The organism is Acidobacteriota bacterium, from assembly GCA_026393755.1.
Classification (GTDB): domain Bacteria; phylum Acidobacteriota; class Vicinamibacteria; order Vicinamibacterales; family JAKQTR01; genus JBAXOX01.
In genome coordinates this window covers 1-57,671 of the sequence record JAPKZO010000007.1, presented here as the reverse complement: position 1 = coordinate 57,671, position 57,671 = coordinate 1, and the positions used below count along the sequence as shown (strand labels likewise).

At 63.5% G+C, this 57,671-nt stretch carries 43 protein-coding genes and 2 tRNA genes (1 of these 45 running past the window's edge); 25 read left to right on the top strand and 20 right to left on the bottom strand.

Features of this window, described 5'->3' with window-relative positions; translation table 11 throughout:
* The 3 genes in view from NTV05_03790 to NTV05_03780 are tightly spaced (at most 2 nt apart) and all read left to right on the top strand, a layout consistent with a single transcriptional unit that may run on beyond the window.
* Positions 1-44 carry the end of a hypothetical protein gene (locus NTV05_03790; GenBank protein ID MCX6543518.1) on the top strand. Its footprint begins 394 nt before the window's first position, so the window shows 44 of its 438 coding nt (coding positions 395-438); its start codon lies beyond the left edge, outside the window; the stop codon is at positions 42-44.
* 2 nt (positions 45-46) lie between these two features.
* Positions 47-583: a Mov34/MPN/PAD-1 family protein gene (locus NTV05_03785; GenBank protein ID MCX6543517.1), complete on the top strand. Its 537-nt coding sequence runs from the start codon at positions 47-49 to the stop codon at positions 581-583.
* Positions 580-1,965: a ThiF family adenylyltransferase gene (locus NTV05_03780; protein MCX6543516.1), complete on the top strand. Its 1,386-nt coding sequence runs from the start codon at positions 580-582 to the stop codon at positions 1,963-1,965. Before NTV05_03785 ends, NTV05_03780 begins: the two co-directional genes overlap by 4 nt.
* A 207-nt stretch (positions 1,966-2,172) precedes the next feature.
* On the opposite strand, the gene NTV05_03775 is transcribed toward NTV05_03780, so the two are convergent.
* Entirely contained in the window at positions 2,173-2,793 is a 621-nt protein-coding gene (locus NTV05_03775) for a hypothetical protein (GenBank protein ID MCX6543515.1), read from the bottom strand.
* A 384-nt stretch (positions 2,794-3,177) separates the two neighbouring features.
* On the opposite strand from NTV05_03775, the gene NTV05_03770 reads away from it, so the two are divergent.
* From NTV05_03770 to terL, 6 genes are all read left to right on the top strand, one after another.
* Positions 3,178-3,921 (top strand): hypothetical protein, encoded by a 744-nt coding sequence (locus tag NTV05_03770; GenBank protein MCX6543514.1) that lies wholly within the window; start codon positions 3,178-3,180, stop codon positions 3,919-3,921.
* A 294-nt stretch (positions 3,922-4,215) separates the two neighbouring features.
* Positions 4,216-4,920: a hypothetical protein gene (locus NTV05_03765; GenBank protein ID MCX6543513.1), complete on the top strand. Its 705-nt coding sequence runs from the start codon at positions 4,216-4,218 to the stop codon at positions 4,918-4,920.
* A gap of 184 nt (positions 4,921-5,104) precedes the next feature.
* Positions 5,105-5,662 (top strand): hypothetical protein, encoded by a 558-nt coding sequence (locus NTV05_03760; GenBank protein MCX6543512.1) that lies wholly within the window; start codon positions 5,105-5,107, stop codon positions 5,660-5,662.
* 108 nt (positions 5,663-5,770) lie between these two features.
* Entirely contained in the window at positions 5,771-7,042 is a 1,272-nt protein-coding gene (locus NTV05_03755) for a DNA methyltransferase (GenBank protein MCX6543511.1), read from the top strand.
* A 92-nt stretch (positions 7,043-7,134) separates the two neighbouring features.
* Positions 7,135-7,737: a helix-turn-helix domain-containing protein gene (locus NTV05_03750; GenBank protein ID MCX6543510.1), complete on the top strand. Its 603-nt coding sequence runs from the start codon at positions 7,135-7,137 to the stop codon at positions 7,735-7,737.
* Positions 7,721-9,172, top strand: coding sequence for a phage terminase large subunit (gene terL, locus NTV05_03745; GenBank protein MCX6543509.1), 1,452 nt, complete (start codon positions 7,721-7,723; stop codon positions 9,170-9,172). Before NTV05_03750 ends, terL begins: the two co-directional genes overlap by 17 nt.
* A 35-nt stretch (positions 9,173-9,207) precedes the next feature.
* On the opposite strand, the gene NTV05_03740 is transcribed toward terL, so the two are convergent.
* Entirely contained in the window at positions 9,208-9,930 is a 723-nt protein-coding gene (locus tag NTV05_03740) for an endonuclease NucS (GenBank protein ID MCX6543508.1), read from the bottom strand.
* 122 nt (positions 9,931-10,052) lie between these two features.
* Here NTV05_03740 and NTV05_03735 point away from each other — a divergent pair, with 122 nt between their 5' ends.
* On the top strand, positions 10,053-10,289 hold the full coding sequence (locus tag NTV05_03735) for a helix-turn-helix transcriptional regulator (GenBank protein MCX6543507.1): 237 nt from the start codon (positions 10,053-10,055) through the stop codon (positions 10,287-10,289).
* 276 nt (positions 10,290-10,565) lie between these two features.
* On the top strand, positions 10,566-11,471 hold the full coding sequence (locus tag NTV05_03730; GenBank protein ID MCX6543506.1) for a site-specific integrase: 906 nt from the start codon (positions 10,566-10,568) through the stop codon (positions 11,469-11,471).
* A 76-nt stretch (positions 11,472-11,547) separates the two neighbouring features.
* Here the strand turns inward: NTV05_03730 and NTV05_03725 are convergent, their stop codons facing one another.
* From NTV05_03725 to NTV05_03710, 4 genes are all read right to left on the bottom strand, one after another.
* On the bottom strand, positions 11,548-13,314 hold the full coding sequence (locus NTV05_03725) for a DEAD/DEAH box helicase (GenBank protein MCX6543505.1): 1,767 nt from the start codon (positions 13,312-13,314) through the stop codon (positions 11,548-11,550).
* On the bottom strand, positions 13,280-15,337 hold the full coding sequence (locus NTV05_03720) for an AAA family ATPase (protein MCX6543504.1): 2,058 nt from the start codon (positions 15,335-15,337) through the stop codon (positions 13,280-13,282). The genes NTV05_03725 and NTV05_03720 overlap by 35 nt, the downstream gene beginning before the upstream one ends.
* Positions 15,338-16,564, bottom strand: coding sequence for a hypothetical protein (locus NTV05_03715; protein MCX6543503.1), 1,227 nt, complete (start codon positions 16,562-16,564; stop codon positions 15,338-15,340). It abuts the gene before it with no gap.
* Between the two features lie 146 nt (positions 16,565-16,710).
* A complete protein-coding gene (locus NTV05_03710; protein MCX6543502.1) occupies positions 16,711-18,807 on the bottom strand; it encodes an AAA family ATPase in 2,097 nt (698 codons plus the stop codon).
* 430 nt (positions 18,808-19,237) lie between these two features.
* Here NTV05_03710 and NTV05_03705 point away from each other — a divergent pair, with 430 nt between their 5' ends.
* Complete coding sequence (locus NTV05_03705; GenBank protein ID MCX6543501.1) at positions 19,238-20,143, top strand: retron St85 family effector protein; 906 nt, start codon at positions 19,238-19,240, stop codon at positions 20,141-20,143.
* A gap of 9 nt (positions 20,144-20,152) precedes the next feature.
* Entirely contained in the window at positions 20,153-21,106 is a 954-nt protein-coding gene (locus NTV05_03700) for a retron St85 family RNA-directed DNA polymerase (GenBank protein MCX6543500.1), read from the top strand.
* 364 nt (positions 21,107-21,470) lie between these two features.
* On the opposite strand, the gene NTV05_03695 is transcribed toward NTV05_03700, so the two are convergent.
* From NTV05_03695 to pglW, 6 genes are read right to left on the bottom strand one after another with little or no spacing between them, the layout of a single operon-like run.
* Complete coding sequence (locus NTV05_03695) at positions 21,471-23,579, bottom strand: DEAD/DEAH box helicase (protein ID MCX6543499.1); 2,109 nt, start codon at positions 23,577-23,579, stop codon at positions 21,471-21,473.
* On the bottom strand, positions 23,576-24,895 hold the full coding sequence (brxD, locus tag NTV05_03690) for a BREX system ATP-binding protein BrxD (protein MCX6543498.1): 1,320 nt from the start codon (positions 24,893-24,895) through the stop codon (positions 23,576-23,578). Before brxD ends, NTV05_03695 begins: the two co-directional genes overlap by 4 nt.
* Positions 24,895-27,681, bottom strand: coding sequence for a BREX-2 system phosphatase PglZ (gene pglZ, locus NTV05_03685; protein MCX6543497.1), 2,787 nt, complete (start codon positions 27,679-27,681; stop codon positions 24,895-24,897). Before pglZ ends, brxD begins: the two co-directional genes overlap by 1 nt.
* Positions 27,678-31,376, bottom strand: coding sequence for a phage resistance protein (locus NTV05_03680; protein ID MCX6543496.1), 3,699 nt, complete (start codon positions 31,374-31,376; stop codon positions 27,678-27,680). The genes pglZ and NTV05_03680 overlap by 4 nt, the downstream gene beginning before the upstream one ends.
* A 35-nt stretch (positions 31,377-31,411) precedes the next feature.
* Positions 31,412-34,969 (bottom strand): BREX-2 system adenine-specific DNA-methyltransferase PglX, encoded by a 3,558-nt coding sequence (pglX, locus tag NTV05_03675; protein ID MCX6543495.1) that lies wholly within the window; start codon positions 34,967-34,969, stop codon positions 31,412-31,414.
* An 8-nt stretch (positions 34,970-34,977) separates the two neighbouring features.
* On the bottom strand, positions 34,978-39,180 hold the full coding sequence (gene pglW, locus NTV05_03670) for a BREX system serine/threonine kinase PglW (GenBank protein ID MCX6543494.1): 4,203 nt from the start codon (positions 39,178-39,180) through the stop codon (positions 34,978-34,980).
* 315 nt (positions 39,181-39,495) lie between these two features.
* Here pglW and NTV05_03665 point away from each other — a divergent pair, with 315 nt between their 5' ends.
* From NTV05_03665 to NTV05_03655, 3 genes are all read left to right on the top strand, one after another.
* The gene (locus NTV05_03665) at positions 39,496-40,926 is read left to right on the top strand and encodes a hypothetical protein (GenBank protein ID MCX6543493.1); all 1,431 of its coding nucleotides are present in this window, start codon (positions 39,496-39,498) and stop codon (positions 40,924-40,926) included.
* Between the two features lie 1,298 nt (positions 40,927-42,224).
* Complete coding sequence (locus tag NTV05_03660; GenBank protein ID MCX6543492.1) at positions 42,225-43,673, top strand: metallophosphoesterase; 1,449 nt, start codon at positions 42,225-42,227, stop codon at positions 43,671-43,673.
* Complete coding sequence (locus tag NTV05_03655; protein MCX6543491.1) at positions 43,670-45,982, top strand: ATP-binding protein; 2,313 nt, start codon at positions 43,670-43,672, stop codon at positions 45,980-45,982. Before NTV05_03660 ends, NTV05_03655 begins: the two co-directional genes overlap by 4 nt.
* Before the next feature lie 610 nt (positions 45,983-46,592).
* On the opposite strand, the gene NTV05_03650 is transcribed toward NTV05_03655, so the two are convergent.
* Entirely contained in the window at positions 46,593-47,111 is a 519-nt protein-coding gene (locus tag NTV05_03650; GenBank protein ID MCX6543490.1) for a hypothetical protein, read from the bottom strand.
* Between the two features lie 151 nt (positions 47,112-47,262).
* Here NTV05_03650 and NTV05_03645 point away from each other — a divergent pair, with 151 nt between their 5' ends.
* From NTV05_03645 to NTV05_03630, 4 genes are all read left to right on the top strand, one after another.
* Positions 47,263-47,454, top strand: a complete 192-nt coding sequence (locus tag NTV05_03645) for a hypothetical protein (GenBank protein ID MCX6543489.1) — start codon at positions 47,263-47,265, stop codon at positions 47,452-47,454.
* A 36-nt stretch (positions 47,455-47,490) separates the two neighbouring features.
* Entirely contained in the window at positions 47,491-47,826 is a 336-nt protein-coding gene (locus NTV05_03640) for a hypothetical protein (protein MCX6543488.1), read from the top strand.
* Positions 47,827-48,057: 231 nt separating this feature from the next.
* Entirely contained in the window at positions 48,058-48,411 is a 354-nt protein-coding gene (locus NTV05_03635) for a DUF2971 domain-containing protein (protein MCX6543487.1), read from the top strand.
* Between the two features lie 54 nt (positions 48,412-48,465).
* Positions 48,466-48,693, top strand: coding sequence for a hypothetical protein (locus NTV05_03630; GenBank protein ID MCX6543486.1), 228 nt, complete (start codon positions 48,466-48,468; stop codon positions 48,691-48,693).
* Between the two features lie 1,125 nt (positions 48,694-49,818).
* On the opposite strand, the gene NTV05_03625 is transcribed toward NTV05_03630, so the two are convergent.
* The 3 genes from NTV05_03625 to NTV05_03615 form a co-directional block, all read right to left on the bottom strand.
* Positions 49,819-49,895, bottom strand: a tRNA-Arg gene (locus tag NTV05_03625).
* Between the two features lie 72 nt (positions 49,896-49,967).
* The gene (locus NTV05_03620; GenBank protein ID MCX6543485.1) at positions 49,968-50,228 is read right to left on the bottom strand and encodes a DUF4160 domain-containing protein; all 261 of its coding nucleotides are present in this window, start codon (positions 50,226-50,228) and stop codon (positions 49,968-49,970) included.
* Positions 50,221-50,505, bottom strand: a complete 285-nt coding sequence (locus NTV05_03615; protein MCX6543484.1) for a DUF2442 domain-containing protein — start codon at positions 50,503-50,505, stop codon at positions 50,221-50,223. Before NTV05_03615 ends, NTV05_03620 begins: the two co-directional genes overlap by 8 nt.
* Positions 50,506-51,035: 530 nt before the next feature.
* On the opposite strand from NTV05_03615, the gene NTV05_03610 reads away from it, so the two are divergent.
* Positions 51,036-51,854, top strand: a complete 819-nt coding sequence (locus tag NTV05_03610) for a hypothetical protein (GenBank protein MCX6543483.1) — start codon at positions 51,036-51,038, stop codon at positions 51,852-51,854.
* On the opposite strand, the gene NTV05_03605 is transcribed toward NTV05_03610, so the two are convergent.
* Positions 51,841-53,085: an MFS transporter gene (locus tag NTV05_03605; GenBank protein ID MCX6543482.1), complete on the bottom strand. Its 1,245-nt coding sequence runs from the start codon at positions 53,083-53,085 to the stop codon at positions 51,841-51,843. The genes NTV05_03610 and NTV05_03605 overlap by 14 nt on opposite strands.
* Positions 53,086-53,209: 124 nt before the next feature.
* Between NTV05_03605 and NTV05_03600 the strand changes: the two genes are divergently transcribed.
* From NTV05_03600 to NTV05_03590, 3 genes are all read left to right on the top strand, one after another.
* On the top strand, positions 53,210-53,437 hold the full coding sequence (locus NTV05_03600) for a CopG family transcriptional regulator (GenBank protein ID MCX6543481.1): 228 nt from the start codon (positions 53,210-53,212) through the stop codon (positions 53,435-53,437).
* Positions 53,434-53,883 carry a PIN domain-containing protein gene (locus NTV05_03595; GenBank protein ID MCX6543480.1) on the top strand — a complete coding sequence of 150 codons (450 nt, stop codon included), beginning with the start codon at positions 53,434-53,436 and terminating at the stop codon, positions 53,881-53,883. Before NTV05_03600 ends, NTV05_03595 begins: the two co-directional genes overlap by 4 nt.
* A 70-nt stretch (positions 53,884-53,953) precedes the next feature.
* Positions 53,954-54,028 (top strand) — tRNA-His (locus NTV05_03590).
* Positions 54,029-54,404: 376 nt separating this feature from the next.
* Here NTV05_03590 and NTV05_03585 read toward each other — a convergent pair.
* Positions 54,405-55,133, bottom strand: coding sequence for an ankyrin repeat domain-containing protein (locus NTV05_03585; protein ID MCX6543479.1), 729 nt, complete (start codon positions 55,131-55,133; stop codon positions 54,405-54,407).
* Between the two features lie 314 nt (positions 55,134-55,447).
* On the opposite strand from NTV05_03585, the gene NTV05_03580 reads away from it, so the two are divergent.
* The gene (locus NTV05_03580) at positions 55,448-55,900 is read left to right on the top strand and encodes a hypothetical protein (GenBank protein ID MCX6543478.1); all 453 of its coding nucleotides are present in this window, start codon (positions 55,448-55,450) and stop codon (positions 55,898-55,900) included.
* Between the two features lie 137 nt (positions 55,901-56,037).
* Here NTV05_03580 and NTV05_03575 read toward each other — a convergent pair whose 3' ends face one another.
* Both NTV05_03575 and NTV05_03570 read right to left on the bottom strand, forming a co-directional pair.
* Complete coding sequence (locus tag NTV05_03575) at positions 56,038-57,282, bottom strand: transposase (protein ID MCX6543477.1); 1,245 nt, start codon at positions 57,280-57,282, stop codon at positions 56,038-56,040.
* Entirely contained in the window at positions 57,242-57,577 is a 336-nt protein-coding gene (locus NTV05_03570; GenBank protein ID MCX6543476.1) for a hypothetical protein, read from the bottom strand. Before NTV05_03570 ends, NTV05_03575 begins: the two co-directional genes overlap by 41 nt.
* Between the last annotated feature and the right edge of the window lie 94 nt (positions 57,578-57,671).

The following is a 57,671-nucleotide window of genomic DNA, read 5'->3' as shown; positions in this document are numbered from 1 at the left end:
CGCGATTGAGTCGGCCGGATTTGTACCGCGGCCGGATGCAGTAGTCATGTGGACTTGGTTCAAGCGCTTGAGACGCGAGCCGGAACACACGGCCGCGACGACGTTCTGGGTGACTACCGATGTCCTGAACCGGACGATGGAGATTCTGCGTCAAAGCCGTGATGCCGACGGGCCGCACGAAGGCGTCGCGTACTGGGCCGGCCGTCGTATCGGTCACGAGTGCGTCATCACCACCTGCATCGCGCCGGCGACTCGCACGACTTACGCCTCGTTCGACACGTCGGCGCATACAAACGCGAGGGTCGTTATGTACCTCACCCGCGCCGGACTTCAGCTTCTCGGTCAAGTCCACAGTCATCCTGGCAGACTTGTCGACCATTCTGACGGCGACGACGAGCGCGCGATCATGCCGTACCACGGTTTCGTTTCTGTCGTCGTACCTCACTTCGCGCGCCGGGGCATGCGTCCGTTAAGCATCTGCGGCGTCCACGTGTTCGAAGGCACGCGCTTCCGCAGACTGACCGACTCCGAAGTCGAGGCCGAATTCCGCGTGATCGATCAGTTTGCGGACCTGAGAGTATGAGCGATTTCCCGGCATCCGCTGAGGAGTTCTACGCGCTGCGCGATGACCGCACGAACCGCTGCAGCGGCAGCCGCAGCTATCAGAGGACCTCATGTGCGGTGTGCGTATCCGAAGCCACTGCGGCAACACCCGCTGGACAGGTGATGGTCCTCGCCGCGGCCAATTTGCTTAGCCGCTGGTGCCGACGAGTCACGATCGTGCTGCCGCCGACGAGCGTCCACCCTTTGCTCCGCCTGGGCATCGCCGATCTCGGCGAGCTGATTCTTGCGCAAATGCGCGATGCTGATCCGTTCGGTGATTTCGTGATCAAGGCGGACGGCGCCATCGCCGTCGAGATTGCGCTTGGCATCGGCGAAGATGCGTGCTTCACATCGAACGCCGCCAACGTATTTATCAATGCATCGGGGTGGCATGCAGCGGTTTCCCTGGAGCGCCCATTCGAACTGCCGCCTACGGCCGGGCCCAATTGGCTGGGGGCGATCGCAGCCGCATGCCTTGGTGTCGGCCAGGCCTTCAAGATTGCCCTGCACATGCCGGCAATGCACTTCGTGCGCAACGGCGTGTTCGATCTATTCCAGCTCAATTGGTCGCACGACAACGGACACGCGTCCTGGCCGCCAGAACTTCACGTCGGGAATGTCCTCATGGTCGGAGCCGGCTCGGTGGGGTCGGCAGCCGCGTATTGCATGCGGTTCGCCGGCCTGGCGGGCTCGATCACCATCGTGGACAAGGATCGAGTCAAGGTGGAGAACCTCAATCGGTCGGCTGTGTTCGGTCGCGGCACCGTCGGGCTCACCAAGGCGGATGCCGTCGCCCGTTTCCTTGCCAGTTCGGCGCTCACCCCGACGCCGGTGGACCTTTGGTGGCACGAGTTCCTCAAGCAGCGCCGGAGATCGTCCTTCGACTTCGATGTCTGGCTGCCGCTGGCAAACGAGGGCAACGTGCGCCTTGGGATGCAGCACAACGTCCCGCCGCTCATGGTGCACGCGAGCACGACCGCGAATTGGGGCGTGAATCACGGACGCCACATGCCGGGACGGGATGACTGTTTGGCGGACCGCTTTCCTACGGAGGTCTCTGCGGAGAGCCTCACGTGTGCGACCGCAGAAGTCGTAGTGCTAGAAGCAGGTGTGGACGCCGCGTTGCCGTTCGCGTCGCTCTTCGCAGGGCTTCTTGTCGCCGCTGATCTCGTGAGGGCGCAGCTATCCGGTTATCCCCAAGTTCCGAATTTCGCCCTGTTCGATTGGTTCGGTACTATGGAATCCATTCAGGCGTGGGATCGCAAGCCGCGGCCGGGCTGCATTTGTCAAGACCAGGGAGTCGCTTTCCACGACCAGTTCAATGGCCGTACCAGATATCGCAACCTGTTTCGGTTCGAGTGACTCTCGGCTTCGAAGGTTGCCGCAGGATGTGCGTCCGCACGGGTAACGAGGACTATACGGGGCAGCCAAGGGTGTCGGTAGGGCCGAACAGGCCGCGCTGATCCGCGGTCCCGTGCGTCCGATTGGACCGGCTTGCAGAGAAGGGGTGACAGATTCTGGGGTGTCGGTTTGTGTCGGAGAATACTTGAGCTGGACCCTTGTGCCACCCTATCGGTTGTCAAACGTGACGACCTCAGGGCCTGAATCAGGATGAATGATGCCGAATTGGACCCAGCCGGGCCTCGCGGTCCCATCCAGATAGATCGGGCGGGCGAAGCACAGTATGCCTGGATTCTCGAAACAGTACCGCTCCATCTGTCGGAATCGCTTGCCGTCGGACGACCACCCGCGGTTCAAGTCCCTCCGCTGGACGAATACATTTGCTTCCACTCCGTCCACCGCGCCGCCGATGGAGTGAGCGATGTAGTGCCCCTTGTCCCAACCGGCACCAAACGCCTTCTCGGTGGGGCCCACCCAGCCGCGCAACCGGTAGTCATCCCGAGCCCGACGGCGCGGAGCCGACCGACCGTACGCCACGACCAGTCGACTCTCGTCGGTTGCGCTGTAAGGTATTGCCCCGCTGGTCTCCAACGAAGTGTAGTGATCAAAGACGTACTCGAAACCACCCTGCCGTACCCGTAAGATCACTGCTGCTCTGGTATTCCTGGCAACGTAGGCGTCGCGGCAGACATAGGCCAATTGATCCTCGAAGTAGACGATTGCCTCCTCCGGATTGAGTCCTTCGGCCTCTCGCCACAAAGCTCGATAGTCGACGAAATCCGGATCCAACGGTCGCTAACCTCCAGTCAGGGCGTCGTCTCGGCGCCGATCAGCAAGTACAAACCAGCGCCGAGGTTCGCGGGCCGATGCGGCCCAATCCGGCGGGGACGATCACCGCTCCGTCGGCGGGATGGTAGCATGTGAAAACGGTTTCTCACTCCCTTCGTAATCGTCGTGTTGTGATCGTTGGCCAATGGGGCCGGTGCTCGCGATCACTAGTCAATTTTGGGACGGAGCGACGGTGTTTGGTCTCGCGGCGCCGAGGCGGAAGGATTGGGTGAACGCGGTCAGGACCCTCTCACCACGCCCGCCCATCATCCAGTTCTGGTCCGAGCCGAAGCTCATGGCCTACGATCCTGTCTACTGGCTGGTGCCCGGGTCAGGGAGGCGACTATGGTCTTGAAGGGGAACGAGCAGTTCGCGGCGAAGGCGGTGAGCGACTACTTGCGTGACGTGTCGCCTCCTGGAAACTGGGAGGCGGGGCCCAATCCCCCGGATCTTGTGTTCCACGTTGGCGCAGGCGAGGTGTGGGCCGGTGAGGTGACGGGGCTCTACCAGCACTTCAGCTATCGCGGACAGGCGCCACAGAGCCGGGAGGCGATGGACAATCCAATCATCAAGATGTGCGACAGAGTCCGTGCCCGGACTGCCGGAACCCTGACCAGGAGCTACGTGCTGCGGGCCTTCCCGCCAACATCGGTGCCGCTCAAACGTCTCGAACGGGAAGTGATGGACCATATTGCGAGTGGCATCGAAGGTTACTGGTCACTCGATCCGAAGGGCATGTTCACGCTGGAGACAACCCCGGGAGAACCGTACAGGTTTTCGTCGGTCCACGGCCTTCGACCGGAGGTGATGACAGCCGATGGTCGAGCGGTGGGTGCAGACATCGAGTCGAACGTTGAGTTCGCAATTGACAAGGCTCTGGCCGACAAGTGTCCGAGGATGGCATCCATCACCGGATATTCTCGAAAGCTGCTCCTTCTCGTGGGCGAGTACCGTCTTGCGTCCGCCGATACTGTGAGCCGCGTCCTGGCCCGGAAGGGTCTGAAACCGTTTGACGCGGTTCTCTATGTGGAATGGGGGATCTCCGTGTCCGTCGTGGCTGATGAGAGCGGGCTGTTTCCCACAGGGTGATCATCCGTGCCGCCGCCATTTCCCGCCACGGCTGCTGCCTTTCTCCCGACCTTGGTCCCGACGCGCCGGCGTTGACAGTCAGACGTCTCGCCTCTACAGTTCCGTCCAGCATCACCGCAAAGGAGCCGCGTGACCAAAAGCCTTCGTTCGAAGAAGCGCGTGAACTTGCGGGGCACGCAGCACATCCCAGCTCCAGGAGTGGAGGACGGAACGGGCCCGCCGCCTGCCACACCTGTTGCCACGCCTACCACGCCTCGACGGGCCATTCGCAGCGACGTCGACGGTCTGGCCGCCGTGTTGGATGCGCTGGGCCAGCGCCAGTTCGATTTGTACGACGTCTCCAACGCCGAGTGGCGAGCTATGTCGCGGCGACAGCAAGAGGAACTGGTCACGCACCAGAACCGGCGCGGAGCAGTCGACCACCATCTCGGCTCCACTTACTTCGGATCTGCCGTGCTGGCGGACGCTGTCAAGCGCGGCCATGAGCTGTACGTTTCGATGACGTCCGAGCAGCGTCGCGAGGTTCTGCATCCCCGACATCTCGACCAGTGGCTTGAGGATCGGAGGGTCATCACCATCGTCGCGCATGATCTCGACCTTGAAGAACCGCTGCCGGACTACCTTCAGCCCAAAAGCTATAGGATTCCCGACGAGGGTCCGTCGCCCCATTGGCCGCGCCCCGTCCAATTGACGGTCTCCATTAGTCTGGATGCTCCTCTGGAGCGCGTCGTTGGTGAGCTGCGGAATCTGATCGGGGGGTTGCACGCCCCGGCCGCGCGGCGCCCGCGCCGACTCTCGGCGACGCGTCGAAGCCGCGAGAAATATGACGACGACCAGGTGGCCACGATGATCCTGTGGTACTACCGGCAAGCCGCGGGCGAACCCCTCAAGCAGTTGGCCATCAACGCCGCAGGCCCCACGGCACGCCATGTGGCCGGTACGCAAGCCAAGATCCTTCGCCAGCTTCGTTGGTTTCGACGCGAACTCGGGATCGCGTAAGCCCCCACTAAGACGGCACTCTCAAACGCTTCGCACACGTGAGTGGCACATGTATCGTAGCTATATGCCACACACCACGATCGCATCCAGCTCTGCTCTTCTGCCGGTCCCTGCGTCTGGGCTCCCCTTCTTACGATCGGGCGCGGCCCGCGTCCCTACGGTCGATTCGACGAAGATCGAAACGTTGGTCGCACGCGCCATTGAAGCGTGCGCCCGGGTCCGGGGCTACGCGGTCGAGGTGAAGAGGACCGCCGAGCAGAAGTTGCGCGGGATCCGCGAGGCCGGCCTGCTCCTCTCTTTGGTGCAGCGGAGCGATGGCGGGCGGCCCCTGAACAACTCGTCAAGCGGGTTGACCAGTTTTCAGTTTGCGCTCAAGCAGGCCGGCATCAGCCGCCAGACAGCGAACGTGTGGCAGCGGGCGGCGGCGATCGCCGAGCCGGATTTCGAGCGGTTCATCGTGGATACCCAGCTCGATGGGCGTGACCTCACCATCGCCGAACTACTGCGCGCGTGCTACCCCGGTTCGGAGGCCGAGTCGAAGGCGTGCACGGTGAGATTCGTCCTGTCGGATTCGGACTGTCAGGAGTTCCTACGCTGGCTTGACATACTGGGAGCCGCCCACTTCACCCAGACTCCGAGTGAGGCGGTGATGGCCATCGTCGGGCAGGCGTACCGCGACTGGCTCGCTTCGCAGGCCCGACGGCGAGGTCCTGGCGCCGACGTCGTCGCTGGCGTCGCGTAAGTCGTAACACCCCCATTCGATTGAACTCACACGACCACGGCTCGGCGGAGCCTTGGCCGACAGGCTTTCCCTGGTATTGGAGCCATTGGCTCCAGAGAGGCGCGCATCATGAAATCGTCGAAGGCATCTCCTCATCGTTGTTTCGCGCTCGTCGATCTCACATCCGACCCACACAACGCGAACCGCGGTACCGACCGCGGACGTGAGGCGCTCACGCGATCGCTTCGAGAGTACGGCGCCGGCCGGGCTGTCCTCATCGATCGGCACGGCTGCGTCATCGCCGGTAACAAGACGGTCGAACAAGCCAAGGCGTTGAACATCCCGCTCCGCGTCGTAAGAACGGACGGCCGGCATCTCATCGCAGTACAGCGTGACGATCTGGATCTCGTCACCGACCCGCGTGCGCGGCAGCTGGCGATTGCCGACAACCGGGTCGGCGAACTCGACCTCGAATGGGATGTCGAGATGCTGAAGCAGTTGCACGCCGAGGGCCTCGATCTGTCGGCATTCTGGACCGACGACGAATTCGCGACGCTGTTTGCTGAGCCGACGACAGGCCTCACTGATGAGAACGCCGTCGTCGAGCCCGGGCCAACGGACATCGTCCGCGGCGAGCTCTTCGTCCTCGGCCGCCACCGGCTGCTGTGCGGAGACTCGACTTCTGCTGGTGATGTCGGCCGCCTCCTCGCTGGCACGACACCGGTGCTGATGACGACGGACCCGCCGTACGGCGTCTCCTACGATCCGGCCTGGCGGCATCGAGTCAACCCGAGCCAGCGCACGGCGGTCGGCAGGGTGATGAACGATGACCGTGCCGAGTGGACGGCGGCGTGGCAGCTATTCCCGGGCGCGATCGCGTACGTGTGGCATGCGGCGCTCAAGGCGCCCACGGTCGCTGCCGACCTTGAAGCGGCGGGCTTCAAGATTCGCAGCCAGATCATCTGGGTGAAGCAGCACTTCGCGCTCAGTCGCGGCGACTACCACTGGGGCCATGAGCCCGCTTGGTACGCCGTCCGCGGTACCGGACAGTGGCGCGGCGATCGGCGGCAAACCACCGTCTGGGAAGTCGCCAACTTGAATCCGATGGGCGGCACGCGGTCAGGCGACAACGCGGTGACTGGCCATGGCACCCAGAAGCCGGTCCGGCTCTTCGAGATCCCGATTCTCAATCACACGGTCGCCGGCGACGCTCTTTACGACCCGTTCTGCGGCAGCGGCACGGCGATCATCGCCGCCGAAAAGCTCGGGCGCGTCTGCATCGCGATGGAAATCGATCCGACCTACGTCCAGGCCACAGTCACGCGCTGGGAGGCGTTCACCGGCCAGAAGGCGCACCGCGGTGTCGCCCACGGCCCGCGGGTGCGACGGAGGACACGATGAGTACGGCACCCACGCGACGAGGCCGTCGCGGACGTGGCGGCCAACGGGGGCACGAACCCCGCCCCCGCATTCGTACGCGCGAGCTGCGGGCGATGGAACTGGCCATCCAGGGCTGGAGCCAGCCGCAGATCGCCACGGAGCTGGGCGTCAGCCAGGCCGCCGTCTCCAAGATGCTCCGTCGTGCGGACGAACGCGTGCTGCGTGACCTGGTCGGCGCGGTGGAGCGACATAAGGCGCGGCACACCGTCCGCCTCGAGCATCTGTACGCGGAAGCGATCCGCGCCTGGGAGCGCAGTAAGGCGGACACGACGCGGCGCCGACAACGAAAATCCCAGCCGGGCGCGGGCGGAGCCGCCAACACCGTCGCCGAGATCGTCGTCGAGGATCAGCACGGCGATCCCCGCTATCTCGAGCAAGGCCGGAAGGCGCTGCTGGATCTCCGCAAACTGTGGGGGCTGGATGCGCCGCAAAAGGTCGACCTGCGGGCGACCCGCGACCCGTACGACGACATGAGCGAGGAGGCCCTGCGCGAAGAAATCGCGCGGCACGCGCGCCTCATCGGTCCGGCCGCGCCGCTCACGAGCGATGCCGCGACGACCGATCCCGTCCCGATCGAAGGACCGACCGATGCACCCGTGACGTCTACACCTGTCAGCTCACCTGAAAAGGACACCGACCATGCCAACGACCACTGAAAGCCTGATTCGTCAACTCAAGTTCGAAGACGCACTGCTGAAACGGCAGGCGGAGCGGTCGCTCCGCGCCTACGTGGAGCAGGCCTGGCCGGTTCTTGAACCCGACACGCCGTTTCTCCCGAACTGGCACATCGATTATCTCGTGGAGCACCTGGAAGCCGTGACGGCCGGCCAGATCACGCGTCTGCTCATTACCCTGCCGCCCCGGTACATGAAATCTCTGCTGGTGTCGATCCTGTGGCCGACATGGGAATGGATTCAGGCCCCCCACCGTCGCTGGGTGTTCGCCAGCTACGCGGAGGCGCTGTCGAGTAAGCACTCCGTGGACCGGCGCACGATCCTCCAGTCGCCCTGGTATCAGGATCGGTGGGGCGATCGGGTCCGTCTCGCCTCGGATCAGAACGTCAAGAACGAATTCCTCAACACGCGGCGGGGGCACATGATTGCGACCTCCATCGGCGGGTCCATCACCGGCAAGGGCGGCAACCGCATCGTCGTTGACGATCCGCACAATCCGGTGCAAGCCGAGAGCGACGTCCAGCGTGACGCCGCGTTGACGTATTTCAGTCGCACCCTCTCGACGCGACTGGACAACAAGAACGACGACGCGATCGTCGTCGTCATGCAGCGGCTGCACGAACGCGACCTAGCCGCGCTCTGCCTCGATCTCGGGTACACGCACGTGTGTCTGCCCGCCGAAGCCGAGGTGCCGACGCGGCTCGTGTTTCCTCGCAGCCAGCGCATCTACGATCGGATGCCGGGCGACCTGTTGTGGCCGGAACGCGAAAACGCTGCCGTGCTGACGCAACAGAAAGTACTGCTTGGGTCGGCGGCGTACGCGGGGCAGTACCAACAGCGACCAGCTCCGGCGGGCGGCCTCATCTTCAAACGGGAGTGGTTTCGCTTCTACGACACGCTGCCGAACGTGCAGGATCTGACCCAGTCGTGGGACATGTCGTTCAAGGGCACCGACTGCAGTGATTATGTCGTCGGGCTCGTCGCCGGTCGGATCGGCGCCGATATTTACCTGATCGATCGGACCAAAGGACAATGGGGCTTCAGCGACAGCTGCCAGGCACTCGAAGCGTTCTCGCGCAAGTACCCGCGGTCCCGGACCAAGCTGATCGAGGAGGCCGCCAACGGCGCCGCGATCATCGACGCGCTCAAGCACCGCGTATCCGGTATCGTGCCGATTAGGCCCGAAGGAGGCAAAGTCGCCCGCGCGCAGGCGGTGCAGCCGCAGGTCGAAGCGGGCAACGTCTACCTCCCGAACCCTGGGCTGCACGGCACGCTGCTGCCAGAGCGGGCCTGGGTCGACGACTTTCTTCACCAGCTCACGGTGTTCCCCAACGGCGCGCACGATGACGACGTCGACGCCTTTACGCAACTGCTCGTGCGGGGGTTGCGGCGCCGTCGCATCCACGCCACGTGGTGACGCGACGGTCCGCGATCAGACTGGAGGGGCGGCGGTCACGCCACCGGCGCGATCGACATGCTGAGCCGATAGTTGAAGAGGGACACGCCGGTGGCGCGTTGCACCGCGAGCGTCAGATCCGGAGAGATCTCCTTGGCAATGATCAGCCCGCGGCACGGGCCGTTCCCGAGATGCGCATCCACCCACGCCATGTAGTACAGCACCTGCCCCAACGTCTTGTTGCGGCCGCGCGACAACTTCAGCTCGATGACGACAAAGTGCTGCTGCCGATCGACCGCGAGGATATCGATCCGCCCGTCGGCAACCGGGAATTCGATCCCAGATCGGCCGTCACGTTCGACCACCTGAAGCCCCGCCTCGATGAGTCCCAGATTCTTCGCGAGAAAATCGCGGAGGTCGGCTTCGGCGGCAAATTCCTGGTCGGCCGCCTCGGCATCGCCGGGCAGTTCAAGGTCGTCACCGTCACTACCGTCGGCCAAGAACGCCTCGTACTGGTCCTTGAGACGGAGCACCCGCTCACATTCCCGTCCGCCTGACGGCGTCGCGCCGAGAGGCCAATACTCGGCCCGAAACGCGTCCAGGAGCCCATGCCTCCGGAACAGCTCCACGAAGTAGCCGCGTCGGACCGACGAGTCGTAGCCGCGATCCCACTCGATTTCCATGGTTCGAATGCGTTCGACGTCGGCCCCGAGTCCGTGCTGTTCGGCGAAGGGATACGCCTGTTTCAACGGCAACCTCTTGCTTGCGGGCTGTTCCATCAGATGCTCTCCCCTCTGAGCCACGGCACCCATCTGTGACGTGGCCGCGAGTGACCCTCGTGATTGTAGATCACACTCATCGTGTGTAGACACTCCAGAGCCGGCCGCCAACCATGACAGGCATGCCGCCGGCGATTCGCAAGCACTTTGGTCGTCGTATCCGCGAGTTGCGGCTCACCCGCGATCTGTCTCAGGAGCAGTTGGCGGAGCGCGCGGGCCTGCACCGCAATTACGTCGGCGGGATCGAGCGGGGCGAGCGCAACGTCGCGATCCTCAATATTGCGAAGCTGGCGGCCGGATTGGACATCACCCTCGCGGAGCTGTTTGCGCCCTTTACGCACCGACCCCGCCGACACTGACTCCGACACGCACATTCGCTCTTCGGCACCACGAACGCAAGGGCATTCGCCGCTTGTTTGACTCAGCCTGCAGGGTGGGCCCATGCCGGCCTCGATCTCGCCGGCACACGATGCAGGGTCCGCGTTCGGCCGTCACACGTCTGTCTGAGTCCATCGCTGTGTCTTCGCCTGGTCACAAAGGACTTCACTTCGGCGCCGGACAGAGCGAATGTGCGGACACCGGTCTGGGAAGCCGCACGTCGCGGCTTCCAACCGACCGGAGGAGATTCCACGACGATGCGCGGACAGAAGAACCCTCCCCTTGACCTGACCCCGGTACCCGAAGGCACGCCGCTGACATTCGACACGATGGCGCGGGCGTACTTGGAAGACTACGTGCTGCAGCGCTATCGGACGATGAACACGGCGCGGCCGCGCGTCGAACACCTGCGCGGCTTCTTCGGCGGCTGGGCCGCTGAGGCCATGACCGGCGACAGCGTGCGCAGCTACCAGCTGCACCGCCGAAAGCAAGGTGCGGAAGCCGCGACAATTAACCGCGAAACCTCCGCGCTCAGCCGCATGTTTCAGTTGGCCATTCGGCGCGGTCTATTGGAGCGCATGCCCCTGTTTCCGAACCGGTTGGAAGAGAATCCGCCGCGCGAGGGGTTCTTCGAACATGACGAGTACCTGAAGGTCCGCGCCCATGCGCCAGCGTCCTATCAGGACGTGCTCGACTTTGCGTATTACTCGGGGTGGCGCCGGAATGAGATCCTGGAACTCACTTGGAACGAAGTGGATTTGGGCGGCGGGGTGATTCGGCTGCCCGCGCGCCGATCCAAGACCAAGACGGGCCGCATGCTGCCGATCTCGGCGCCGTTGCGGCAGGTGCTGGATCGTCGGACGCGCGCGCGTCGCCTCGGCGATCAGCGCGTGTTTCGGCGCGACGGCGTCACGGTCCGCGCGTGGCGCTACGCCTTGCGCGACGCCTGCCGGAAGGCGAAGGTCCCGCATCGGCTCCTACACGACTGTCGCCGCACGGCCGCGCGAAATCTAATCCGGGCCGGCGTACCGGAGCGAATCGCGATGCTGCTGACCGGCCACAAAACGCGGGCAGTGTTTGATCGCTACAACATCGTGAACGAACGGGAACTGCTCACGGCAGGGGAACGTCTGGCCGCCTATGTCGCGAAGATCGGTTCCTAGCGCTATTTGTAACACCGAGCGAGGACGTCACCACTGGCAACCAAGTCGTGCGCGGGCAGTGCAGGTTGCGGCGCTTTCATCCTGGCTCGACATCGAACCCGTTGAACTTCGCCAAGTGCTCGGGCTTGGTGCCGACGGGTACCGCGACAACGAGAGCCGACCGAGGTCGCGTCATCGCAACGTATGCGGTCCGCAGCTCTTCCGAACCATGTCCAGCTTCGGAGAGCCGCTTCGGAGTGCAGGGAGGGTGTCTGCTGAGCGCCAGCAGTACTGCTTCGTAGGTCTTCCCTTTCGCCGCATGGATCGTCTCCACGGCGATCGGCTGCGGCGCCGCGGGAGCGTCAAAAAAGGAGCCAACCGGCCAATCTAGGAAATCCTTCGAATGCTTGTCCTTCTCACCCTTCTTCCCCTTCACGACTCTGTGCTGCTTGGCCCCAATCCTGTCCGCTGAGTCCGTAGGGAATGACCACGGGGCTGTGCCCGCCCAGGCTCGGAAGACGTCCCTCGTGGTCGACACCCATACGTTCAACGGGGAGCAGGTGGCGGGCAAGCGGTTCATCAGCCTATGGAGTGCCGCGCTCACAGCGGCTGGTCGCCGAAAGGCCCCGACTTGATCATCGAGATTCAAGGCCCTCCAATCGCCGCCGAGAAGGTAGACTAGCGCGGCCTCCAAGGCCCGACGCGCCTCCTTTAATTGGCTCTGTTCTCTCCGCCAAGCGGCCGACGCGAGCAGCTTCGTTGCGGGATTCGATACAGACCAAGGGTCCACCTGATCCGAAAGCCTGAGAATGCGACGAAGGAGTGTCCTTCCGCGGATCAAAATGACGCTGTTCTTCGGTGTCGGCTCGACGCCCATCGATCTGCAGAAACCTATAAACCGAGGAATGAGCGCGTCAGGGCTCTCCTCGTCGTAGGTCCAGAGCACTGGGCGCCGATGGTCCTGCCGACCCCTCGCCGCCTTGGACAACGTGGAGAACGGGTACGTCGCGTCACAGATCGCCTGTGAGCTTCGCAGGTTCGCCGTCAGCACCGAGGGCCTCTCCCAGTCCGGTGCGCCTTCCTTCTGGACGAACAGCTCGGGATGAGCGGTCCGCCACTCGTAGATCGCCTGGTCGGGGTCGCCGACCAACACCACCTCTTTCAGCCCGGCCTCAACCAAGACATCGATCATCCGCATCTGAGAGTGAGACGTGTCCTGAGCCTCGTCAACGAGTAGCTCGGGAAAACGCCTAACGACGGCTTTCGCGATCCACGGATACGTCTCCAGAACGCGCACGGCCCAAAATGCGGCATCAGTCTGGGTAGCGAATCCAGCTTTCGCGAACCGCTTCTTCATCGCGGTACATCGGGTGTGCTTCAATGGGCACTTCCAAGGTGTTGACCTGATGTCCACCACTTCTCCGGACAGGTCCCACGAGAAATGCGTCAGATTGCAACCCCGGTTGCATTCCTTAGCGCCCCAAGCCCACGCACCCGTCTGCGACCAGGGCCTCTCTCCGAATCCAACGACGATTGGCCTTTCGGAACAGTTCATGACCCTATGACCAAACGGGAGAAAGACAAACCGGTTGATAAACGAGTCGAGTGTACCGATGTAGTGCGGCGCTTCGTTCGCCCTCTCGGCGCCGAGGAGACCCAGCATTATTCGAATCTCCTCGCACGCGACGTTCGTAAACGATAGAGCAGCCAACCCGGCGTGAGGCAAGGTCCATTCGCCCACCCGTCTTGCGATTCGGTGTGCGACGGTCAACGTCTTCCCGCTACCCGGACAGGCGCGGAGGACGAATCGGCCAGGTCGCTTGATCGCGTCAGACTGTTCCGGGCTCGGCAACGGCAGTGGCATCGGTCCCCTCGGTCAACGCCTCGTCTGTAGGCATAACATGCTTCAATGCCTCGTCTATGTACGACGGCACGCGGAACGGACGGGCACCGATGCTACCTTCGTTTTCAGCCAACAACGAAGCCAGGCGTTGAGACACCTCGGCCTTGACATCGGCGAGCGCCCACCACACCGTCGCAGCACGTTCCCAATCATCCATGGCAACTTGGCAGGACTTCTCAAGGCGGCTGGCTATCACAGGGTGCCCGGATCCTCGGACAGCCTCCACGAGGGACGCGACGTTCATGCCGTCAAAGCCAAGTTCACACTCCAGTGTCTTGCGCGCGACATGGACGCCGACTTGTCCGCCTTTGAGCGTGAGGGTTTTCATGCAGCGTGCGGATGGGAGGCCCGCCTTCAGTTTGCGCACGCTCTCTTGTATGTCGTCATCGACCGACACCCGATTCGCGTCCGTCTTCTCAGAGCATCGGTCGTCATCGGTAATGATGGCGCAAGGGATGTCGAGACGTTCCTTTGGATTACTGGAGTTGAACAACTTTGCGAACGGCGCAAACGAGACCCCAGATACGTTCACGACCTCGACCGCCCCGTGGTCGATTCGGCGACCCAGCCGCAGGGCGAGAGCGGGCACAACGAGAGCTTCTGATATCCCCTCCACGAGCAGCACGCCTCGAGCGAAGAACAGTTGCGAACGAGTCACGTCCAAATAGCGCTTCAGATCCTGCTTCTCGACGGCTGAGAGGGGGCAGCGTCTGATGGCGGTAGCCGCGAGAGAGGCGTCGGCGCTTCTGTGGATAACAACGACGCTGTCGAGATCCGCCCGTGACGTTAGAGTAGGAGAGTGTGAAGTGACGAACACCTGCACTTGCCCCATCTCGTTGTCTACGACACTGGTGCGGTCGAGAAAGTCATAGACGAGCACCTGAAGCTGTGGGTGGAGATGGGCCTCTGGCTCTTCGATGAGAAGCGCGTTAAACGTTAGGGGATCCGCCCGACGCAGCTCGACAAGGTCGCCAAGAACGACGCCCATGTAGATCAAGTTGTTAAAGCCCATCCCGTTCTGTTCCACGCCGAAGCCGCCACGGACATGGTTCGTGAGATCCTCAACAACGGCGTCTCCGAGCAGTTCACGCTCGTTTCTCGTTAGCCGCCCCAAGTCGAGCACGATGCTCGATCCTTCTGGTCGGGCCACACGGTCCAACACGCCGGCGTGTTCAGCCGCCGCTTCGCGGACATTGGCGAAACCCGCCTGGTCATACACCGCCAAAAAGCTAGTTCCCCCGCCGTGTGGCAACAGTGGGCGCAACGCCTCAGCGAGTCGGTCGAACACCGGGGGCAAGAAGCCAACGCGGATAGTCTGGCGCAAGCTCCGCCCAGTCAGGTCGACTAGGTGTTCGTTGATTGTCTCGGCCGCCCTCTGCACTCCCTTCTCCTTGAGAATGCTCTCGTTAGCGGTGCGAGCATGACCGAGGATGCGCTCACGATCCGCCTCGCTATCGATCACGTGTCGAATCAGTTGGCCCAGTCGACTGCCGCGCCCAGGTCTCAAGTCCGACTCGGCATCCCGCAGAGCGCCCAGGTAGATGTGCGAAATCAGCTCATGCGTGCTGCCGCTCACCGACTGGCCCTCCAACTCTCCACCCCATACCATGGGATGAATGCGGGTGCGCCCCTTGACCTGTTCTGAAATGAACCGAACGTGCAGTTCAGCGCGGGGCACGTCATGAGCCGAGAGCAGCTCGTAAAACGCTCCCTGCTCGTCTTCGGAAAGCCCTTCGAAGACAGCATCAAGCCGAACTTCCGTTGCCGGAACCGTGGTGGCACCACAGTGAAAGTCCGCCTGCGATACGTACACGTCGCGTCGGCCCGATCCAAGACTGAAGAGAATGCGCAAGGCGTCTATCAGTGCCGTCTTCCCGGTGTTGTTCTCGCCGATGACCACGTTGGTGCCGGCCCGAAACTCGAACGTGATACCCGGCGATCCGAAACAGCGGAAGTTCTCAATTGTCAAAGTGGCGAGGTGCATTCACCCTCCAGAAGACAAACCGACCACGGCCGTTACCGGCGGCGGGCTTGTGACAGCAGGAACTACGACCGGCTTGGTGTAGCGTTCCACCGCCTCGAGCAGGCGTTGAGACTGCGGCCCGTGTTTGCCCGTCTGCAGTTCATTCAACACGGATGGCACGTGCCAGCCAAGCACGAGGATCTCGGCGAATGTGTTGTCCGCCCGCCTGACACGCAGCCGCAGCGGTTCTGACGTAGCCTGCTGAGAGGGATACAGTAGGACCGCTGCGTCGCGAATGTGGTTCTTGGCCTCTCCATAGGCCTGGGCATAGACAAACGCCTGGTAGATATCACTATTCGCCACATGCCGGTCGTCGTAGGCCTTGTACTTGGCATCGATCGGTAGTCGTACCTCGAACGTCGGTGCCCGCTCCACGACAAGATCTGGAATCACACGGCCGTACGGTCGTCCGCCAGCCTCGCGAATCACTGAATCGTCCGCCAACTGATAGCGCACTCGGAACTGGTGCGGGCTCAGAAGGCGGTGGCAGGCACGCCAGACGAAGCGCTCGAAGAGCGAGTTCATGTCGAACAGGAAGGCGTAGCTGTTGACGCGTCCGCCCGACAGGAGGTCGCCCGCACCAAGACCATCGATCACCAGATTCGCGAGGACGTGGGCGTCCCGGTAGTGCTCATTGAGACGGTGATACTCAACAGCTCTCCGCACAGGCCTTCCGTCATCCCCGCCCGCCACGTCGCCGAACAGGTCGGCCAGCAGCGACACGCGCTGGCCGAGCGCCGGTGGGAGTGGACAACGACGTGCTGCTTGGAGGGCGGCCGTCAACAAGCGGTTCTCGCCGATATCGTGTCTGCGGTCATCGTGACTACACGCCACCTGGTCACATCGTCCAAACCGCTCGGTCACTTGCCGCCTGACGTCAATCCTGCCGCGAACGACGCCCAGCCACTCATTCTGGTGGACGTAGTCCGCCAACAGTCCGTTGCGCACAAGGCGCTCGCACTGTTCGGCCAGCAACAGAACGAACAATTCGAGAAGGCCGCACTTCGAGGTATCGACGTCGCGGCAACTAGGTAAGCGGCGTAGCGTCTCCAGACCGCTCGCGAATCGGATCATTTGCAGGAGATCCAGCGCATCGCCGGCGAGCTTCGGCACCACGCGGATCTCGAACTGCTGGAAACGAACGACGCCGACCCAAGACGTTGCCGAGACCCTGACGCCTCGCTTCATCTCTTCAACGACCAAGCGCCCTTCCTCGCCACTCGCGAGGGTGCGGAGGAGGGGTAGGTCCCCGGGCGAGAGCGAACACCCTTCGAGCAGGATGGACTGCCACTCCGCCACCGTTCTGCAGAGAATGCCTGGCCTTGGCCCGGTCATCATTCCTCTGTCGACTTGGCCAGCAGGTGCTTCTCGAGCGCTCTCACAACTGATTCCGGATCGTCCAGCAACTGCGTGTTCAAACGGCCCTCCGCATCCACCAACTCTTGGCCGACGTACTCCGCAAGGCGGGCATAGTCGTCGTAGCAGTATTCCTGCAACAAGGGAAGGACGTCGTACCGCATTCGTCGCCCGAATTCCGTGACGTCGGTGACAGGCTGAGTGCCATCGAGAAAGAACGCGTGCCCAATCTGCTTTTCGCGCCCTTCGCGCGACGCGATTTTGCGGTTCAGCGCCTCAAGGAAGTCCTCCAAGGCGAGTGTTCCCACCTTCGCGCCAGTGAGGATCGTGGCACTGGGCATGATCTCCACGAAGGCAAAGCGGCGACGCAGCGCTGAGTCCATCAGGCGAATGCTGCGGTCGGCAGTGTTCATCGTGCCGATGATGAACAGGTTCGGGGGTACGACGAATCGGTCACGACTCTGTGGAAGGACGATTCCGATCCCCCGTTTGTCGGCCTCGATGAGGGTGATCAACTCGCCGAACACCTTGGCGATGTTGGCCCGGTTGATCTCGTCGATCAGCAACAGGAACGTGTCTTTTGGCTTCGCGGCTGCTGCCTTGGCGTATCGCTTGAACACTCCATCCTCGAGGTTCAGCGACAAGGCCCCGGACTCCCCTTTCACGGGCCTGAATCCCTCTACGAACTCTTCGTAGCTGTATGAGGGATGGAACGTGAGCTGGAGAAGATGGCCGCTGTTCGTGAGGTCAGCTTCCGCACGAGCGAACTTCTCTTTGTCGCCGAGGAGGGCGGCCGCGTCGCTTCGGCCATTCCGCCGGGCCAACCAGGACATGGCAAAGCGTCGCGCGACCCAGGTCTTTCCGGTTCCTGGTGGTCCGTACAGGATCACCTGTTTCTTCCGATCAAGGGCAGCCTGCAGCTCCAGGAAAAGGGGATCCTCGGGCACTGGGCCCGGGCCGTCCCCAATCAGTTCTTCGTAGAGTGCCGCCGGCAGTTTTGCCACCGTGACGAATCCCCACGATTCCTGCGGTGGAATCTCCCGGGCAATTGAGGTGTCCCACTTCACTCGCACGGTATGTCTGTGGTCGGAGCGCTCCGTGTTCCACTCGTACCCGGGCTCGACAACTTCACCGACCGCCAATATCTGCGTCTTGCCCTTGTTGGCGACAATCAAGTCACCGGGCTTCAACTCGCGGAGAGTCCAGACTTCGGTGGCCTTCTTCTTAATGTTGGAGGGATTGGTCTTGTACTCCTCCGCGAACAGCTCAGCGAACCTCGCCCGGAAGGCGGCCTCGTCCTGGTATTCTGTGAGATCTCCCACCGCGTCCCATCCAACGCAGATATAGCCGCCTGCGAGGCACTCCTCCCAGAACCGCGCTCCGGAACCGGGTGCGATCTTGACAATCTGGCGGGCGCCGGGACGTGGGTCTCGCCATACATAGACTAGGCGCATGATCTCGCCGTCGGACCACCCACTGAACTCGGGACGCGCACGGACCACGTCTCGCAAACGCCTGTTGAGTTGCACTGGCCCCAGGGACTTGAACGATGACGGCTCTTCTCCCAATAGCCCGAGGAAGTGCTTAAGGTGCGCGGTGGAACATACCGGGACGATGTGTTCGGGAAAGTAGATGTGGAGTGTCTTGAGCAAGAGTGCGGGACCGTACTGGAGAGGCTCGAGCGCTTCGATCTCCGCCCATTCTTCACGCGAGGCAAGCTCAAACGCCTTGACGAAGGTACCGCGGAGGAGATCCCAACCTTCGACTTCGTCCTTCGCGAATGGCGCCACGTACCAGCCCGGCTTGTCACTGCGCTTGTACAGAATGAGTTTCGCAGACGACCCACCGCGGACGCTGCCCAGTTCAGAGGACTTGAACTCGACCCATCGGCAGTACGTGTCGCTCGAATCCGCCTGTCCTAGTGCATAGCGCTCTACCGGTAGGGTCGGCCAACCCTCAAGAGGGAAACGCTTGAGGATCTCCTGCCGTTGTTCTTGACCGAGCTTCTCCTTCTGCTGTGCGTCCCGCCGATCGAAGTTCGTGATTGCTTGCTGCAGTCCTGGTACTGTCGCCATGCTTGTCCTCAATCTACCCCTGGCGCTCGCGGCGCCAGCCAACCCGCGACGGGAAATACTTCCGTTCACGCGGCCGCGTGCGCAGATGGTGACGGTTTAGGTCATCAAGGGGGTATTGTGCGCCGATCCGCCCACTGACGCCACCTTTGTAGAACCGCGATACGGTTGTTTGTGGTCGCCGGCTCGAAGCGCTATACTCCGGCCGGCGCGAGTGTCTGGGGAGTTCCATTTTGTAGCCTGAGCCTACTCGTGTCCGCGGGGTGGTGCGCTGGGGTCTGACTCCTAGTCAATGAGAGGGCATCGGGGCGCCTCTTTGTGGCTGGTGTATAGCCAGCCCGTACCAGTTGTTTCGTATAGCAGCCGGCGTTCCGAACGACGTCGGCCGCTGGGGCAGCCGCCGTCGTTCGGAACGCCGGCCGCTCACGGTAGGATGAGCAAACTAGACTTCAGCCGCCACCCTGCGTCCGGCCGCGCTCGCGAGCGTTTGGTCGTCTCTCTGCGGCGTAGCGCCGCGCGCCCTTCAAAGTTAAAGCCGTTGGTTCTTCTCTGTGGTCGGGAGGACAGTCCACGCCGCGCACGCCTCCGGGAGTACCTCGCCCAGCGGCCGAACAGCGTTTTGCCGCTCGTCTTCTACGCGGAAGATGTCTGGATGGAGATTCAGGCGAGCGGCCGGAACATGCTTGAACTCGAGGAGGAGCTTGCTCGCCTTGCTGATTTGGTCGTCGTCATCGTCGAAAGTGCGGGCTCGATCGCTGAACTCGGGGCGTTTGCACTGAGCGAACCTCTTCGCCGTAGAATGTTAGCCATTCTGGATCGGCGCTATCTGGGCCAGAGATCCTTCATCAATTTCGGGCCGGTGTCTCTGATCGACAAGTATTCGCGTTTCGGAAAGGCAATCTACTGCGACCTAGACGCGATCCTGCTAAGTGGCGAGGATATTTTCGAACGACTCAGTCGGGCCACTGGCATCGGGAGACCGTTGGAGGTCGATAGGGGGCCAATCTCCAACCAACCGAAGCAACTTATGTTCTTGGTGGCCGACATCGTTTTCATCGCGGGCCCATTGACGGCTGAGCAATGCGATGCCATGGTCGAGGAAGTCGTGGGGAAGAACACTTCGCTCACAACGAAGGAGGCCTTGGCGATCCTCAAAGCGCTCGCTCAGGTAACTGTCAAGAGGTACAAGGGCGCTGATTACTACTCCGCGGTCCCAGGGGCTGGCATCAGCGCTGAAGCATCCCCGAGAGTCGACGAGTTACCTAGACTCCGTGCCCAGTACCTCGGTGGCTTGTCAGCGATACCAGAGTGGCGGCAACTTTTTCGCGAACTTGCGTGACATGTCGGTATGAATCTGCGGGATTATCTTGCGTCCGCACTGTTGCTACCCGCTCCGTACCTCGATGCTATCTCTCGGTCAGCGAGCAGACGCTACAAACGGCTGTTCCTTCCTAAACGAGATGGTTCCAAACGCGAGGTGTTCCATCCATCTCGGGAGCTCAAATTACTGCAACGTTGGCTAGCAGAAACCGTCGTCTCGAAATTTCCAGTTCATCCAGCTGCGACCGCATACAGACCGGGTCTCGGGATTCGGCAGAACGCGGAACGCCACCTCGAGAACAGATTCCTGCTGCGCCTGGACCTCAAGGAGTTCTTTCCTTCGATTCAAGAAGATGACATACGCGCGTTCCTCGCACTCCAGTCGAGTGTGGAGGGAGCCACAACTGTGTGGGACGAGGACAGCGTCGGGTTCTTCTTGGGCATTGTCCTGAAGGACCGAAGGCTGTGTATTGGGGCACCATCGTCGCCAGCCCTCTCGAACGCAGTGTGCATTGAGTTGGACCGGAATCTTGATGCTCTTGCAAGCGGACTGGATGGGACGTACTCACGATACGCTGACGACCTGTTCTTTTCCACGAATAGGATCGGCGAGCTAGGGGCCGTGGAACGGAGGGTTGCCGAGATTCTCCGTCGCCTGTCGTACCCGCGCGGGTTGGCCTTGAATAGGGACAAGACTCGGTACTCGTCGATGAAGACACGGCGAGCGGTGACCGGCGTGGTCCTGACCTGTGAGCGTCAGGCTTCAAGTAGACACTGTTCGTTGGGTCGGAAGCGAAAACGACTGCTCCGAGGGATGATTCACCGCCTGGAGTCGCTCGACATGCAGGAAAGGCTCTACCTAGCAGGATGGCTAGCTCATGCAAAGAGTCTTGAGCCCGACTTCATTAATCGACTCGTTCTTAAGTTCGGCAGCGATCGGATCATTGGCTCGATGAACATGAATTGGAAGCCCGCAGTGTAGGCATCGCCAGGCCGTAGACGGCTTTCACGATGCGGAACCTCGAGCGCGAGTGGAGGGTCGAACGAGCTACCGTCCCTGCACGGCGCTGGTCGGTTTCGACAAAGTAATGTCTCCTTCGCACTTGTGAAAGTGGTGACTTCTGTCTGGCTCAACGGTGTTCGAGATGACGCCCATGACAAGCACCGGGAGCGTCAACAGTCTGCCGCACTTTCGGTAGTGACCCCCGCCTGCCATCCCTGAGCAACAGGCAGATGATGATCTCAACCTCACTCCCTGACCATCTCGCCTCGCGCCTGACTACCACGTTGACAGCGACGCAGAACGGCCAAGTCGGGCCGGTTCGGGCAGAGAGGGCGAATCCCAGCTACGCGGATTCGATGGTCGCCACCGGCTGCTTGAGTACCCACCCCACCGCCTCCGAGTCCTCCGCGCGGCGCTGAAGCACCAGTCGCGCAAGATGGTCAGGGAGACAGGACGAGAACTTGAGGCCGGCGATGGCGTCGTCTGTCACCGCTGGCAGGACGATCGACGTGGCTCCGCTCTTGAGCCGGTCGATGGCCATCGCGGCCTGGGACATACCGTCCGCCGCCAGCCGGATCGAGAAGTTGTCATGTTGCGGCGCCGCCAGACCAGCCACGCCTAGCGATGCCGCCAAGCTCGCGTTGGCGCGCGCGCCGGCAAAGGTCCACCACTCCACCAACCCATCGCCTCGCATTCGGAGGCTGGTGCCCTGCCCATCATTCCAGGCGAACTCGCTAAGTGCTTCCTCGAAAGCCTTCCGGCCTCGGCGCGTCAGTGCGGCGGCAGGCAGGTTCACGCGTCCAGCGACGACGCGCGCGATCATTCGGCAGAGGTCGAAGCCAAGCGGCACGCCGTCACCGAGCCAGCGCGACTTGCCAGGAGCATCGGTCGGCACGACGTAAGCAACCCGAGCCGCCCAATCCACGCGCTCCACAGCCCACGACCGACCGCCCAGCAGCAAGACGGTGTTGCCCTCGCGGCCCAACGCAAATGTCAGGTGATGCACCGAGCCGAGTTCAAGCTCGCCGTGAAGAACGGAGAACAGCCCCTCGGAGGTGAACGCCGACACCAGGTCCATGAAGTGCCGCCAACCGAACTCCCTCTCGGCCTCGGTCCCAAGCGACCAGACCCCGCCGTCCTCGAAGAGGTACTGTCGCTCGAGCATGAAGCGGATGACCTCGTCGCGCTCGCCTGGCGTCATCGCCGCGAAGCCACGGTGTCGCCCGATCCAAGCCGGCCAGTCTCCCGCCGGGAGCCCGCGCTCCTGTAGGCACAACGCCATGATCTGCTGCGCCAGCAAGTGCATCGGCGAGGCTGGAGCCTCGATGCGCTCGACATAACCGTCTGCCCATAGCTGACGGAGCGCTACCGCGCGAACAAGCGCCCCGGTGTCGCGAGCGAGGAAGAGGCAATTGCGGACCGTCCCGGCGCGTCGGCCTGTTCGACCGAGCCGCTGCAAGAAGGACGCGACCTTTCCGGGTGCGTCGATCTGAATGACACGGTCGAGATCACCGATGTCAAGCCCGAGTTCGAGCGTGCTGGTCGCGACAATGACGCAACTAGACGACTCCGCGAACGCCTGCTCGGTCTGCCGTCGCTCGTCGGCGCTGAGCGAGCTATGGGACACGAACGTCTGCGTTCCCTTTGCGCGTAGCGCGGACGCGATGGTCTCCGCCCCCGACCGACTGTCGCAAAATACGAGCCGCTTCTCGCCTCGATGAAGCGCGGCAATCACGGTCGCGGCGTTCGCATCGTTGCCGACGAAGTCGATACTTACTTCAGCCGCGGCATCGAAGCCGGCCCCTCCGCGCACGACAACCCGCTCACCCGTGGCCGCGCCGGCCAGCCACTCCAGCAAGGCGTCGGGATTTCCGACGGTCGCGGACAGTCCAATTCGCTGCGGCTCTCGTCCGGCCAGCCGACGCAACCGCTCGAGGACGGCGAGCAAGTGCCATCCGCGATCATCACTCCCAAATGCGTGCACCTCGTCGACAATCACGACTCGCAGGTCGCCGAACAACGGCCGGTGCTCGACGCGCTGGCTGACGAGCATCACCTCGAGCGACTCTGGCGTCGTCAGCAGCAGATCAGGCGGGTCATCGAGGATGTGCCGTCGCACGGTTGAACCGATGTCGCCGTGCCAAAGTGCGACTCGCCGCCCAACCAAACCGCAATAGTGAGCGAGGCGTGGTTCCAGATTGTTCAAAAGCGCTCGCAGCGGGCACAGGTAGAGAACGGACAGACCGGACCAATGCTCCGCTAGCATTCTCGACAGCACGGGCAGCACCGCAGCTTCGGTCTTGCCGCCGGCTGTGGGCGCGACAAGTAGCGCGTGTGCACCATCAAGAAGAGGATCGATGGCTTCGAGCTGAAGAGGGCGAAGGTCGCGCCATCCTAGAGAGTTGACGACGTGGTGTTGTACGGCGGGGTGCAGGCGGTCGAAGGTGCTCACAGATCGATTTCAACTTCGTCGGGCGACGAAGCACCCCGCGCAGACCGTTCCGCGGGCGTGAGTTCCTGGGAACCAATCGTCAGGGCGTAGTGGCGCCGCGGGTCGAAGTCGGGAAACTGGTCGACACGGTCGAGAATGTCAACGACGAGCTTCTTGAGAAAGATGCGCGGCACGATGCCGACCTTGCCTCCGAGCGAACCGGTCACGGTGTTGGCCAGGTCGTGAAGATAGGCGTCGTCCACAACGGCCCGTATCCGCTCGTTGTGCGAGCCGCCATCGGCAAAGATGTCCCTGACCTTTCGCCCTAGTTCCATCAACCGGTCGTGCGTGAAGGCCTGTAGTCGAATCTGCACCGCCCGCGGATTGTCGAATCGAGCATCGGTCGCGAAGTCGACGTGCAGCCGTTGCGCGAGAGGTGTCAGGCGCGAGATCCCTTGTGGGCCGTCGAAGAAGGCCGGCGTACCGGTAATCAACAAGTAGAGACCTGGGAATCGGCCAGCATCCACCTCATCTGCGAGTTGCCGCAGGGCGTTGAGACTACGATCGCGTACATCGCCACGCATCCGCTGTAGCGTCTCGACCTCGTCGAGCACCGCCACGAGGCCGGCGTGACCAGAGTCGCGCAGCATGACGAGGAGGGCCTGCAGGGCGCTCAGCGCGCCGAAATGGTCGATGTCTCCCTTGATGCCTGCGCTGCGCTTGATCGCGGCGCCGACGTTCGGTTGCCCGGATATCCAGGCGACCAGACCGTCCGCCACGGCCCGCTCCCCCGCCGCAATGGCTGCACGGTAGGCTCGCAGTGCTGCGGCGATCCCGGGTGCAGTCCGAGTGATGCCGGCCAGTCGCTGTTCCATCAGTTCGTTGGTGCGAGCGAGCAAGCCTGCGCCGTCGGCCTCGGCAATGACACCCTCGGCCAGCACGTCCTGCTCGAGCGCAAAGAACCAGCCATCCACCACCGACCGAAGCGCGCCTGACGACACAGCAGCCGTGGACAGCCGCTCCATCAGGCGCCGGTACACCGTTTCCACCCGGTGCAGGGGCGTCTCGGTCTCCGAGATCTGCACCTCGGCACTCGCGAACCCACGCCGCCGCCCAGTCTCCTGGAGCCATCTGGCCAAGAACGTCTTGCCGCTTCCGTACTCCCCGCGCACCGCCTTGAACACGGCGCCGCCCCGTGCCGCCGTGTCGAGTTCCGCCTGCAGCGCCGTTTCGAACGGCTCGAGACCTACGGCAAGTACGTCCAGACTCGACTGGGGCACGGTCCCGCGTCGAAGCGCGTCGAGTAGGTCATGTCGACGTTGCGCACTCAGGCTCATCACACCTCGAACTGCAGTCTCATGAGCTCGATGTTCAGGACAACAGTATCCGACGGATCGTCGATCTCGATGACCGACTGCCCATCGAGATTCAAGAGTCGGGCTACCGCAACGAGCAGCCCGTTCAGGCGCGTAGGCGGAAGCTCCAGGCGCTGGCCAATCGCCGGTCGCGTCATCCGGCCACCTCGCTCGTGCAGCGCCATCAAGACCGCTCTCACACGGTCATCGGCCAGTCCAAGCCTCGCGACCTGGCCCCGCTGCTCCACGTAGATCGGAGATGTGAACAGCGCGTCTAGCCAGGGCGGCCCTGGCTGCTGGCCGGTGGCTACGACCGCGGCTGGGGCCTGTGTCGTCTCGGCTGGCGTTGGAGGTTCCGGCGACTCGGCCACTTCCAACAAGTTTCGAGGCGGTTCCCGAACGGGCGCCGGAGACGGTGCAGCCACCACAGCAGCAACCGCAGGCTGGAGAGCCAGAGCAGCAACCGCGGGGTCCCACCATGTCGGAATCGGAATAATCGACGACTGAAGGCCCGGCGCCTGCATCTCTGCGGTCCCGAGGACAAGCAGCGGAACGAGAACCTCCTGCGGCGTGGCGCCGCCGTGATATCCGTTCTTGCGCATCCCGTAACGGACGCGCTCGCTCCACGCCAGCACAAGGGAACCGTGGCGCCAAGCGCTCGCCCGACGGTCGCTCGCGCCGGACGGCCAGGCCGACGACAGATCCGCGACCCGAGGCCCTCCGAACATCATCTCGCCGTTGGACAGCGCCACGCCCGTCACGCGCCATCGGTCGGCATCCTCACCGCCACCAAGGCCGATCTCCGCGTCCACGACGTGACCGTGGTCGCTCGTGAGAACGACGATTCGGCCTGCTTGGCGAGCCTCATACAGGAGGGCGCCCAGAAGCGGAAGGTAGTCTAGACTCCAGCGTGGCCTTGCCTGATCCGCCTTGTGGAGGTAGTCGTCCACGGCGTTCACCACGACGCCGACAACGCGAACGTCCGGTGATGCCACGGCGTCGCGCACATCCTGGGCAAGCTGCCCGTGTCCATCCGCGCCAACCTGGCCCTTGTGGAACAGGCGCGGCGGGAACTTCGCCTTCGAGACTGCGACAAGCGAGGAATGCGAGGCGAATCCCGTGCGCTCGGCCTCGCCGGTACCCCGGGTCAACGCGCCACACAGCAGACTCGCCCGGCACACCTCGGTAGTGGTAGGCAGCACGCCGACGACGGCCCGAAGCGGATCCCGCCCGTCGGGAGCGAGCGGCGACCAGCCGCGTGACATAAGGCTCGCAAGAAGTTCGTGCGCGATGGCCCAGGTCATCCCGTCGATGACAGCCACGAGCACGGGAACAGATCGGGCGATCGGGGCGACAACTTCCTGAAGCACGCGCTCGATCGGCAACAACACCTGCTCGTCTGGCCCAGCCCCCGGCCACGCAGCCAGTCTCTCGGCAAACCGGCGGTTCGTCTTCTCGCGTTCGACCGTCACGCCGTCGCCCAGCGCCCGGTAGGCGTCGGCCACGGCGGGCACTTCATCGCCGTCTCGAAGCGCCATGCGCGCCCGGTCGACGAATGCCCCGTCTCGCACGTACGATGTGGCCGCCTGGTCGAGCGTTCCGGACGCGTCAGCAGTCTCGGTGATGATCCAACGGACAAGGCGCAAGGCCATTACCGCCCGAGCAGCCCTATCCGCCTGCGTGCGCGCCTCGTCGTGCGCTCCGACACTGTGCGCCAGGCTCTCGATGTCTTTGAGCGGTGCAACCCGATCCTGGGCAGACGCACGGGCCGCCACGAACGCACCCAACTCCCCTGCGAAGCGCGTGAGCCTTTGCTCGAACCCTGCTGGCGACCAGTCCGCCACCCACGCCCAGTCGCGAGCACCGAGCGATACCAGCAAGGCATCGGCGCGATCGACCCACCGACGCCGTTCACCTGGGTCCGCCTTGGCCAGCAGCTCGCGAGAACCTCGCCCCCATCGTTCGCCCGCCTCGATGCCCATCGGAAGTCCGGCCCGAAAGCGTTCCAGCCGAACGGCCGCTTCGCGAACGGTCGGCTCCCCTCGCACGTTCGAGTCGTACAACACCAGACACACGAGGCCGGCCGGCACTACGTCGGCACCAGTGCCCCCTTGCACCATCGCGAGCACAGCGCGCGCGGCCTCGCCAGCCGTCTCTTCGAGTCGCGCCGAAACTCCCTGGCGCACGGCGTCGTCGGCCCGCAGATAGCGCTCAACGCGACTGGCGTCGCTCGTCCACTCGATCAGCATCTGCAGGTCGGGACGCTCGTGGCGCAATCCGAGCAACTCGCCAAGGAACACGCGCCACGCGGTATCGAGATCGAGAATCCCCGATGCGACCGGTGGGAAGCCAGACGAGGGCGCAGCCTCTACGAGCGCGTCAACCAGCCAGGGAGGCAACCGGCCGTCCACCTCTCTTGCCTTGAACAGATCCGCGACGAGCCGCCACCGATCGGGTTGACGCAGGCGGCGACCCGCCAGGCGCGCCGTCACGTCGTCGCCCAGGTCCTGCTCGCTGAGGCTGGTCAGGATCACGAGCGGCACTCCGGTCCGCTCGTGATCAACGAGGCGCTCCCGGATCTCCAGGGGCGATTGGCTGCAGAGCACGGAAACCGTCCCGTGCTCGGTCTCGAATGCCGATGGCCCGCTCCACTGGCCCGGATAGCGTATACCGACGACGATCGGTGCCGCGTGAGTCACGCGTTTCCGGAGGGCGTCTAGCGCCTCGGCGCGAACGTGCGCCGGCGATAGCGTCAGCGTCGGTGTCACCGCCGATCCTCCACGCGGTCTACACGCCACGACAGCGTCAGCCTGCACTCACGAGACTGCTTCATCGCGTCTCTGATCTTGTCGAACTCCGCACTTGCTTCCGCGGGCATTACGTCAGTGACGCGTCCCTCATCCACAACGCGCCTCGACGTGCCAGCTGGCGGTGCCGGATCGACAACGACAGATCCAGGCCCAAAACCACCGGGAGCGACCACGACGGGTAGCGGTGACGGCACGCGCCGGATCAGCGTTACCGCCTCCGCCTGCGCCGTCTTCAACGCGGACCCGAGCGCGGTCGCCAGTTCGTCTGCTTCGAAGGCGAGCGCAAGCATGGCCTTGATCGCCCGTCCCTCTGTCGCGCGCGCGTCGGGCAACTCGCACGCCGCGTGGAGAATCCCCCACTCCGCTGCCTCGAGCACGGCCGCCAGGTCGCTCGCCTTCTTCAGGCTGATCCCCAACGCGTGCTCGCTGGTCGGCACCTGAGCCTTCGCAAGCGCGGCCACCAGACCGCGCCCTTCCGCCGCGAGCACCTGCTCCACGAGCGCTAGTCCGACAGCTGCGTTCCGGCTCCTGCTCGCGCCTCGCAAGTCCACACCCAGGCGCTCTGGCTCGCTGGCCCGTTGCAGGCCCGCTACCAGTTGACGGCACCCGTCGCGCCGCTCGCGCGCCACCTCGCGCACGTCGCCCGCCAGCTTCGCCACGTTTTGCCCACTCAAGAGCGGCGCCATGGTCACACCGAAGATGGCAGCCGCCCGCCTCACGGCCACGTTCCACTCGCCGCTCTCCGGCAACACCTCCGTCTTCAACTCCACATCGTCTGGCAGCGAGTCGAGCGACGGGCTGAACGCGCTGCCGGAACGGAAAAACGCGCGATCCGTCTGGGCGGCAAAGACCAGGATGACGAGATTCTGCACGTCCCGAGGCAGGCCGAGCGCCTGCGGATCGTCGGTCCAGGCACGAAGCCGCGCGACGGTCATCGCCTGGACACCCTCCTGCGCATGCTTCCTAAGGAAGTGCGTCTTCCAGTGCTCGCCGCGCACGAAGTGCGTCTCACCCATCTCTCCCAGCCGCAGCGGGACGGCGATTTGCCGCATGTCCTGGCGCAGGCCCTGCTCGACGGCAAGACGGTTTTCAGATGCGCCAACCGCCCGCACTACCTCGTCGAACACCTTCTTGAGGTTGGTCCTCGATAGTCTGGTGCCAAACTCCGGGTGGCCAGGGAACTGGTGCGCAAGCGCCTGGTCGAGCAGGTGCTCGAACGCCTGGCGCAGCGTTCCGGCCGCTGGCATCCTGGGCTCGAAGGCACCGTCGAGCGAACACAAGTGCAGCGGCAACTCGGACCGGGTGTCGAGCCAGCCGGCCTCTGGCGTTCTCAAGCCGTACGCGGCCTCCATGTACTGCGTGACGCGCTGGCGGAGCTGGCTGCGCTGGCTCTCGAGTATCATGCGCGCCGGCTGCCGATCGACCGGCGGCAGGTACGACACGAAATCGTCAAACCGCGTCTCTTTGAGGATCTCGTCCAGCATTACGAGCGTTGCCAGATCCTTCTGCGCGGCCGGGCTCAGGAAATCAGGCACCCACACGATGGTCCTGGCAGGGTCCTCGTTGGCGCGCAGGTCCTCGACCTTGCTCAGGTCATCGAGCGGCGTATGCGGCGCTTCGTCAAACGGATAGTCGATGACCACGCGCCAGCAGTCGTCGCTGCCGGCCATGGCCTCATAGGTCATCTCCCGCACGTTTCCGAACGTCAGCTCACAAAGCCGCCGGGTGCCACGCCAGGTGAACTCGTGCCGCTCGAATAGCTCGCCCTCGTTCGATACCCCGAAGTGCTGGAACAGTAGCTCTTTGATCTTGCGGCGTCGGCTGCCGGTATTGTCTTCCACACGGGCGCGCGCCATGACGCTCTCGATGTCGATTCCCGTGAGCTGTAGCGAGATGGTCGGATTCGGATCCTCGTCACCGACGCGGAGCTCGCCCACCTCCGCCGCCCATCGCCTGCACTTCGCCAGGACGATGCCCCCCTCGCCACCAGGAACGGGCGACTTGATGGTGCCGTGGTTGAGGGCCGCGAGCCGGGCTGCGGTAATCGCCTTGAACGCGGCCACTTCCGGTACGAGCGCGGCAAGCAACAACGTCTTTATCAAACGGTCGTCGGTGCGGAATGCTCGGGTCTTCTGAGCATCCGCCGTTCCCCGACGCACCTCGTCCAACATCACTTCGTGGTCACGTTCGAGCAGCGGCAGCAGCTTCTGGAAGTACAACTTCTTCGCGTCGCCAAAGCGCTTCCGCATCACGTCGGTGAACGGCTCGTCGCCTTCGGCGATGACGTCGAACAAGTCGCCCACCGGGACGATGTCGTTGAGCGTGAGGCGGTCGCGCTGCTCGACGAGCAGGAGGAGCATGATCTTGAGCGCCGTCCGCTCGCGCTGGAGCGCCGAGGAGACGGCAATCAGCGCCTGCACGAGCGCGGGGCTGAACGGATACACCTGGCGGAACATGGCACGGTCGCCATCGCCGGCCAAGAGGATGTCCATCACCTCTTGCCGCACCCTCGTCGTCTGATCGAAGGCGGCGTCGATGAGCGTCTTCCCCTCGGGTGTGCGGGGAGCAAGGAGGCGCTTCGAGGCAATGGCAGGCAGGTTGCGATCCTCGAGGCGGATTGTGGAGAAACGAGCCTCCCAGTAGTTAAGGATGTCGGCGAAGCGGAGTTGGTCAGCGCCCGTGACGAACTCGCCGACCAGATCCTTCAGGTCGCGCTGTCGGGCGACGAAGCTCACGAGCGGGATTGGGCGGTTGGTGTTCTGGTATTCGACCAGCTTCACCAGCTTCTGCCCCTCGCGGGTCACAAAGGCGGCGTCGGTCGCGCGGCTGGCGAGCCAGAGAATCAACTCGTCGAGGAAGAGAATCACGGCGTCGTAGCCGAGCGCCTTCGCATGGGCCGACATCACCGACAGGCCGTCCTCGAGCGGGACGAAGCCTGCGTCGTTCGCTTGTGCTACCTCGCCGTAGGACTCGAAGTACGTCTGCACGAGGGCCGACACGAGCTTCGTCCGCTCGCCATCGCCTGCCGGCGCGACGATCGCGACATCGAAACGCGCGCGGTTCCATGTTCCCTTCAGCGTGCCCCACCCGGTTCGCGGCGACCCGGCCGCCACATTGAGTTCCGCGAAGAAGCGGTCATCGCCCATCTTGGCGCGCAGACGCTGGGCATCGGCAAACAGGTACTCCGACTGGAAGACGGCAGGAACGGGCGCGTCCGGGTGGAGCTGGCGCACGTGTGCCGCGTAGTGCCCGAGGATGGCGGCCTCCATCGACTCGGCGCCGATCATGTGGTACGGGACGAGGAGGAAACGTTTTCCCGCCACCCACTCTCCATGCTTCGCCACGACACCGGCCAGTTCTGAAACACCCCTGGCCCCCGGGTGGTTGCGGAGCAGGAGCAGGAGCACGGCCATGAAGTGGCTCTTGCCGCTACCAAAGCTCCCGTGCAAGTAGGCGCCCTTGCTCGTGCCGTCGGTCAGCGCCCCGCGCACGAGCGCGAGGGCCTGGTCGAAGCAGTCTGCAAGCTGGGGCGTGACGACGTACTGGCGCAGCGTATCGTCGGCGCGTTCCACGCCCTCCGCGAGCTTGAGGACGAAATCGCCCGCGTGGACATGTTCGGGGATGTCGATGAGGTCTTTGATGTACGTTGTCACGGCCTGCTCTCTTGCAATCACCACCGCGCTGTGCGCTACCCGCGCCCGGCCAGCGCCCGCTCTTCGGCATCCACGAAGTCAGCGAAGTAGTCGCCTAGTCGCAACCCCGTCTCGGGGTCCACATCGTTGTGCCACTGCTTCACCCACGGCAGAAGCTCGCGCAACCCCGCCAAGAGCCGCTGCAGGCGTTCGGCACTCCAACCGTCCTGCTCTTTGACGAACACATAGTATGCGGACAACGCCTGGGCCCGCCTCAAATGGTCCCACCCCGCCCACGCAACGACGGGGGACGGATCCGTCTCGCGACTCGCGCCCGGGTAGCTGATGAATCGTTCTTTCGGGACATCGAGCTTCCCGCGAAGGCGCCAGAAAGGGCCTGACTTGAAGTCCGCGGAGATGTACTTTGGCGGAACCTGGATGTCTCCAATTTCACTTGCCTTGAGCACCTTCGCCCGCTCTGCAGTCAGACGATGCTCGTGGCCTTCAGGCAAGTCAATGCGCGCGTCGATTGCATCTTCTCGCCGCTGCGCTTCCCAGGTGCGCTCCCACACGTCCCGTTTGCGTTGGCCAGACTCCTTGTAGCATTGTCCCGGAGAATATGGCACGGCCTCGTCCATCACCAACTCAGTCACGAGCTTCAACACATCGAAGTCCGCATGACCTCGGTAGGCCTCAGCCACCTCCATGAACTCAGCGTCGCGCTTCGCTCGTTCGGCCAGCTGGCCACAAGTGGTCAGCTCCACCGATGGCCAGTACGCGGACGACTCTAGGCGGCCGAGAAGCCACGAGCGAAGAGCACGTTCCTGCTGCACATCCCAGGATTCAGTGTTCCATCGCCGTTTGTATTCAGGCTGCTCAATGAGACCAATCCATTTGTCGGCTTCGATGAGGGCAATTCGGCGCTCAACTACCTTTCTATATGCCTCTGGCCAGTCCGATGGGAAGTCGGTGATTGGCGTCGATCCATGCCTCTCGAACCACGTCGTCTCGAGTTCGCCCGCAACCATCTTGCGCGCCATCACAATCTCGAACGCGCGTTCTCCAACACGGATCCCCGGCATGTCTTGGGGGTGATAGCAGTAGTCACCAGTGAGCAGGCCGTACAACCCGTAGACTTCCCAGTCGAGCTCCTCCTGCAGCATCTGCATCTTGGTCAACAGTTCCCCATAGCCACGGCGCCTAGCCGCCAACGCATCCTTAGATTCCCAGCGTTCAACATCTCCCAGAGACAGCCGCAGGGACCCTAACTCGACAGCCTTCCAGTCAAGCGCCGACGCCAGACTCAGCGGCTGACCCGGAGGCAGAGGAAAGCCTGAAAGACCACCGGCGTTGTGAACGAAGAAGTGCTCCCATTTCTCGGTGGCGAGCCCACCGCCAATACCGCCCCCCCCCTTGTCATGCAGAGCTTGCTTCATCCAGAAGCACCCAGTCGAACTGTTCAATAGGCCGAGCAACGCTAGGTGATCGTCCTCTGTGGCCCCCGCCGGCAGTTTGATGACTGGCGCCGTCTGCTTGAATGCCTTTCCGCCGCGGTCGAGCACGAAGTGATTGTGACTGGCCACCTCGGCGAAAGAGATCGAAAGTGGCGTGCGGTACTTCTCAGCCACCCACCGATACCACGTCCACCAATCGTCACCTTGGTCAGCGCGCGTTCTTCCGCCGAACGACAGTGTCCCGTTGACGACCGTCCGGAAGAGCCAAGTGCGCCTCGCCCACGGGGCATTGAGGTCCAGGGCTATCGGAGAAAGAGATTCGTCATATGGAACGAATGCCGCCTGGCTCGTTGCAATGCACCAATCGCGGACAGACTCTCCTGTAACGAACTCCTTGATATAGGACGTCGTGACCCGCGCCCGTCGCAGTGCGGACAGATCCGCAACAAACACCTCATCCGCGCCGGGAAAACTGGCAAATCCAATCGAGTGGACAACCTCAGAAAGTCGCCGAGCTGAGCCACTGTCAAGAAGCTCTTTGAGATCCGCTGCCCCACCACCTCCCAGGGTCCACGGATGAACGTGGAACCGTTCCCGCTGCACGTCCGCGACGCTGACGAAATGACTCTCGGACCCGGCCAGATCAAGCTGTGCAAGTATCGCCGACCACACACTGCCCTTGGCGGCATCGTCCGGCGCTTGTGCCTCGCCACGTATACCCAGTACAGCGCGAATCGTCGACGCGTCCGGCTGGCGGTTCCGCCCGAACAGGATGACGGTTGGGGTGCCGTGGCCAGGGATGTACGCCCCCGATGTGTCGATGACGTGACTGACGTCCCAGCGGGGCATGTACTTCTCGATAAGTTCCTTGCCGAATGCCCGCTTCATGAACGAGTTGGCGGTCACCATTCCCACGAAGCCCGCTCGTTCACCGGGCAGCGCGAGTTCGAAAATCCGCTCCATGAACGGGACTGCAAGCGAGTACTGCCTGTAGCAGGAGTGATAGCGGTTGCGGTACGCCTCGTTGAGCGCCTTGTCCTTGACGGTGATGTATGGCGGGTTCCCAACGACCGCATGGTACTGCTGCCCGAGCACACGATTCAGCGCTTCGGCGTCTTCGGTCGCTAGCGCACGCCGGACCGGGTCTTCCTCGTGCAACGACATCTGGAGTTCGCCCTCGCCCGAGAACCGTTTCCCATGGAGCAGTGAATCGCCAGTGTAGACGTTGAGCGGGAACGCCGGCGCCTGATCCAGACGTGCAATCCCGCACGCGCGAAGCGCCGCAACCAGCAGCCGGAATCGCGCAATGGCGACCGCAAACGGGTTGACATCCACACCGCACACGTTCGCCAGAACCCTGCGAGCCAGCTCGCGTACGTTCACCGCTGGCTCGTGTCGCTGGCTGAGATCGAGGAGCCGCCGGAACGCCCCGAGCAGGAAGTGCCCTGAACCACACGCGGGATCGATCAAGCGTACCTCGCGATAGCCGAACTCCTCGATGGCGGGAGTCAGCGTGCGGTCCAGGATGAACTCCTCGACGAACTCCGGCGTCTGGAGGAGCGCATACTTCTTGCGCGCATCCTCTGATAGGTCCTGGTACAAATCACCGAGAAACCTCGTGTCAAGGGCAGGGTCCGTAAAATCGTGCGCGAGGGTTCCGCTTGCCGGGTCAATTCGCTGCCAGAATTCCAACAGCTGGGTCGCCCCATCACCTGTCGGCCCGAGTTTCCAGATGGGATTGTGGCGACTGTCGAAGATGTCGGCCGCGGCCGGGAGCTTCGAGACGGTCGTGAAAACGTGCAGTAGGTACTCGCGGTCCGAGTCGGCCGGCCGCTCATTGAAGTAGTACGTGCGGCAATCGCGGGCAACCGCAAGATGCTCGCCGGGCCCTGAGATGAGCGGCGGCGAGATCAGATCGTTGTCCTCCATAAACCGCACGAACACGGTTCCGAGAATCCACGCAGCGGCCGCCTGCGTGATCCATCCGTCGCGCCAGACCGTGTAGTCGTCTGCCGTCCGGCCCGCCTCGCGCGTAAAGGTCCATTCGGCACGCGCTGAACGATCGACGTCCGACTGGTCGTCACACCGACGCCGGATGTCATCCTGGAGGTGGCGGAGGAGCTTCGTAAGATCGGAGAGAAGGCCCTTTCGGTCGATCATTGAGGTCCCTACGACGCCTTCTGGCGCGCCCAGAGGTCTGGCACTGCTGCCCACTGCCCGGGCGTGATCACCGGAATAGTCTGACCAGCCACGGCTGGCATCTGGCCGGAAGGAACGAGCACCCACGCCCCGTGCAGTCCCGAGTCGCGCCGGCCCGCGCGATCGCGCAGCCGCTCGAGCAGCCCAAGCTGGCCGTAGCGCGCGAGCAGACCGGCATGCTCGATGAGCAGCGTGCCGTCCGGCCGAGCAAAGCTCCGTTCGAGCCGCTCCACCGCCCCCTTCACCAGCGTGACGAGAAGCGGCCAGTCGGGACTTCCAGGCCCTGCCGCGTCGGTCGCGATCACCGTGCACCATTCTGCGCCTGCCTCCGCGGCCTCTTCCCGCATCGCGACAATCAGCCGGTCGTCTACGCTCACTCGCTCCACGCCATACTCGCTGACGAGTCGCTCGACGGCCGGACGCGCATAGCGCGCAGCAACGGCGAGGGCGACAAAACCGCCATGCCTGGAGAGGTAGCGCAAACGTTCGTCGAACGCCTTGGCCTCGGCCTCTTCGGCCGACACCGGCCCCTCGCCGCGACGTGGGGCGGTCGCAGGTGTGAACGTGGACGTTGGCACCGACGTGCCGGATCGGCCGCGCGTGCCGCAATACGCACCCCGTCCGCCCGCTGCCTCTGGTGCCCATCGCAATGGCAGGCCCGCTTCCTCGAGGAGCGCGTCGAGCGCGGGCCGATCGGGTAGGGGCTGCGCCTCCGGGTAGCGGCTCCGCACACGCTCGCCGATCGCCTCCACCGATAATTGGTCCACGCCAACAAGTGCACTGGACGCGAGCTTGAGGGCGCGGGCGGCGTCGAGCCCCTTGCGATACAGCTCCAACCGGTTTGCGGAAACGGCGCCCGTGAGAGAAGCGGCCGCCGCCAGCGTCATCAGCCGGGCTGAAGTCGGCGGCTTCTCGCCCTCCGGTGGGTCATAGGCGCCAAGAACCTCCATTGCCCGCTGCGGCGCGACTACGACATCGGAGGCAAGGAGGCGGTCGACCATCTGGCCAAGGCGGTCTGCGTAGTTCGCCCACGCGTCGTCCGCCGCGCAGAAAATAACCGACCCGTTGCGCCGCACCACGTAACGCGGCTCACCGAGCGCCTGCTCTGCCTCCACTGCCGCCCGCCCAGCCGCAAGCGCGTGCAGGCTTCGCGTAGGATCCACTTGCACCGAGCCGCGGCGGAGCAGGAGCATCTCGGCCACCTCGCCGGCGGTGAGGACAGATCCGTTACGCTCCAGTTCCGCGGCTATCGTCGTTCTCAGCGCTGTGACGGATGGATCCTTGAGCCACCGTGAGCGAGCCCGGGCCACAAGCTGGCTGACACGCGCGCGCGACATGCCTATCTCGCGTGCAACGTCCGTCTGTGTCGGCCATGCGCCACCACTTTCGTAGGGGGCGTGCGGTGGCTCGAGGCCTAGCAGCAGCCGCAGCACTCGCTCCTCTGCGCCTTTCGCTCCGGCTCTGTGAGGCACGAGGTGTGGAACGATCAGATCCAGGCTGTGCGCCGCCGGTCCAGAAGCAACTGCCTCGCCGGCGTCCGGCACGGCCGCGCGCGGCACGACCACCGCTTGCGGGAAACGCTCCTGGAGCCGCTTCACCAGCTCGCCAATCTCGCGCCGCGTTTTGTGCCCGACGCCCCGCATCCCCCAGACGCTGGTCGTCGGCGTCGAGAGCAGATCACTGACTGTGATGACGTTCAGCCGATCGAGGGCGTTCAGCGCCCGCGTCCCCAGGCCAAGAGCCGCGATGGTGGTATCGAGCGTAGCCGCGGCAAGCAGCGCCTGAAGTCTCGCGCTGTTGTCTTCGGCACCAGCACCGGTGTCCACCGGCTTCTCGGCGATCTGGAAGACACGGCGCCAGGCGCGCAGCATCTCCTCGGCGGTGTGAAAGCGCTCGTCCGGGTGTCGCCGCAGCGCCTGTCGGAAGAACTCGGTGAGCGGTTCGCGCAGCGTGGCGTCGAACAGCTCCCCGTCGATGGTCACCTCATCGTCTATCAGGGCGGGATCGCTTTGACCGTCGCCCCAGCGGGGCAATGTCCCGGCCGCCATCTCATACAGCGTGATCGAGGTCGCAAAACGCTCCGCGTGGAAATCCCACCGCGCGGGGCGGCGCAGCGACAGAAACGGCTCCAGATAGGGCGGGGTGCCCGCCCGAATCTGATCGGCCGGTGTGCGCGAGAGCGAAAAGTCGAAGAGCACCAGCTCGAGACGGTCGCCTTCGCCAATTGGGCTGACGCCGAGGTTGTCGGGCTTGATATCGCGATGTGGGATCCCCTTGGCCTCTAGCCAGTCCACCGTCTGCAGCAGATCCTCACCGAGGCGCAATAACAGCTCCACGTGCAGTCGGCCTTCGGCGCGGAGCCGCTCCGCTAGCGTCTTGTCGCCCGCTCGGTCGAGGACGAGCGCCTTCCGGCCGGCAATCTCCAACTCGCCATGGAGTTCGACGATGTGCTGATGGCGAAGCTGGCGGAGGACATCGCCTTCTGCTTGAAGCCGGTCGTTCTGTTCCGGCGTCAACGCCACCTTCAGCACCAGCTCCCGGTTCTCCTGCAACACCAGCAGGGCCACTGCCGTGGAGCCCTTGCCCAGACGGCGGACGACCTTGTAGCCGCCCGGTAACTCGTCACCTGCACGTGCTTCGGTGGGCTCAATGGTCCGCTCGATCTGCTCGGGCAGTAACTCGCGCTCAGCGAGGTCCAGGTACTCCAGGAAATCGGCTACCGAGTCGAGGCGGCTCGCGACCGATGGTGCGGTGGCGAACTGAACCAGTTCCTCGAGCTGGCGGCCGGCGCCGTTGATGGCTGATGAGAGCCGCAGGCCGTGCCCCTCGCGAAGACGTTCGGTGAGGCTGAGGAGCGAGTCGGCGGGCGGCTGACCTGTGAAGAGGAACCAGGCCAGTGCGCCGAGGGAAAAGACGTCGAGATGTTCGCCAGTGTCGACGCCGAGGTGGGCCTCCGGCGCCATGAACACTGTGGTTGCGTCTTCCACGAGGGCATCGGGATGCGCCGTGGCGCTCACGGCACCGCCCTCGGTGGTGCTGCCATCGCGACCACCGGTCTGCCAGCCGAATATCTGGACGCGGCTTGGCAGCAGTGTGTTCGGCAGCGCCGAAACAAGGACTGTCTGCGGACTCAGCGCGCGATGCACGAGACGCTTCTCGTGGGCGGCCCGGACAATCTCGGCGATTTCGCGAAGTAGGCGAAGACGGTCGGCAACTGAGAGCGTGGCGCCCTGCTCGCGGATGTAGAGGTCGAGGCGCCTGGCCGAGGGGTCGTGGTCGAAGACAAGCGCCGGACCGCGCTCGTCTTCCCGGAAGTCAAGGGCCTTGAGAATGCCTGGGTGGTTGATCCCTTGGAGGATCTGAAACTCGCGCTCGGCGGCGCGCCGGATCGTCTGCCGCAGTTCGGCCGGCGCCCCAAGCGGAACGCGATACAGTCGGACGCGGCGCTTCAGGTTGGCGAGCGACACGTGAGTGGCCGCCCAATCCTGCCAGGCAGGGCCCTCGGCAAGCAGCGTCTCCAGTAGGTAGTCGCCAACCCGGCGCGTACGATTCGCAGGACGGATGCCCGCCTGCTCCATCGCCTGCGTGACGGCGCGAGCCACCTGTAAGTCGATGCGCGCCGGCGACTGCCCCCGGTCGTTGGCCGCCACACGGTCGGCCGTCAAGGCGCCGACGATTCCCGGCTGTCCGGCCCTGGAGTGGTCCGACGACTCGTCGCGCAGGTGCACCCGCAACGCAGCCGCCCCTTGAAGCCTGAGCCGTTGGTCCGGAGCCGAGCAGAAGATCAGAGGATCGAGAAACGGCACGTGCCCACGCTGAAAGGCCCGCTGGCGACGCAGCAAGCTCTTGAGCCGCTTGGCCTTGAGGTTGGCAAGCAGGAGCGGATTGTCGGCCGTGACGATGCGGCCGCTGTCGTGCCAGGACCAGGTATGGGCGTCCCCTTCGATGACGCCAGGTCGGCTCTTGATTTCGACGAGATAGAACCCTGTAGCCGTCAGTACGAGCGCGTCGACCTCGTTGATGCTGCCGTCGTCCGCGATGAACTCGAAGTTCGACCAAACCCGAACCGGCTCGCGATCGGGCAGCCGCTCGCGCAGGTAGTCGAGCGCCTCCTTCTCCCACGGAGTGCGGGATTCGGCGATGACGTGCCAGCGAGTTGAGGAAAGTGCCATGGTAGCAGCCAATTAGCCCCGGCCGGCGGGTGGGCCGGTCCGGGCGTTCGTAGTCGTGGATGAGGATACATCAAGGGAAGGCTCAGGCTTCAGCGTCTCCAGTTTCGAAGTAGGTCGAGCCTCGACCGAGACAAACCGGAGACCTGATCATCGCGACTGCCCCCAACCATTGGCAGCGAACGATCGGGGAGCGGCAGCGCCGCGCCCGTTCATGGACGGGACATGTCTCCCCCCGAGAGCCCGCCCAGGGTTGATGAGCCTTGAATCAGACTGCAAGGGAGGCAATGATAGCGCGTCCCCGGAAACGGCCGACCCATGAAAGTCTCGGAGGCCTTCAGGCTGGGCAAGACTCAGGCCGAGCTCGATTTCGTCGACGTAGATCTCGCGCGAGACGCGCCATTGTTCGTGGACCCATTCGCGATCTCACAGCGACTGGACGCACTCTCGCAGGAGTGCCACTTAACGCTACACGCCTTTTTTCAGCGAGTCGTCGATGCCATTCGCGCGGGCCAAACAGCGAATGCGCACTCGCTATTCCTTCAGCTGCGCGAACCAAACGAGACTCGTCTCGGATACTCCAGACGGCGTCCGCAGGGTGCGGGAATCGGCACGATGCAGGCGGGGCAATTGCTCGCAGCGCTCCAAGGCTCCACCGCCGTTCAGACCGGCTTTCTTCGGTCCCTCGAGGAATGCGAACTGATGGTTGAGGGTGTGGCACGCGACAAGATTTCTGACTTGACCACGAACGTGATTAGGGGCCACCTCGCCCAGTACACGCGAGATCAGTGTGCGCTCTTCAACATTCCGGTACGGCCGGTCGCCCTCCCGCCCTGCTTCAATCGCGAGACGGGGGACTGGGAAGCTCGGTATCTCGATCTACCTGTCTGGAGAGGCGCACCAATCCTGCTCGTTCCAAAGGTCTTGGTCCGGTACGACCCGGCGTATGAAGCCGGCGACTACTACACCAAGTACGTGCTTGAGTTTCTTCAGGCCGAGGCGCTCACCGCGGCGTCAGCTCTCGTCCAGACCCTAAGAAACGGTCGTCGCGTAGTCCGGAAGAAGGACCTCAAACGCGACTTCCCATATTCGAAAGGGTTTCTGTACGAATTCTCCCGCGCCCATCCTGAAGTGCTGGCCCGCTACCGTGAGGACCTCTCGCACGTCGAGCGGAGAGATCGTCGAGCCGAGGTCGATCCTGTCGATGAGACCACGATCGCGGGCGCACTCGCTGCGGCACTTCCAACGATCGCGCCCGGGAATGACCATGCAACGGAATATCACAACTTCATGATCGGAGCTGTCGAGTTCTTGTATTTTCCAAGACTGGTGTACCCGCGTAAGGAGCTCGAGATTCACGAGGGTCGAAAGCGGATCGATATCGTCATGGAGAACAGCGCTAGGAGTGGACCGTTCGCCGACCTCGCGATGATTCGCCACTACCCTGCCGCGCACGTGTCTTTCGAATGTAAGAACTACAGTCGGGAGGTAGGCAATCCCGAGATCGATCAGTTATCCGGGCGGTTTTCGCGGGAACGCGGAAAGGTGGGGTTCCTTTGCTGTCGCCAGTTCGAGGATCGAGATCGGTTCATAATGCGATGCCGGGACACGTTTCGGGACGACCGCGGCCTGATTCTCCCGCTGGAAGACGAGACCATTCTGCGTTGGCTAGATCTCGTGCGGCAGAACAGACGGTCGTCATTGGACCGCGAGGTAAGCGACCTGATTGCTGAGGTGTGGTTGAATTGAGAATACGACGCACCATATTGTTGTGACAGAGTCCCGGTCAGCGAGGTGATATCGAGGGCGTGTAGCGCAGAAGGCGCCCAATCCGGTTCCAGAACACCGGCAACGGTTATCGCTTGCCCCTTCCCGACTGGCAGACCAGCGGCTTGCTGGCCGCGCCAACCCTGGCGGCCGGCTGCTGTTGACTGAGGCCGCGCCGGTGCCGCAGGCCCACGCGGGTGGCTGCGTAATTCGGCGGCACGGTCAAGCGACCGACAGTCACGAGTTGGCCCCGGCCGCACCCATAGGTCCGTCGATACGACGTCGCCATGAATCGTGCTCCCGCCTCTCGCGTCGCCGTAGCGGTGAGCCTCTCGAAATACCGTCGCGGGCCGGACGTCGCAGCGAGGCGCCCGCCATGCGCCGCAGCACTCAAGGTCTACAGATGCACCTGGAGTTAGTTGGCCAGGAGGTGCAGGGGCAACCGCGGATGCGGTGGCCGGTCTAGCGTCAACGTCTTTGCGCGGCGCGCGACGGCGGCTTCCGGGGGCCGTCGGCCACATCCTAGGTGGGAGATGTTTCGACCGCGACGCGAAGCGCAGCGGCGCATGCGGCTTGCGGAAGATTGAGGCGTGTTCGGGTCGCACTCAGCACCGACGGGCTCATCGATGCCGGTTCGGCTCGCATCGTTGGTAACGATGCCATTCACGCGCGACACATGGGAAGCGAACAGAGAGCGATGCGCGGGCGACGATCGGCACGCGTCAAGAACGGCCAGAAATCGAGATAGGCATTTCAGTTGGCACGTTGCGACCGGTCGCGGCTCCCCGCCGTTTGTCGCGGCGGTTTGTGGACCGGGTCGGCGACTGCGGCGAAATGTGGAAACTGGCGCCCCGCCGGGACTCGAACGCGGGGCCCCCGGCTTAGAAGCTCCGGGGGCGCCTTCAGACTATCCAACTGAGCTACGGGCGCTCGGGACGAGGAAGCTCACGTGAATGCTCGGCGGGTACTCGGGATGTGTCTCTAATGCACACCGTGCCCTCGGCGCGACGCTCCGGTCGTCGATTGCCTCATATTGATTAGGATGGGTCGCCCGGCGTTCGGCCGGTTCATCCCAGGCCAACGGTGACGGCACAAAGCCGCTCCGACTAGAACTAGATCGGGAGGCGTCGACCTTGGCTATACTGACACCGCGGCAAGCAAGTCGGCCTACCCCGCTGGGGCCAACGTTTGGGCAGCCAGCGCGCCAAGGTCGTCGCGTCGAACAACTTCGGTCAAGACGCTCGTAGGCTGCCGCACGTAGACCTAGCTAGGCACAACTGATGAAGCTGAGCGTGCTCCATATCTCCGATTTGCATCGCGATCCGGCCAACCCGATCCGAAACGACGTGCTTCTGGAATCTCTTGAGAACGATCGCCGGCGATACGCCGTTGAAGAAACACCGATGGCGCGCCCCCCCGACCTCGTCATCGTCAGCGGGGACATCATTCAAGGCATCACTCCCGATGCGCGTGACCCGGAGAAGGCACTCCGGAGTCAGTACCAGGAGGCACTGGACTATCTGGGCCAGCTCACCGATCGTTTCGTCGGAGGAGACCGCAACCGCGTCATCGTCGTGCCCGGCAATCACGACGTGAGCGCCTATCACTTCGAGAAGAGCCTTCGGCGTGTTGACATCCTTCCAGATCGCAAGAAAGGCTTAGTGACGCAGCTCTTCTCGCCGGGCTCGCCGTTGCGCTGGTCCTGGTCTGGGTTCGAGCTTTACGAGATCGCCGATCAGCAGTTGTACGAGCAGCGGCTTGGCGCCTTCGCAGAGTTCTATGCGACGTTCTATGGCGGCGCGCGCACCTACGACATCGCCCCTGAACGACAGCTCGACTTATTCGATTTCCCTGGGCTCGACGTGACCGTGGTTGGCTTCTCGAGCTGCCACAACAATGATCTGTTTAACAAGCAAGGCGCCATTCACCCTAGCTGCATCGCGGACGCGGGAATGAGGCTACGGCATTCTTCGTTAAACAATCGGCTGCGCATCGCCGTCTGGCACCACAACGCCGAAGGGCTGCCGGCGCATTCCGACTACATGGACCCGGACTTGGTACAGAACCTCATCGATCGCGGGTTCAGTCTTGGCTTTCACGGCCACCAGCACCGGCCGCAGTTCCTCGAGACACGGTTCCGACACGGGACGAACCGAACAATTACGGTGATCAGTGCCGGCACGCTCTGCGGCAGCGCGTCTGTCCGACACGGCCGTTCCTATAACATCGTCGAACTTGACACTGAAACTAGGGAAGGCCGGCTTCACGTCCGCGAGATGCAGAATGACAACCTTAGCCTGCCCATCTGGGGTCGCCGCGCTCTCCCTCCGAACACCAAGACCTATTGCGACTTCAAGTTCGAGCCGCCGCCCGCGCCGGCCGTTCACCGCAACGAGAACACGGCGGCTCTGATCGATGCGCAGCGATTATACGACCTCGGGGATTACCGTGAGGCCGCAGATGCTCTCGCCCCGCTGGCTGCGCTGGATGACCTCGCGCGGCCCTTGTTACTCGACTCCCTCTTGAGACTGAAAGACATGCCGGCATTGATCGCCAGCTTCGATCCTCCGACAAGTGTGGCAGAGGCTATCCATGTCATTGATGCATTATGGGCGGAGGGACGCCGTGACCGCCTGGGCGAGGTGTTATTGCTTCCACTAGTCGTGGAGGCTACTGACCTCTCGGTCATTGAGATGCGACAGAAGTACTCGATGAGGCTGACGAGATGAACCAGCAAGCCAGAGAACTCATCGCGTTTGATGTACAGACGGATCGAATCCTCCAGATTCTCTCCTCGGAAATCTACGACTCGCCGAAGGCGTTTCTGCGCGAGAACGTTCAGAACGCTTATGACGCGATCCTGATGCGCTGCACCGCTCAGCAACTGTCCATTGCGGAACGCAGAATCGACGTCACCGTCGAGAAGGCGCGGCTCACTGTCCGAGATGACGGCATTGGCATGACCGACGAGATCCTCAGAAATAACTTCTGGAAGGCAGGCTCAAGCGGGAAGACATCCGATCTGGCACAACGGTCAGGGGTCATAGGGACATTCGGCATTGGAGCGATGGCTAACTTCGGGGTTTCTACCGCCCTACGAGTCGAAACCCGCCACATTGATTCCGATGTCACGCTGGTCAGTTCGGCAAAGCGGGCGGACTTGCGCATCGCGCAGAATTGCATCGACCTTGACCGCCTGACTGATAACCGCGAGCCGGGAACGATCGTCGAGGCGGACCTGGATCCGTCCTTTTCCGTCGGTGAACCGGAGGCACGCGAGTATCTTAGGCAGTACGTGCGGTTCCTTCCGGTTCCCGTGTTTCTTAACGGCCAGTTGATCAGCCAGGACCATTTTCAGGACGCTCTTGGAAACAAGGCTGCCGGCTTCACGGAGATCTCATCAAGGCCAGTCTCCCGCGGTGAGTTCGTCGGTACGCTTCGGACATTCGTCAACCCGCAGGCGCGGGTGCTCGCGCGGCTCGACGGAATCACGCTAGGTGGCAATCCGCTGTCCGGAGAGGTCCTCTTCGTCCAGCAGGGCGGGCAGACCTTGGGCTTTCGCAACTTGTTCGGGCTTGCTCCGATTCCCGTCTCCGGCGCCTACGAGTTCGGCGGCTTCGTCAATCTCAACATTCTTCACCCGACGGCAGGTCGCGAAGCCCTCAGCCGCGAGAGCATCCAACACGTCGCAAATCTCGTCTCGCTGATGGAGGCCGAAGCGTCGAGGGACCTCGCCGAAACCTCGGCGGCAGATCAGAACCAGCAATTTCAGCAATACATCCTCTCGCAGGGACTTATCCAGCTCGCGAAGAATGTAGCGCTAGCCATCCTGCCCGCCGGCGATAAAGAGGTGTTGTTAGGCGAAGTCGCAGAGTATGAACCATTCAAGGCGAAGCACTTCTATTCCGGAAATGACGCAACCATCTTGCGACGTTTCGCGAGTGAACAGGCCAACCTGTTTCACGTGAGTCAAACGAACCCGAGGCGCAAGCTCCAGCTTCGCTATCTCAAGGAACTGTCAATGATCCCGGAGGTACCGGAGCAGACGATTGTCGATCGCATTCCCTCCAGTCAACTCACGTTAGATGAAGCGATGTTCTTGGTGAAGTTGCGTGGCGTGTTGCTAGATGAATATTTCATGCCGGACATTGATGCGGCTCTCGCGTCGATCAGCCACGGCGTAGCCTTTCACATCGAGAAGAAGGGCGATGTCCTGCACATCTCTATCGCCCGCGACATCCCGGCGGTGCGCATGGTTGTGGAATCGTACAAGACGGCGCGCGAGGTTTTTCATGGTTTTGTAGTGGACTTCGTCCGGCAACAGCTCTACCCGGACATTCGGGATCATGTTCCGTCTTCGACAAGACAGGGCCGTGACGCGTTGTACCGCCGCCTCAAGGAGAACGAGGAGTTGTTCCGGTATGAACAAAGCGAGTTCGGGGCAATTGAATCGCTTCTTGCGGACTACCTCGCCGGGAAGACGGACCTCGAGCAAGTCCTCAGATCGTCCGGGGGACGCGGCGCGGGACAGCGCCAGGAGGTGCGCAAGGAACAAGTCGGCACCGTCGAAGAGGAACTGCCGGACATCATTGGGTTGCCCAGCGAGGCTCCAGCCGTCAACAAGTACGAGGCCGCACCGCCCATTCTACGACCTAATATGACGAGTGCTATGAAGGTTCTGACGGTCGCGGCCGAGCACTCAAAGCTGAACGGATTCCGAATGTTTCTCGCGCTTTCCGACCGGCTGGCAAAGAGCGAGGGCGAGTTTCTGCGCGAACCGCACAGCACCAAGCTGATGTGGGGCTCCCACCGCGTGATTTACGTATTTACGGGCGCGACCGGCGATTTGAGTCTCTACTACGACATCAAGTTGAAAGAGCCGCTGGAAGCGCAGACCACCGGCGGAACGATGGTTCCGACAACGACCATCGTGACAAGAGACCGCGTCTTCGTTCCAGTGCCGAAAGTGCTTGAGCCGGCGTTCCAAATCACCGATGGCGCGAAGGAGTTCTACGTTCGCTTCGACACGATTCCGTAGAGTCCCACGTCTACAAGTCGGCTCGTTTCGGGACGAGCGGCCAAAGTCGCTTTCGCACAAGTCTCGCGTTTGACGCCGGCAGCGGCCGACGATGCCGCAATTTGCCCGCTGGCGACTAACTGCGGGGGCAACAACCGTTGATGACCAACGACAATCGCAGCAGTGTTGATCGATGGCTGCGCACCAGACATTCGCGCTCACGAACTCGAGTCATGGTGCAACTTGCCAACGTGCGGCGGTATCCGACGGTTTGGCCCTGGTGTGCTTCTGCGTTCCTCCGGGCGACGATGCGTCGGCGGCGCACATCGCGGCCTGGTTGCGCACCGCCGCGTTGTAGCAGCAGGACTCGTTGCCAAAGAACCTGTGATGGTGGCGTTCTTCTTCTCGACTCCCACTGGTACACGACGGCCTCGCCGGCAGCGCCAATGCGTTGCGCCAACGCTCCTTGGGTCAGTCGCAATTGACGATGAAGATTCGTGGGCTGCTCATCGTAATCGTCTGAGACCGCTACGAGCGGCAACGGACCCTCCTACTGCCAGGCGAATCTCCGGTAGTGGGTCGCGATGAACTTCTCGCCGGCCGCGCAGCGCCAAGCAGACGTGCCTGTCGTCTAATTGCGGATCTTGAAGATCTCGAGGAGGTCCCGCAGGGCGACGGAAGCCCGGACGCAGATCCTGTCAAACGCCTGTTCGATCTCCGGGTAGTCGTCGCGGTGCACGGCCTCAGACATCGTGTCGATGGCTTCGATCGCGGACTCTAGCTCCGACACCATCATCTCGCGGTATGTCTTGTTCTTCAGCGACCTGCAGAGCCAATGAACCTGCGCGGACCGCGTAGGTTCGCCTTTACCCGAGAGGTACTTCCTGTCGACGCCGTCGGCGAGCACCTTGGCCTTTGGCGCGATGGTGTCGAGCGTCGTGACGAGGACGTAACGGAGCGACGCCGACGCCTGCCGCACCCAGTCTTCGCCGCGGCGGTGGACAGTCGCCAGTCCTCCCCTCCAGGACGTGAGTAGCGCCGGGTTCACAAGGGGCAGAATCGCTTCGATGGTTTCCGTCGTCTCGGCCTGAACCTCGCCCCAGATTTCGATGATGGGTTCGTCCGGACCGTGCGTCGTGATCGAGCGCATGAGGCGGGCGTGGGAGTAGACGGCGAGCGCCGGGATCTTCGCCGTGAATGGCGCTTCGATGATGCTGTCCGGCGCGACGGCAGCCGACGCGGCGAATCGCGCATAGGATTTGTTCAGGCGAATCGTGCCGAGCTTGAGCTCCGCCGGATGGATGACGCCGCGCCGCCATGCGCGCGGGGCTCGCGAGCGCGTCGACGTCGACCTTCACGAAGGCCGGATCGCCGATCGTGTGCAGGCGATCGGCGATGGCGCCGCGGAACGTCTCGGCGAGCATCCGGACGTCCGGGTACGGGCCGAGGCCCTTGATGCGGCCGAGCGTCTCAACGACCGACTCGCTGAATGACCTCGAGATGTCGTGCTCGGCGGAGATCCGCCGCATTTGCTCCACGAACTCGCCGCCGAACATCGAGCGCGACAGTGTTTCGTTGGCGAGTTCGAGCGGTATGATCGGCGCGAACGTAGGAAACAGAGCCGCCATTTCGTCCATCTTGCGATTGATGCTCATGCTCTGTTCGACAATCCCTCGAATCGCAGGACTATCGAAGGCAACCGCAATCGCATGTCGCTGGTCCGCCAGTGCGAGCATCGCGGCGTCGATGACATTCTTCATCCGCCCTTGCTGCTCGATGAGCGCCCGGATGGCCGGGGGGTCGATCAGATTCCGCACCTGCTCCTCGTGCTCCCGGAGCGCCCTCAGCGCGGGCGGATCAACTAGATCGCGCATTCGCTCGTGTTGTTCCCGGAGCATCCGCACGGTCTCTGGTTCGACGAGGTGGCGCGCCTGTTCGAACGCCTGTGCCGCATCGCGCTTCGCTTCCAACACAGCCTCGATCTCGGCCTTGGTCAGGGCCATGCCGCTATCTCCTTGCCGCCGGTTCCGCTAGGCGATTTATGAGTGTATCAAACCAAGGTCGAAATCGACCTCGTTTGCATCTACACTGCTTCGATGCCGCGACTCTACAAGTTCCTCGAGGCGAAATGGGCGCTCGACGACATCTGCCGGCGCCGGATCAAGATTTCCCAGCTCGCCGACATGAACGACCCGATGGAGCTGATGTCGGTGCAGGTGAAGAACGCAGCCGACCAGCCCGACCTCGACGCGTGCGTCGCTCAAATGAACGAGCGCTTTGGCGCGCTTTGCTTCTGCCGAAGCTGGAACAACGCGCTGCTATGGGCGCATTACGCGGACAAGCACCGCGGCATCTGTCTCGGTTTCGACGTGACGCGGAGACACGCAAAACGCGTGAATTACATCACGCGGTCGAAAGTTGTCGAGAGACGCGGCCAACTGAACGAGTAACTCGCGCGCCACTGGCTGTTCTCGAAATTCGCGCCGTGGAAGTACGAGGACGAAATGCGGATCTACGCAGCGCTCGAGGACCCCGACGGGACGTTCTATTATGCGGACTTCGCCGACCCATTGAAGCTCCGCGAGGTGATTCCTGGCGTGAGGTGCGCCACGCCGGTGGATGAGGTCATATCTGCGGTCGCGTCGTACGCGGAACCACCGGTCATCCGCAGAGCGCGGTTGTCGCTGCGGCCGCTCAAGATCGTCGCCGGTCCCGCCTTCCCTGTGACGTAGATCGCGGTCTGCGCGTGCTGCCAGTGCGGCTCCGATCTCGTAGGCATCAACGTGTGGAGCGGACGCCGGCCGAAGTCATGGCTGTGGCCATTGTGGTCCTCACGGCCTGTGTCGTCGAGACGTGCCGAGCGACCAATATCAATTTTGCGGCTGTCGCATGGCGCCTCCGATCCGTGGTTGCTCGCGATAAACGCCGCAGTGTCAACCGACTACGCTATTACCACGAAGCTGAGCAATTGGCGATCACGCGCTTCCGAGACCACGGGAAGTCGGCGGTCTCAATGTGCTGGGGTTTTCTGGGGAGAGGTCAGGCCAAATGCCGGGGTTATTGTGACGACGTTGAGCCACCGCTTTACCGTCGCGATGCCTGGCTGGCACGCCTGTGTTCCAGGCGAAGGATCCGTTCCCAGAAGACGGGTGACGGGGTCCTCTTGCTCGACTCCCATTGATATACGACAGCCTTGCCAGCGGCCCCGATCTGTTTCGCCAGCTGCCCCTGGGTGAGCCGGAGTTCGCGCCGGACGCGCAGTAGCTGCCGAGCCCAGTCTGACGGCACACAAATGCGTTCAGGAGGCCGTGGCTTCGCCGCAAATCGAGAGTATGACTGTCTGTAGTACCGCTCCATGAACGCCCGACCAGCCGCGATCGTTGACCTCGGAACCGGGTTCCGGAATACGACCTTATTCTCGTACGTCACGTCAAGGCGCCCACTTCGTGCGGCATCTCGCAATGTGCGAACGTGGACGCCGAGTTCGGTTGCGAGTTGCTGCAGCGACCAGTGGCGACACGGGTCCTTGGCTGCGGCCAATTCTCTGGCGTTGGCCAACCAGGTCTCGGGCACGACCCTCCGGCCTGAGTCCCAAGTCCGGTACGTTTCCGCCGAAACGCCGAGCAAGGCTGCGAACTGCGGTTGCGAAAGCTGCAGCCTCGACCGAAGGCTGCGGATCTCGCTTGGGCCGGTGGTTGGCGGGTTTCGAGTCATCGTGCGTCATCACGATTACCTCGAATCCCGAAAGAAAAGCCACGAAGTATTTCACCGAGCTAGAGGGTGACCGGTCCCGAGTGCGCGGGAAGATGGCCCGAACTCGGAGGCCACAAAGGCAATCTGCGGAATCTGGCCTGAACTGGCGCGCCCGCCGCGACTCGAACGCGGGACCCCCGGCTTAGAAGGCCGGTGCTCTATCCAGCTGAGCTACGGGCGCGTGGCTAACTCTCACGATTCTACGACGAGCATCGGGCCGGCGCACACTCGACCCGTTCAGACTTAGTCAGCTTCAGTCGAGCGGAGCCAAGCGTTCCAGTGGTTCCAGCGCCCGGGCCCGGATCCACAGCCCGAGCAACTGGTCGCGCCGCGCAGATGCCCACTCCACCGTCAACCCGAGGGCTCGCGACGGCAACCAGCCATCGATGACAGCAAGCGACTGGATGTCGACGATGGCCACGTGCTCGCCATATTCGGCGTGAAAATGAGGCGGCTCGTGATCGTCCCAGAACATCTTGATCACGATCCCGTAGAAGCGGCAGATCTCAGGCAATCTTCGCCTCGCGCCTCAGCGACGGAAACACGTCGGCAGGCGATTGACCTGTGATGCGCAAGTACAGCGAGTCCGCGCACAGATCCAGCCCGTTCGGCCACACCAACTCCCCGCTCATGCCAATCTGGACATTGTCGAAGGCGGTATCCTGGGCCAAGGCGGCAAAAACGCCGCAGCCGACCAGGCCGGAAAGATCCGCCACGCCTTCGATTCCATTGTCGAAGACCAGGCGGAGTTGGTACCCGGGCAACGGCGTAACGCGAGTGATCCGATTCATGCCGTCTCTCGCCTCCATCGCAAGTCCTGCGCCCGAGCTGTCGTTCCCGCGAACCAGAAACCGGAGCGGCCCACGGCTTAGCAGGCCGGTGCTCTATCCGGCTGAGCTAGGGGCGCGTGGCTGACTCCCATCATTCTACGACGAGTACACCCAATCGGACCGTCTGCCGGGCTGTCCGCCTCCGCGCGAAGCGCTACGGCGAGACCTCGGCGCAGCCCAAAGGGCGAAGTCGGGGAGCCCGGCCTTTGGCGTTGCTCAGGACGCCCCGAGCAAAGTCGCCCCTCGGCCACGCTCGGGACGACCCTGAGTTCACCGAAGGGTCGAGGGGGGGCGATCCCAGGCGTGCCAAGCGGACCCTGCTCAGCGCCAGCACCACAAAAGCACGAACGTCCGGGCAACGCACCGCGGTTCGATCTCGTCATAGTTTCAGCGGCGCCTCCGACGAGAACCCGGAGGGCCGAACACGGCCCGCCAGGCAACGCGTGCTGGTCGCGGAACAATCCTCACATCGGAAAGAAGGAGATAGATCAATGCGCACGAAATGGATGCTTGCAGCGACGATGGTCGCTGGTATGTCGCTGACAGGCTCTGCGGCTGTTGCCCAGCAGAGCGACGCCGACTGGCTCGCCCAGTGCAAGGAGCAGCAGGGCGGGCAGTTCCGCCACTGTGAGGTGCGACCGGTCAATTTGCCGGGAGGAGGCTCCCTTCATGTGGACGCCCAGCCAAACGGCGGGGTCCAGCTGACGGGCTGGGACCAGGCGACGGTCGCTGGCAGCGCCCGAATTCAGATCCAGGCCGACAGTGAAGTCACAGCCCGTGATATCGCCGGCCAGATCGTCGTCGGCACCAGCAGCGGCGCGCTCAGGGCTGATGGCCCGGCCTCCAAGAGCGGCCGGTCCTGGTCGGTGAGCTTCGTGTTGTCCGCACCCCGCCACAGCGACGTCGAAATCAAAGCCCTCAACGGCCCGGTCGGGATTACGGGCATCAGCGGCCAAATCGAGGCGACGACAACAAACGGTCCGATGTCGCTCACCGAGCTCGGAGGCAACGTCCGCGCGCGAACCACGAACGGACCGCTCAGCATTGTGCTGGCGGGAACGTCGTGGGACGGTGAGGGCCTTGATGCCCAGACCCAGAACGGCCCGGTCTCGGTCGCCGTGCCGGACGGCTACTCGGCCCAGCTCGAGGCGCGAACCGTCAACGGCCCATTCCGGGTGGACATTCCAGTCACGATACAGGGGGAACTTCCCAACTCGCGGACGCGTTCGATCAAGACCCCGATTGGCTCGGGCGGAGCGCCTGTTCGCGTCGCGACCACGAACGGCCCGATGTCCATCAAGAAGCGATAGGAGCCACGTCCCCGCCCCGCACATACCGCGAGAGCGCGACGAACAGCACCAGGGCAGCCACGCCGATCAGCGCTTCGGTGTACAGCATCGCATTGGTGGACGAGGCATCGTGCACCCGTCCGACCAGCCGCAGCATGCCCAGGCTGAACAACGTGTTGAGCGCGAAGAAGAGATTGATCTTGGTGGCCGCCGCGGTGTCGCCAATGATGGCCAGCACGAGCCCGGTGAACGACGCCGAGACCATCCCCAGCGTGAAGGTGTAGAACAGCGTCGAGAAGGCGTAGCCCTCCGACGATCGCGGCGACCAGGCGATCACCACGCACGCGACCAGGCCAAGCCCGCACGATACGGCGTACGCCGTGGGCTTCGCCACTCGATCGGCCAGGCGGCCGCCAGCAATACAGCCCAACACGATCGCCACGCCGCCGCCCAGGCCAAGCACGCCCGACACGACGTCGGCTGAGGCGTGGAACTCGTCGCCAATCGCACTGAACAGGAACATCGCCGCACCGGTGCCGATCGGCAGAATCGCCAGGATGAGCGCCAGCCGCCCGGCGCGTGCCCGAAGCACTGACGCCAGTTCCTGCCACGCGTCCCGCACGCGACTGCCAACCGACGCGCCGCCAAGCGCACGAGGTGGCTCTTCGAGACGCAGGAGCGGGAGCGCGCACGCCAGCACGATGGCCGCAAGCGCCAGGCCAGCCATCCACGTCGAGGGCGCGTGCACGACGAACCACAAGCCGATCCCGCCACCCGCCGTCTGGCCGAACTGGTTGCCCGATTGAAACCAGCCCGCCGCTCGCCCGCGCGCGGCCACTGGCGTGTTGTGCGCCATCAGGCCTTCAGTCGCAAACGCGATGAACGTCGCCGCCACCGTCGTCATCAGCGTGAGCGTCGAAAGCAGCCCGGTTGTCTTCGAGGACACGGGAACGACGGTCAACGCGACCAGGCCGACCGCGACGAGCGACACGGCAATCACGTACCAGGTCTTGCGCGACAAGGTGTAGTCGCCAACAGGCGCCCACAGAAACTTCCAGCCGCTCGCGACAAACGTCATTCCGACGATGGTGGCAACCGCGTCGACATTGAGCCCGGCCCGGCTTCCCAGATAACCGAGCGCCACCGATGGATACCCGATGGCCATGCCGAGCGGAAAGTACAGAACGGCCCACACCCAGGGATGAGGCGCAACACGAGGCACGTCGGTGGATTGGGGGCCGCTCATGAGCATGGTCCGGGCATCATATACCTGGGCTTACGTGGCCGGCGTTGATCTCCAGCGTCGTCAGCACAAACAGAACGGCGGCCGGAGAACGAAGTTTGACATCTGATGCGTGATGCGAGATGCTTGCCCCATGAGAACGACGCTCGACATCGACGAAGATGTGCTACAGGCGGCCAAGGAGTTGGCGAGCGCGCATCACACGACCGCCGGCCAGATGCTGTCGGATCTGGCGCGTCGCGGGATGGCGCGCCCGCGCGCTGCGAGGGAACGCAACGGAGTGCCGTTGCTGGCACGCCGGCCAGCGGGTCGGGAACGGCCGACGATGAAGCTGGTGAACAGTCTGAGGGATGACGCGTGAGCAACGCGTGGCTGCTCGACGTGAATGTGCTGGTCGCACTGTTCGACCCTGACCACGTCCATCACGACATCGCCCACGACTGGTTTGCCGACAACGCCCGGGCGGGTTGGGCAACGTGCCCGATAACCGAGAACGGACTGGTCCGGGTCGTGGCGAATCCAGCCTACGGGGCGCCGGACGTGCGCGCCGCAGAAATGGTGGAGCGATTGCGCCGCTTCTGCGCCAGCGGCGGACATCAGTTCTGGCCTGACGGCCCGTCGCTCCGAGACCGCAAGGTGTTCGACGTGGCTTGCCTCGCCGGTTACCGCCAGATCACGGACGCCTACCTGCTCGCCGTCGCTCGCGCGCACGGCGGCCGGCTGGCGACCTTCGATCGCAGCATTCCCATCCGAGCCGTGCGTGGCGCTACCGCCCGCGACCTCGTCGTGCTCTCGGCGGCGGAGTAGCCAGACGCCCCGCCCCGTCATTGATTGCGGCATCCCGACCGCGTTTGCTACACTGGATCTTCTCCGCACGGTGGGTATAGCTCAGCGGTAGAGCGCCGGACTGTGGCTCCGGAAGTCGCGGGTTCGAACCCCGTTACCCACCCCACAACTTCCCTAAGAAACTAGCGGATTCTCCGTAGGACCGGACTGGGTGTCCGGCTCGCTTTCGGCTGGACTGTGCAAGGAATGTGAATCTTCTGACTGATCGGGAATCGCTTCCGCCGGCGTCTGCGTCTCTGTGGGGTCCTTCATCCGGTTCACCGCCGTCATCAGGGATTCGTCCCCAAGATTCAGGTAGCGACGGGTCATCTTGGGATCGGCGTGTCCCAACTGGGACCCCGATTGCGATGCCTGGAACGGGCGATCACGATGGCCGAAATGCGCACACTCGACCCCCTCGCGGCGCCTCAAGCCCCCTGCACTGCGAAGTGAGTCCTTGCTGCTTCAGAGGTCAATTATGGTGCAGCCCCGTAGTAGCCGACCTACTTGCTCATCGCTTCTCGCACCATCTCATCGACGACCTTCTCATGCCGGGCCGCCGTTCCTCGAACCAGATGGGCGCCCTGTAGCTCGAGAAAGCGAGCGGCCTGAGTCGCTCCCTGCTCCGCAGCTTTCTCCAAGGCTGAATCTCCGTAACGATCTAATTTATCGAGGGTGACGCCGTGCTCTACCAAGAAAGCCAGGACGTCCAAATGGTCTCCCGATGCAGCAGTATGAAGGCCAGTCTGTCCGTAATAGTCGGTGGCGTCCACTCGGACGCCATGTGACATGAGCGCACGAACCAGACGGAGATCGCCACCACCGGCCGCGGCCGTCAGGAAACGACCCGCGTGTGGTCCGCTCGCAAGGTGACCGACAAACAACCGTTGCCACGTACCGTACGGCACTGCGAGAACGCCGGCAACGACAGCGGAGCACCCAAGGTCGATCCACATCGCACGAGCCATCCGGCGACGGCGCGCCAACGCAATCAGAATCACGGCGACCAGCACCGCAATCCACAAGAGCAAACCGATGGGCGCAAAGATGAGCGGGGCGTAGGAACCGTGCACCAGCGAGAAGCCGACCATCTGCGGGCCGTTGCGCCAGGTCAGGATCGTCTGTTCCCAGACCAACCGACCCGCCAGAAGTGCCGTGGCCAGTACCGACAGCCCCCCGACTATCCTGACTGGCAATGGCAAGGTGATCGGCCTCGTGTTTCCAGTATGCATGCGCGTTGTCGGGCGAACGTTCAATAGGCAGAAAGGGCCATCGCACGACTCGGATGTAAACGGCGCCCAGGCCACGTGGCGCCGTCGTCGGTTGCCGACCGGATTATCGTCGGTGAGTCGGACTGACGCAAGAAGTTCTGCCCATGGTTCTATCGACGTGCTGACGGGGATCGCGGGAGACGTGATCGTCGTCACAATCCAGACCGCAGCATGTTCTTGCTTCTCACCAGTCCGTTAGGGACAATTCCCTTGGCGGACCGGGAAAGCCCGCGTGTTGGTTATTGGATGTTAGGCGCCTGAGGGAAGCGTCAGAAATGCCGATGACACCTCGGACATACGACCTCTACCTGACGCCGATCTTCAAGGTGTGGCTAGGGTTGTTCGTCATCTTCTCGCTGGCCGTTCCGGCCACCTTGCTCGTGTCGGCGTCCGAGCCTGACGGTCCACCCGTGTTCGTTAGTGCGATGTTCATTGGCGCCGTCACGATCGCATGGCTGTTCATGTTGGCCGTACCGCACCGGATCGTCGTGAGTGACGACGGGCGTATCACATTCGTTGCTGTGTTACGACGACGGACCTTAGCAGCCACAGATGTCGTGGCGGTCCGACCGCACAGCTTCCAGTTCGGCTTCTTGGTGGTCAAGGGCTCGGGCCGCAAGGTTGTGATTCCCAATCAGTTCACCGGCTTCCACTTGCTGCTCAGGGATCTGGCAGAGGTCAATCAGGCCATCGAGATTCTGGGCTTGCCCACCCCCAGTTTCCGTTGAGGCGCGTTTGGCTGCGTGGTGGGACCGCGGTCGAGGGCCGGTCGGCGTCCGTATCCACGGAGATGGTGGTGTGCTGTGACGCGGGGCGCCGGACCCGGTCGACACCCCCAGCGCAAGGGGTGCGTGTTGGCGGGGCGCTACGCGCGGGCGAGGCGGTCGTCGAGGGTGGGCGGCGGATGCCGAAGCACGGGCAGGCCACGCGCGAGCCGATCGATCAGCCGGCGCAGACCGGTGAGGGCGCGGTGTCGCCACCGGGGGTGCGCCAGCATCTGCATGGCGAGCGATAGGACGCTGAGCGTACGCCGCGTGCCGTGTCGAGGGCGACGCCGGAGGATTTCGAGATCGCGTCGAGCGGGCGCGGCCTCGGGCTCACTCCCGAGGGCGATCGCGAGCACGTAGGCCAGACAGAAGGCGAGCAGGAGGCGTCCGGTCCGTTCCGCGACATGGACACGGAGGTCCAGCCCGCGCAACCCCAGGTGGGTCTTGAAGTCCCGAAATGTGTGCTCGACCTGCATGCGTTCCCGATAGAGCTGGACGACCAGCGCGGTGGGGAGCACCGCTGCACTGTCGGGCGGCACCAGCAGCCACCACGGTTCCTTGAAGGCCGGATCGTGCAAGGCGATCACATCGACGGGGACCCGCGTGTGCGCCTGATACAGCACGTGCCGGTAGCGGATCGCGTGCCCCACCCCGGGCGGCAGTTCGCCCAGTTTGCGTCGCTTGCCGGCCCACTCGACGCAGGTGCCCGCCCGGCCCCGGATGACGTAGCGCCGCTGGTCGAGCCACGCCTGCCGCAGCAACGCCGCCCGCGCGTAGCCGCGGTCGCCAATCCACACCCCGGTGACGCCGGTCGGCAGCGCGGCTTCGACGTCGAGCAGAAACACCCGCTCGAGTTGATTCTGACTGTCGACGGCCGCTTCCCGCCACGGATAGTCAAACGTGTAGACGGCCAGCGGCAAGGTGCGCCCGGCAAAGGGCACGCCCGCCACCAAGGCCTGTGTGGAGCCCGCCGCCGTTTGGTCCAGGACCACCGGCCACACGCCGGCGCCGCGCTGCCCGAAGATGACGCGCGCCAGGCCGCCGGTCACGCCGCGGGGATCCAGGCGCGGATTCTCCAAAAACCGCCGCAGTCGTTTTTCCCGCGCGTGGGCCGTCCCCTCGGTCGGCAGGACGCGAAACAGCGCGCCCAACGACAGGCGCCCGTGCCCAGAGCGCGCCGCGCCGAGCACGCGCAAAAACGCCACCGTCAGCACCGCGAGATTACGCTGCACCGGGCGACGCAAGTCGGCGAACGTGTCCAGGACGGCGGCCTCCACGACCGCGACCACATCCGGGATCGGCTCACCGCCGCGCGCGGCGGTCGCGCTTGCAGGCCTCGGCATAGCGGCGTCCCGCCTCCACGAGGAGCGCTTGCAGCGTGCGGCCATTCTCGAGCGCCCGGCGGACGTCCGCTGCCACGTCGTCGGGGACGTACACCGCAAAGCGCCGACCCCGGTGTCGGCCGTACAGCACATAGCTGGCGTGCTGCTCGCCGGTGGCGCACGCCTGGCACCCCGCCCGGACGCACGGACTGCGCCGCAGGCTCAGCGAGCCCAACGCCACCGGCCACAACCGGGTCGCCTGCTCGCGGAACCAGCGCTCGACGTCGGTCACGGTCTCAGATGCGCGGGTAGCCATAGTATATGTGTAATGTAACACACATACCTCGCCGTTTCAACAGGCACGCTTCCGTGTCATTTTTCAGTGATGCTCAAAACTGGGGGTGGGCAAG

Excerpts from the sequence above, each read along its gene's own strand:
- NTV05_03710 (MCX6543502.1), bottom strand. The coding sequence starts at position 18,807 with ATGGCGACAGTACCAGGACTGCAGCAAGCAATCACGAACTTCGATCGG.
- pglW (MCX6543494.1), bottom strand. The coding sequence starts at position 39,180 with ATGGCACTTTCCTCAACTCGCTGGCACGTCATCGCCGAATCCCGCACT.
- NTV05_03610 (MCX6543483.1), top strand. The coding sequence starts at position 51,036 with ATGCGCACGAAATGGATGCTTGCAGCGACGATGGTCGCTGGTATGTCG.
- NTV05_03655 (MCX6543491.1), top strand. The coding sequence starts at position 43,670 with ATGAACCAGCAAGCCAGAGAACTCATCGCGTTTGATGTACAGACGGAT.
- terL (MCX6543509.1), top strand. The coding sequence starts at position 7,721 with ATGCCAACGACCACTGAAAGCCTGATTCGTCAACTCAAGTTCGAAGAC.
- NTV05_03755 (MCX6543511.1), top strand. The coding sequence starts at position 5,771 with ATGAAATCGTCGAAGGCATCTCCTCATCGTTGTTTCGCGCTCGTCGAT.
- NTV05_03715 (MCX6543503.1), bottom strand. The coding sequence starts at position 16,564 with ATGAAGCGAGGCGTCAGGGTCTCGGCAACGTCTTGGGTCGGCGTCGTT.
- NTV05_03665 (MCX6543493.1), top strand. The coding sequence starts at position 39,496 with ATGAAAGTCTCGGAGGCCTTCAGGCTGGGCAAGACTCAGGCCGAGCTC.
- NTV05_03605 (MCX6543482.1), bottom strand. The coding sequence starts at position 53,085 with ATGCTCATGAGCGGCCCCCAATCCACCGACGTGCCTCGTGTTGCGCCT.
- NTV05_03615 (MCX6543484.1), bottom strand. The coding sequence starts at position 50,505 with ATGAATCGGATCACTCGCGTTACGCCGTTGCCCGGGTACCAACTCCGC.
- NTV05_03780 (MCX6543516.1), top strand. The coding sequence starts at position 580 with ATGAGCGATTTCCCGGCATCCGCTGAGGAGTTCTACGCGCTGCGCGAT.
- NTV05_03785 (MCX6543517.1), top strand. The coding sequence starts at position 47 with ATGTGGACTTGGTTCAAGCGCTTGAGACGCGAGCCGGAACACACGGCC.
- NTV05_03635 (MCX6543487.1), top strand. The coding sequence starts at position 48,058 with ATGCCGCGACTCTACAAGTTCCTCGAGGCGAAATGGGCGCTCGACGAC.
- NTV05_03750 (MCX6543510.1), top strand. The coding sequence starts at position 7,135 with ATGGAACTGGCCATCCAGGGCTGGAGCCAGCCGCAGATCGCCACGGAG.
- pglX (MCX6543495.1), bottom strand. The coding sequence starts at position 34,969 with ATGATCGACCGAAAGGGCCTTCTCTCCGATCTTACGAAGCTCCTCCGC.
- NTV05_03650 (MCX6543490.1), bottom strand. The coding sequence starts at position 47,111 with ATGCGCTCGATCACGACGCACGGTCCGGACGAACCCATCATCGAAATC.
- brxD (MCX6543498.1), bottom strand. The coding sequence starts at position 24,895 with ATGAGCCTGAGTGCGCAACGTCGACATGACCTACTCGACGCGCTTCGA.
- NTV05_03740 (MCX6543508.1), bottom strand. The coding sequence starts at position 9,930 with ATGGAACAGCCCGCAAGCAAGAGGTTGCCGTTGAAACAGGCGTATCCC.
- NTV05_03580 (MCX6543478.1), top strand. The coding sequence starts at position 55,448 with ATGCCGATGACACCTCGGACATACGACCTCTACCTGACGCCGATCTTC.
- NTV05_03770 (MCX6543514.1), top strand. The coding sequence starts at position 3,178 with ATGGTCTTGAAGGGGAACGAGCAGTTCGCGGCGAAGGCGGTGAGCGAC.
- NTV05_03700 (MCX6543500.1), top strand. The coding sequence starts at position 20,153 with ATGAATCTGCGGGATTATCTTGCGTCCGCACTGTTGCTACCCGCTCCG.
- NTV05_03720 (MCX6543504.1), bottom strand. The coding sequence starts at position 15,337 with ATGCACCTCGCCACTTTGACAATTGAGAACTTCCGCTGTTTCGGATCG.
- NTV05_03660 (MCX6543492.1), top strand. The coding sequence starts at position 42,225 with ATGAAGCTGAGCGTGCTCCATATCTCCGATTTGCATCGCGATCCGGCC.
- NTV05_03735 (MCX6543507.1), top strand. The coding sequence starts at position 10,053 with ATGCCGCCGGCGATTCGCAAGCACTTTGGTCGTCGTATCCGCGAGTTG.
- NTV05_03570 (MCX6543476.1), bottom strand. The coding sequence starts at position 57,577 with ATGGCTACCCGCGCATCTGAGACCGTGACCGACGTCGAGCGCTGGTTC.
- NTV05_03645 (MCX6543489.1), top strand. The coding sequence starts at position 47,263 with ATGACGCCGCGCCGCCATGCGCGCGGGGCTCGCGAGCGCGTCGACGTC.
- NTV05_03630 (MCX6543486.1), top strand. The coding sequence starts at position 48,466 with ATGCGGATCTACGCAGCGCTCGAGGACCCCGACGGGACGTTCTATTAT.
- NTV05_03575 (MCX6543477.1), bottom strand. The coding sequence starts at position 57,282 with ATGCCGAGGCCTGCAAGCGCGACCGCCGCGCGCGGCGGTGAGCCGATC.
- NTV05_03705 (MCX6543501.1), top strand. The coding sequence starts at position 19,238 with ATGAGCAAACTAGACTTCAGCCGCCACCCTGCGTCCGGCCGCGCTCGC.
- NTV05_03585 (MCX6543479.1), bottom strand. The coding sequence starts at position 55,133 with ATGCATACTGGAAACACGAGGCCGATCACCTTGCCATTGCCAGTCAGG.
- NTV05_03725 (MCX6543505.1), bottom strand. The coding sequence starts at position 13,314 with ATGCCACTGCCGTTGCCGAGCCCGGAACAGTCTGACGCGATCAAGCGA.
- NTV05_03730 (MCX6543506.1), top strand. The coding sequence starts at position 10,566 with ATGCGCGGACAGAAGAACCCTCCCCTTGACCTGACCCCGGTACCCGAA.
- NTV05_03600 (MCX6543481.1), top strand. The coding sequence starts at position 53,210 with ATGAGAACGACGCTCGACATCGACGAAGATGTGCTACAGGCGGCCAAG.